Here is a 57,671-nt window from a genome sequence, read left to right as displayed (position 1 = left end):
TTACTGCTAAGAATAAAGTAACTGGAACAATGATTAGAGATGCTGATAGTACTGCCGGATGCCCTACAGATAACGCACTATCCATACCAATGTATAGGTCTCTTCCTGGGAAGCGTTTCTTAACGAAGTTTCCTGCTGCCTCAGATACAGGAGATAGACCTTCCATTAATAATGCAACCATTCTAGGCATTAACATCATAACGGCACCTGTTTGAACAGATAGTTGTAATGTCTCTGACACATTATAACCAGCTAAAAAACCGATAACGATACCAATCATAACACCCATTACTGTTGAATCCCCGAAGATACCCATACGCTTTTGAATTGTTTCTGGATTTGCTTCAAGTTTATTAAAACCTGGGATTCTATCAAACACCCAATTAAACGGTAGAGCAACTAAGAATGATGGTGCAGATGCTCCATGTGGGAAAGTAATGTTTTTAAAGCCATAGAACTTTTCAATATATTTTGCAAGAACATCTCCCAAAAGGAAGATTAGTAGAATATGAACAATAATAGTTAAAATTGCTAATCCAAAATTACCAGTTAATGCATAAACCAATGACCCTGTAAATGCACAGTGCCAATAATCCCATACATCGACATTTAAAGTTCTAGTTAATCCAACACCAAGAAGTATAACGTTTGCGGCAATACCAAGTGGAATTGCTAAACTTCCTAAAGCAGTCCCGTAAGAAATAGCAGCTGCTGCTGGCCACCCAACATCAATAGTGTTTAATTGAAACCCAAAGTTTTCAACCATTGCTTGTGCTGCCGGACCTAAGCTATCTGTTAATAATCCGATAACTAGGTTTAATCCAATAAATCCAATACCTACTGTTAAACCAGATCGAAATGCTTTAGCTGGCTTTGAGCCTAAAACTAGAGCAAACACAAAGATAATAATTGGGAGCATTACACTCGCTCCAAGATCAACAAACCATTGTAAATACTGCATCTTTTTTCCTCCCTCTCCATTCAGGAACTATAATTTATTATTTATTATTACTAACTGATACCTCGGCATAATTTAGAACTGTATCGATTACCTCTTTTTCTGAAGCACATTTTGTTACCGCTTCCATAAATGCTTTATTTTGAATAAGGCTAGTCACTGTTTGTAGTACTTCCAATTGATTCTCTGGTTTTTGAAGAGCTAACATGAATACTAATTTTACTTCTACTTCTTGAGCTCCCATTCCCATGTGTCGGAATGTAACCGGCTGTTTAAGTACCCCAATACTAATTGCTTCTTCATTAACATGTTCAGCATCGGTGTGTGGTAATGCCACACCAAATAGCTCCGTAGCTAATCCTGTAGGAAATTCCTTTTCCCTTTGCTTTAATGCTGGAAGATAACTACTTTTGACAATCCCTTTTCCTTGTAATCTCGTTGCAATTGATTCAAAGAGCTCTTCTGTATCTTGAACATCTAGAAAAAATACTAATTCCTCTGAAATAACGTTCTTTAATTCCAAATTTTGACCCCTCTCTTTTGTAAACCCTTACAAATAAAGGTATTACTTTTACAAATGTTACAGTGTGTTACCTTTGTAAAAATAATACCTTCTTATTTTCGTATTGTCAATACATTTTGAATTTAATATTTTCCCACATTTTTACTAATTGCATGAATGGAGGTCTCTATTATTGATTATTTTAAAACCGCATTCGCAGTATCTTCATCTGTAACAAGGATATCTATATATCCCCCTCTTAACATTGCCAATAAAGCATCTGCTTTATAAACTCCCGAAACAACCGTAATTACTTTTTTAATATTTTTTAAATCATCTAATGATAGACCGACCATTTTTTTACTAAAAGGATTATCTACTGTATTACCCATTTGATTAAAAAAGCGAAATCCAATATCCCCAACTACGCCCAACTCTTTTAACTTACTCAAATCATCTTCATCTAGATAACCAAGACTTTGTAAGGTGGAATTTTCAAATGGATTCCCCATGCTGATAAGCCCGATATCAACATTTTTGGCTTCTTCAATTACCGCATTAATATCATCCATGCTTAATAAGCGATTTAACAATTCTTCTGACTCAACAATTGCTGGTGCGTATAAGAACGAACACTCTGCGCCCATTTTTTTGCCTAATTCATATGCTAATTGATTAGCGTGAATTTCTACTTTTTTTCTACCCATTCCACCTTCAAGTGGTACTATTTTAATATCCTCGTTTAACTGAAATGGATACTCATTAACAAATGTTGTTAAAGTCTCTCCCCAAGAGATTCCAATACTCTTAACATCCTTTAAATTTTTAGACAAGTAATTTGCTGCAGCCCGGCCTACTGCATGTAACGTAATATCCGATTTGGAATTTGAAGGTACGACTTTTGCATCGATTAGATTAAATTCTTTTTCTAGACTTTGTTCTAGACTCACTGTATGTATAGTTTGATCATTAATATAAACCTCGACAATCCCTATATCTCTTGCCTTTTGAAGTGATTTTGAAATAATGGGTCTTGAAACAGAAAATTTCTTTGCAATTTGTTCTTGTGTCCAGTTTTCCCCGTAATATAGATTAGCAATTTTAACTAACTGTCTTCTTTCTTCCCAATCCACCATAGCAATCTCCCCTTTTTTGATAGTAATATTACTATAGAATATTCAGTATTACTCTAGCAACAAAAATTAATTATGGAAAATCTTTAATTCTTAAATTAATTGTCCAATGGGTAACAGCATGCTAAAGAGCGCTATTGATGTTATTACAAAATTACAGTCAAAATAAAAAAGCCAAGCCACCTATGATTTGCCTAATTAGGTAGTCGGGCTTTTGTTTCTATAAAGAACACTATAGTTCCAATAATAATATGCAATTTATGACTCCAATAATAGTTTTCCAGTTTCTTCGTCAGTGATTAGAACATCTAATAGCTTTCTGTTTAATGCAGCTTTAATTGCTAGCACTTTTTCATTTCCTGAAGCTACACCAATTACTAAAGGAATATCTTTTAATTTATCTAAACTTAAAGAAATAACTCTATCATTCCAATTATGATTGGAAGCATTGCCATCTCTATCAATAAAATTGTAACAAATATCCCCAACCACATCTTTATGTTCAAAACTTCTCTTTAAGTTATCATCCAAATAAGATTTTACCATTGTTGAATGTTCAGGAGTTCCCCCAATTCCAACTACAGCAATATTAGCTTGTTCAGCAACTTTGAATAGATTTAGAATAGAATTCTGTCTCATAAAAATCTCATTTACTTCTTTAGAGTCCACCATTACAGGGGCATGGAGTAATTTGTACTTTGCACTTAGCTTTTTAGCAAATTTAGAAACAAGTGAGTTGGAGTGAATATCTACCCTCTCATCCCCCATTCCACCTACTAGCGGTACAAAGGTGACAGACTGATATTGTTGATTAGACGTTAAAGACTCAGCAACTTCATGAAGAGTTGTTCCAGAAGATATCCCTATTATTTGTCCATCCCTTATAACTCTTAATAGATATTTACTTGCTGCGGCCCCTAAGCGTCTCTTTGAAGATATCTCACCTAAATTTGGGATACAAATTACTTCCCGTAAACCATAATATCTTTCAAGTTTGTTTTCAATTTGTCTATATGGATGAATAGTGTCATCATGGATAATGACTTCCACAATACCTAGTTCTTTAGCTTTTGCAAGATATTTTGATATAAGTGATCTGCTAACATCGAGTTCCTTGGCTATCTGCGATTGGGTAGCCCCTAGCTCGTAGTACATATGAGCAACTTTAACAAGTAGCCTCTTATTTTCAAAAGACATCCCCCTGTTTCTCCCCTTTTTTGCTAGATTAAAGGTAAGCTATAATTAAATTTACAGCTTACCTTATCCTAGAATAATAATTTATTTAAATATAATTATACTTCCATCTTTGAATTTAGGAAATTCTGATGGACTAGCAAAAACGGCTCCTGGAAGAACTTCTTCAGCAGGTTCAGTAAAGTAAATAGAAATATGTCCTAGTTCTTTTAAATTTTGATTTGCAGCACTGCCCACAGCAGTAATTGTAAATTCCTGGTCGTCAATTTGAAGAACACCGCCGACTTTTACTGGTTCCTCTAAGCTATCCTCACTCACATCGTGAATTAATGCGATTTCCCTAATCTCTTGGGGTGCTTCTGGGCCAAATAAAATAATTATTTTTTCTTCTTCAAAAGATGGTGCTAACGTTCCAACTTCCGTAATTTTAGTTTTATACATATTAATTCCTCCTTTTAACTATTTTTGATTTAAATTAATTTATTGATATAATCCAAAACTTGCAAAATATGCAATAACAACCGCTAGGATTCCAGTAATTAAACGACTATATAATACCGCGGGAACGCCAACTTGGACAGTTTCAGGCTTAGCTTCTCCTAATGATAGGCCAACCGGAATAAAGTCAGCTCCAACTTGTCCATTAATTGCAAATAATGCGGGCAATGCAAATTGCGGTGGAATATTACCAAGACCAATTTGAGTACCAATTAACACCCCAACTACTTGTGCGATAACTGCACCCGGTCCAAGTACAGGTGATAAGAATGGTAGCGTACAAATGACAACAATAACCATTAATCCCCAAAGACTTCCGGCTAATGGAGTCATGACATTAGCAATAATGTCACCAATCCCAGTATAGTTAATAATACCTATTAACATGGCAACGAAGGCCATAAAAGGGATAATATTCTTGATTAACATATCAACGGAATCACGCCCTGCTTGATAGAACGTGCCAGTAACTTTACCAATTCCCCTTGAAAATCTCATTAAAAAATTCTCTTTACTTTTTTCTTTATTTTCTTTCTTTATTTGTTCATATTGTTCTCTAAATTTCTCTTTGTCCTTCGTGTCAATGGATTGTTCTGGTTGTACTTCTTCCTGTACTGACTCTTCTGTATTTACAACGATATTTTCTGCATTATCTGTTAATCGAATATCATTTTCAGTTGTACCAGAAACAAAGATATCCTCTTTTATAAATTTAGCAAGTGGACCTGATGGTCCTGATGGTAATACATCTACTGTAGGAATTCTTTTCATTGGGTAAACCCCAATTCTTGCAGTTCCACCACAATCAATTACTGCACACATCATTTCATCTTCCGGCACTGAATTCTTGAAGCCATCTACAGCTTCTGCTCCGGTTAATTCAGCTATCTTCTTTGCTACTGGGTGTATCCCTCCACCAGTAACCGATACCACTTTCACTTTTTTACCCTTTGGCTCTAATGTTAGACCGGTTCCCCAGCCACCTGAACCTTTATCTACAATAACTTTACGATAGTTCATAGTCTATTCCCCTCCACAAATATTAAAGCTTTACACTCATTCTTTTAGCAAGAAATTTAGTTATATACTCTGTTATAACTCCGCGTAACAAGATAATAACTATACCAACTAAAAAGTATCTAACTGCTAAATCAGATAAAGGCAAACCAGCTTGTGTGATACCAGAAGCAATTCCTAAATAAACAAATAATTCACCAGCGTTTGCATAAGGAAATAATGATGTTACTGGATGTAGAAATGATACTAGTGAATCATAAAAGGCAGGTTTGTGTTTTTCTTCAACGAATCTACCAAACGTATAAGCCATTGGATTTGTTAATAACATAATTGATAAGATCGGCATTACAGTATATCTTAAAATCGTATATTTTGATGCGCGTTGGATAACTCTTTCTACTCTTTCCTCACCAATAAATTTGATTAGCGCATACGTGAAGGTTAATAATACAACTAAAGTTGGAACTATACTGGTTAACATCCCCACAAATTGTTCCCCACCAGCATCAAATAATCCGATAAAGTGTTCTCCAAACCATGAAATCCATTCCATTATGATTTAATCTCCCCTCATACCACTGAGATATTTTTCTTTGATATATTAATTAATGCTGCTTCAGCAACCTTTCCAAGAGCTGCAGATAAAGCAGAAATTTTTTTCTTATTTTGCTTTTCATCTTGTATGTCACGCAACATTTCACCAACATGCTTTCCTTTAAAAGCTTTATGTTCCGTAAATCTAGATAGTGTGGTTACTCCATTAACAAAGTAACATTCTTTAATAATGTAATTATTGTCCACAACCATCATTACCATGGCCCCACGTAGTAATTTTCTTTTTTCACGTTCTGAAAATAAGTAGTAGCCTTCCTTACCACTGTAACGGCTTACAATTGCATTCATATTCTTTCTATAATATCGAATTTGGATAAAGGACAATACATTTTGTATGACTAGTAAAAGGGTTAATATTACTGCAAGTTCCATCCGAATCCCCCTTTAGAATAGAGTTATTTCTATAAAGATAATAAAAGTGTTGCAAAGCTATGCTTTTACTAAAAGGGTAGGTTTGCAACACTTCTTGTTACGTAATTCAGTGATTATTATTCTGTAGGGAATAATTGATCTTGAAGTGCTCTTAATTTTACAACGGTTGTTGATTGATCTAATTCAACATCGTCTGTTGTTAAGAATTGGCCATTTTTAATATCTCTTTTTGCAACTACTTTACCACTAATTAAACCAATTGGAATATGACCATTGCGTTTCATATCTTGATGTGTTTCAAGAACACCTCTAACTGTATATCCACCAATACCATCAATAGTTTCTCCTGCTTTCACATCACGTTTTGCAACTGCAACTGTATCTGAAATAGGTGCTCCTAATGGTTGAATAGAACCTTCATGTTCTAATACAGCTTTAGCAATCGTAATAGGTGTTTCTAAACTAGCTAAATGATATGGACGATAAAGAATATGATGGTCTCTTTCGCCTTTTTTCAATAGGTAATTTAATTCATGTGCCACCCCTTCATTTTGTCCCTTAACAATTACAAAGACACCTGGAGCTAATCCATCTACATATTCAACAACTCCAAATTTATTTAATACTCCACCATTTTCTTTCGTATTTAAATCGTCAATTACAGAATCTAGATCTCCTGAAATTCCGTGCATACCAACAACATCAGGTACAAATCCCATAGCATTTGATAATAAATTCATCTCTGCCATTGTTTTAGTACCGTCTTGGAACGCAGCTAACATATGTGCAGACATTTTCTTTCTGTCAGCTTCTTCTTTTGCAGTATCAGGGTTTGCAGATACTTGTAATTTGTTATTTTTACCCTTTCCTGCAACCAATACTTCCATACCCATAGATTTTGCAAACTCATATAATTCAAGTGTAGCCGCCGGTTCGTCACCAGCAGAACCTGTATATACTAAACCTGCATTTTCAAAGAGTTGATGCATTAGTGAACCAATTGTTATATCTACTTCAACATTTAATAGAACTAAATGTTTTTTCGCTTTTAATGTTTCCAATGAAATATTTGCCCCAACTTCAGGAACACCAGTTGCATCGACAATTACTTCGACATTTGAAGATTGAATAACATCTCGTAAATCATTAGAAACAACAATATTTTCTTTTTTTGATACTTGGGAATTATAATAATCTGCAGCTCTTCTGGCAGCATCAATATTTATATCACTAACACCGGTAACAGCCATTCCTGGAATAGTAGAAATCTGTGCGATCATACCAAAACCCATTTGACCTGCCCCAATAACACCTACTTTAATCGGTTCGTTTGCTCTTTCCCGTTCTAATAACTTTTTGTAAATTGACATTTGAACGTCCTCCTAAATTAGTAGAATATACGCATAAATAAGTATTAAATACATACAACATCAGTAACATCTAATCACAATATTATCATTTGTTACCGTTTTATCACATTTGATAATAGGCGTGACATTTGTTACCGTATGCCTAAAGTATAAATTGAATTGTAAGGGCTGTCAACAATTATTTTTGAATATAATTAGAGATTATTATAAAATCACATATACTTTATTCCTTGTTATTCGACAACATTCGGTATACTATAAAATTGTGAAATTAGTTCAAAAAGAACTTTTATATAATAGAAAAGGAGATTAATAGATATGAAAAATCAATATGAGCAACTCTCGGTAAATGCAATCCGTACATTATCAATTGATGCAATTGAAAAAGCAAATTCTGGTCACCCTGGTCTACCAATGGGCGCAGCACCAATGGCTTATACACTTTGGACCGACTTTATGAAACACAACCCAAAAAACTCAAAATGGTTTAACCGCGATCGTTTTGTACTTTCTGCTGGTCATGGCTCCATGCTTCTATATAGTTTACTTCATTTATCCGGTTATAACGTTACAATTGATGATTTGAAAGCGTTTCGTCAATGGGATTCCAAAACACCCGGTCACCCAGAGGTTAACCATACAGATGGTGTGGAAGCAACAACTGGTCCACTTGGACAAGGGATTTCTATGGCAGTTGGGATGGCAATGGCAGAACGTCATCTTGCAGCAAAATATAATAAAGAAGAATTAGATGTTGTGGACCATTTCACATACGCATTAGTTGGTGACGGAGATCTAATGGAAGGAATCTCACATGAAGCAGCTTCTTTAGCTGGTCACTTAGGTCTAGGAAAGTTAGTTGTACTGTACGATTCAAACGACATTTCCTTAGATGGTGATTTAAATCGCTCCTTCTCTGAAAACATCCAAGACCGCTTCAAAGCATATGGCTGGCAAACACTATATGTTGAAGATGGTACAAACTTAGATGAAATCAGAAAAGCAATTAAAGCTGCACAAGAAAATACAGACCAACCTACTTTAGTAGAAATCAAAACCGTAATTGGATATGGCTCGCCAAACAAATCAGCTTCTTCCGCTTCTCACGGTTCACCACTAGGAGAAGACGAAACAAAACTTACGAAAGAATTTTATGGTTGGAATCATGAACCATTTACAGTTCCAGAAGAAGTATACGCAGATTTCAACGAGAAAATCGTAGTTGCGGGTCAACAAGAAGAGGCTAAATGGAATGAACTTCTGGCTAAGTATGAAGAAAAATATCCAGAACTTGCACAAGAACTAAAACAAGCAATGGACGGAAAACTTCCTGAAGGCTGGGAAAAATCACTACCGGTATTCGAAGCTGGCGTAGATAAACTAGCAACAAGAGATGCTTCTGGTAAAGTTCTTAATTCCATCGCAAAAGCAGTACCTAACTTCCTTGGTGGTAGTGCTGACCTAGCAGGGTCTAACAAGACTACACTTAACGGTGAAGAAGACTTTTCCCGTAAAGATTATACAGGTCGGAACATTTGGTTCGGTGTACGTGAATTTGCAATGGGTGCTGCCCTAAACGGTATGTCCCTTCACGGAGGATTAAAAGTATTCGGTGGTACTTTCTTCGTATTCAACGACTACCTACGTCCAGCTATCCGTCTAGCAGCAATTATGAATCAGCCGGTAACTTACGTTCTAACGCATGACTCTATCGCAGTAGGGGAAGATGGTCCAACTCACGAACCAATTGAGCATCTAGCAGCATTACGTGCAATGCCTGGACTTTCTATTATACGTCCAGCAGATGCAAACGAAACAGCTGCATCATGGCGCTTGGCAGTAGAATCTACTGATACTCCAACAGCACTTGTTCTTACAAGACAGGGCCTTCCAACATTAGAAGGAACTAAAGAACATGCCTATGAAGGTGTGAAAAAAGGTGCATATGTCATCAGTAACTCTGAAAAAGAAACACCTGATGCACTTCTTTTAGCAACTGGTTCAGAAGTGCAACTAGCTGTTCAAGCCCAATCTTTATTAAAAGAAAAAGGCATTGACGTCCGCGTTGTAAGTATGCCATCTTGGGACCGCTTCGAAGCACAAGACGCAGCATACAAAAACAGCGTAATTCCTGCAGATGTAAAAGCACGTGTTGCAATTGAAATGGGATCTTCATTCGGATGGGAACGCTATGTTGGCCTAGACGGAAAAGTCCTAGGAATCGACCGCTTCGGCGCATCCGCACCAGGAGACGAAGTAATTGAGAAATACGGATTTACAGTTGAAAATGTAGTGAAGATCGTCGAAGAAGTATTGTAGGGAACCCCGTTTTTTTAGGTGCCTGTCACTTCCCGATATTTGACATATCTTGTCGAAAAACTCCTTAAAACATAGTGTTTTAAGGAGTTTTTCCATATAAAAAGACATTAACTAACCAATGTGGGTGGTCAATTAATGTCTTTTCATCAAAAAATAGGGGGTATAGGGTGAACCTGATAACATACAAAAGTGATAACCTTCATACTTCATTATAAATATAGATTGTTATTTTTTAATGAATGTAATGTTAAGTATATGTAAAATTATACGATCATCATAAAAGATAAATAATGTTAAAATATAAGTATTAGCAGGAAGGAAGAAACCATCCTAGGAGGTGTTCCATGCGTTACACAGTGAAAACAGCTGGAGACCAATCCATCATCATTAATTTTGGAGAGCAAATCAACGAGCAAACTAGCCAAACAGTACAAAAATTATCTAACATAATAGAATCCAATGGCATAATAGGGGTAGAGGAAGTCGTCCTAGGCTATACAACTCTTTTAATAAATTATGTTCCTACTAAGATCTCATATGATACACTTCTTAGCACTATCAAGGTGTTATTAAAGGATATAGCTCTAACTAAAATGGAAGAAAGAAATACTATTGAAATACCTGTACTATACGGAAATGAAATGGGACCTGATCTAGTAGATGTAGCTAAATTAAATCATCTAGCTGTAGAAGAAGTGATAAAACTTCACACAGAACCGGATTACTCCGTTTATTTCTTAGGATTCAGTCCTGGATTTCCTTTTTTAGGTGGATTAAACGAAAAAATTGCAACCCCAAGATTAGAAAATCCACGAAAAAAAGTCCAGGCAGGTAGTGTTGGAATCGCAAATTATCAAACCGGGATATACCCTGTTACTAGTCCTGGAGGTTGGCGGATTATTGGCCATACACCAATACCACTATTTAATTCAAATGATGCCGACCCATTCTTGCTCTCACCTGGTGATATCATTAAATTTAAATCCATCACCAAAAAAGAGTATGATGAAATTATTAATAGTAGACCATAGAAGGTAGTGATCCTTATATTCAACGTCATAAAGCCTGGCCTTCTCACAACCATTCAAGACCTAGGCAGAAAAGGATATCAAAAATACGGAATGTCCGTTTCCGGTGCAGTAGACCATTATGCACACAGAATTGCAAATATTTTAGTAGGTAATCAAGAAAATGCAGCAACTCTAGAGGTAACGCTGATTGGGCCGACTTTTAAAGTGTTAGAAACTCGAACAATTGCCATAACAGGCGCAGACCTGACTCCCTATTTGAATAACTGCCCTGTTCCATTATGGCGTTCCTTTACCGTCCATGAAGGGGACATCCTATCCTTTCAAGGATACCGTTCTGGTTGCAGAGCATACATAGCAGTAGCTGGAGGAATGGATGCAGAGAATACACTTGGAAGTAAATCGACTGACCTCATTAGTGAGATTGGTGGACACCATGGTAGAAGATTAACAAAAGGCGATACAATCAAAGCTACTAATGTTCAAGCTAACAACGAGAAATGTTTTGCTAGAAGACTTTCAATTGAACTTATACCTACATATACTAAAAATGTACGAGTTAGAACAATCCTAGGTCCTCAAGAAGATTCATTTACCACGAAAGGAATAGAAACCTTCCTTTCATCAGAATATACCGTTACGAAGGATTCAAACCGGATGGGCTGTCGCTTAGATGGTCCAACAATTGAGCATAAAAATGATGCTGATATCCTTTCAGAGGGATTGTTCATGGGAGCCATACAAGTACCGCAAAATGGCCAACCTATTCTATTCCTTTCTGGAAGGCCAAGTGTTGGGGGATATACCAAAATTGGTGGTGTCATATCGGTTGACCTCCCGAAAGTAGCACAATTAAAACCAAATGACCGTGTGTCGTTTGAAATAGTTACCCTCGATGAAGCACATGAAAAATTACGAAAACAGGAAAATATCATTAAAATATTGCAAGCTGGTATTTGAGGAGAGGAGGACTTCCCAATGAAAAGGATTGATTTAAATTGTGATTTGGGGGAAAGTTTCGGAGCATACACACTCGGACAAGACGATGAGGTAATTACATTAGTATCTTCGGTAAATATCGCATGTGGTTTCCATGGTGGCGACCCAGATGTGATGGATCACACAGTAGCATTGGCCAAGAAATATAAGGTTGGAGTGGGAGCTCACCCTGGTTACCCTAACTTACTAGGCTTCGGCCGCTGGAATATGGATATACCACCCAAGACCTTAACCAATTTGATTATCTATCAAATCGGTGCTTTGGACATATTTTGTAAGAAGCATGGTGTTTCGATGCAGCATGTAAAGCCGCATGGAAACCTGAATAATATGGCTGATTCGGATACAAGCATTGCAACCAGTATAGTTGAGGCAGTTCACACTATTAATCCTGAACTTCCTCTTTATATAAAACCGAACTCTGAACTGGAAAGAGTCTCCAAAGAAAAAGGTCAGCCATATGTGTTGGAATTATATGCAGATAGAGCTTACAACAAAAATATGACGTTGGTTTCAAGACGTCATGAAGGTGCAGTCATTACAGATCCACATAAAGTAGCCGAAAATGTTGTCCGAATGGTGAAAGAAAAACGTGTTACTAGCATTACTGGAGAAGATTTAATAATCGAAGGACAAAGTATTTGTGTTCACGGTGATACACAAAGTGCTTTAGACATGATTAAATTTATCCGAGAAGCACTCACTAAAGAAAACATTCAAGTATCACCACCAACATCAATTTAGGAGGCTGTCACTCCCCGAATTTTGTATTTATATGTTAAAGAAGTCCATTTAAACAATGTCGGGAAAGGAGTTTTTCATTCAATATCCTCTTACCAAATAGACTAGAAAAAAGCTATTCACTACTTGAGTATTTTCCAAACAAAATACTGTAGCGAATAGCTTTTTGTATTTTTAACAGGTTTCAGGATTTTTATTGGAAGCTGTTATCCCCTATACCAAGCTTACTACCAACTCCCCAATAGAGTATATCACCTTATCAGGAATACATTCTTCAGTAAAAGGAACATGCCTTTTACTGTTTTCTTTGTACCACTTTTCTTTACATAATTCTAAGAATGCCTTATCTTTATTCCTTTCATCAACTGGTAAACTTCTCGTGGAAAAAGGGAGGTTTCTATTGATAAAGATTGATGTAATGCCCATTTTATTTGCCATGACAATATCGTGATCAATTCTGTCACCAACATGGCCATATAGTTCCTCTTTCTTGAGAGAATTTAATATTTTGTAATTTGGTTTTGCATATCCAGTTTGCTCAGGTGTTATTATTTCATCAAAAACCGAATCTAATCCTATCTCTTTCATGACGGGTAATTGATATTTTAAATAACCATTAGTAGCAACCGCCAAAGAGTAACCTTCTAATAATTTTAGACTTTCTATTATATTTTCCTCCAGAAGATGTACCTTTGGAGAAACACTGTGCTTATGAACTAAACATTCAATATCAATCTTCAAAGACGAATTTCCTAATTCAAATAATAAGTCTTCGACGATATTATCCCAATCATATGCTTCCAAAACCCTGTTTTGACTCATTCTTCTCTCATGTTCATCTATAATCAGGCCCATTATATCCGCTTCCTCATTCATCTCCTTCTTGATTAAAGACACAATTTCAGGAAAAACCCACTTTCCAAAAGGATTTTGCATAAGCGTACCGTCCAAATCAAAAGTTAACCATTTTTTGGTCATTATTTAACTGCTCCTTCTGTTAATCCATCCATAAATTGTCTAGATGCAAATATAAATGCGATAAGCATTGGTAATGATGAGATAGTTAAACCAGCAAATAATAAATTCCACTGTGTATCAAATTCACCAAACAGTGTTAACATGCCAAGAGGAATAGTTTTCAAAGCATCAGTACGGATAAAGATTAATGGATAAAAGAAATCATTCCAAACATTAAGCAAGTTAACAATCGCTACGATAGATATGGCTGGTTTCATTAAAGGCAATACAATCTTGTAGTAAATTTGGAAATCATTACACCCATCTAGTCTTGCTGAATCCTCCAATGCCCGTGGAACGGTACGGAAAAATCCATAAAATAGAAATACTGCAAAAGGAATTCCCCCAGCAACATAAACAAAGATTAAAGAGAATAGAGAATCCAACAATCCTAACTTCATCATCATCATGTATAGAGGTATAACCGCAAGCCTCATCGGTAGCATTAAGCCAATCATAAAGAATAATAGAATAAAAGAATTCCACTTAAAATTGTATCTTGCTAAATAGTAACCTGCCATTGAGGAAACAAATAATACAATAAATACAGATGCTGCACTAACGATAATGCTATTCCATATATAACTAGAAAAGTCAACTACTTCCCATACTTCTGCATAGTTTTCAAATGAAAAAGAACTTGGCAGACTTAATGGTGACGTAAATATTTCCATGTTTGATTTAAATGATGAAAAAATCATTAAAAATATTGGGTATCCAAAAATAAACGTAAATAAGGCTAGTACTAAATATTTAAGTGTCTGAACATACCACTTTGCTTTCATTAAATATCCCCCTATCTCTCGAAGTCTTTACGTCTGAAGATTAGTAGCATTAATGTCGTTGCCAGTCCGATAATAATAAATAAAATAACTGCAATAGCAGATCCTAGCCCAATAGATTGCCCACCATCAGTAGTACCGAATGCCAATCGATAGAAAAATGTCGTTAAAACATCCGTTGAATAATACGGTCCCCCTGAGGACCCTTGCATTGCATACACATATTCGAACGTCTCAAAGGAACCTATAAAGACCAACACAGACATAACTAATAAGGACGGTCCAAGCATTGGGATTGTAATTTTTCTTAATACTGTAAACCAATTAGCTCCATCTATTTTTGCAGCCTCAAATATCTCTGACTCAATCGCTTGTAATCCAGCTAAGAAAATTAACATGGAGAAACCGATGGAAGCCCAACTGTCAACGAAAATGACACTAAATAAGGCTGTATCCATACTCCCTAACCAAGGTCTAGTCAATTCCTCTAAACCAATTGCTTCCAATAAGTTATTTAATGCACCTCTAGTAGGATTTAAAACAAGACTAAAAAGAAAACCAATTACAATTACAGATAATAATTTAGGAAGAAAGAAAATACTTTTGAAAATTTCTTTTCCTTTAATTTTGCTATGTATAATTAAAGCAAGGAATAAAGAAATTACTAACTGTGTAAAAACAGTAACAAAGAAATATATCCAGTTATGTTTGAATGCATTAAAAAAAGTACCTTTATAAGGTTCTTCCGTAAATAAGACAATAAAGTTCTTTAATCCAATAAATTGATCTCTGTCAAATCCATTAAAGGAGTAAAAGCTATTTAACGCAGCAGAAATCAAAGGATACAATTGAAAAACACCGTACAATACTGCTGCAGGTAGTAAAAACAAGTGAACCATATTTTTTCTTAGCTTTCTTTTTTGAAAATATCCTTTTTCCTTTATATGTGAAGACATTGCTGCACCTCCAAAAAATTGGAATACACAATCAAGTTAAATTGATTGTGTATTCATTTATTCACCACTATGAAAATGTTATTCTTCTTCTGTAGCTACTCTTTCAACATTTTTCTGAGCATCTTCTAAAACCTGTTCCTTCGTAATTTCTCCCAGATACATTCCTTGTAGTGAATCCTCAAAAACCGTTTTTGTTGTTGGTGAGCCTTCACCAAAGTAAACAAGTAATAGGTATGGAGTAGTATTCGCCTCAGATGCTTTTGTAACTTGTTTTACAAGTTCATGTTTAGGTTCAACACCATTAATCGCACTTAAGCGGTTAAGTTCATCACTAAACAATTGACCAAATTCCTTTGTAGCCATGTATTCTATGAATTTCAAAGCTTCTTCTTTATGCTCTGAATCTTCAACAACACCAAAAGACCCATCTACCCAGTTCATTACGAATGGTTCATTTTGGCCCTCTCCTTTTAGACCAGGAATTATTCCAATATTCATTTCAGGTGCATTTTTCTCGAAAGTTCCTAAACGATAATCTCCATTGATATACATTGCTGCTTCCCCTGCATAGAATAGAGCTTGGGCATCGTTATCATCTAAGGCAATAAAATCTTCCGGTAAATACTGTTCAATTTCTTCCATTCTATCGAGTGTTTCCATCATTTTCAGATCAGTTAAATCGGTACTACCAGCTAAAATTTCATCAACATAGTCATTCCCACCATATGCTGATGGGCTTATTACCCCATGTAACATAGATAAAAGATATGCAGCACGCCCTGCTTGAGCAATTGGAGTAATTCCGTTACTCTTCAGTTCTTCACTCACCTGAAGTAATTCCTCCCAAGTTTCGGGAGCTGCTAGTCCATATTTTTCAAAAATATCTTTGTTATAGAAAATCACTCCAGCATTTAGTGTAGTTGGCACGCCATAAACTTGGCCATCACTACCTTTTGCTGCTTCTAAGAAACTTTCTTCAATATCCATTACACCAGGCACATCATCTAACGGTGCAAGGTACCCGTTGTCTGCAATAGATTTCGTACCAGAATAAGGGCGTAATTGTACAATATCTGGCCCAGAACCAGAAACCAGTGAATTAGTTAGAATTGTATTATATTCCGTAGATTCGAATGGCTGAAAATTAATCTTAATACCAGGATTCTCTGCCTCAAAAGCTTCAATAAACTTCTCATATGCCTCTCTATCCTCTGGTCTCCAGCTGTACAACTCCAGCTCCACTGCATCGACTTTTTCCCCTGAATCACCACTACTTGTCGTGTCTTTGTCACTACAAGCAAACAAAATTCCACTAGTTAATAACAAAATTATTAACAGGATAAACTTTTTAAACTTCATGATAATTCCTCCTTATTTTTAGTGCTTTTCTACCTTTATTATAGAGTGACAACTTGTATGTATTTACTATGATGGTTACGATAATAAAAAATAATAATTTCTTGTTTCGAGAAATCGAATCTTAATTGTAATCAATTGCTATATTGACATATCCATTACTTTCTTCTAATCTTTTCTTCGCCTCCCTAAAAGAAACACCAGATTTCTGCATCACAATAGCTGGTTTTACTTCATTGTTAGCTTTAGCTATAAGTTGTGTAGCTTCTTCATAAGAAATATCAGTAATCTCCATTAGTATTCTTTTAGCTCTCTCTAGCAACTTGAAATTGCTAACACGTACGTCAACCATAAGATTCTCGTAGACTTTACCCAGTTTTATCATCGTTGTTGTACTAATCATATTAAGAATCATTTTGTGTGCTGTTGCAGCCTTCATACGTGTCGATCCTGATAATACTTCTGGTCCAACTATTACTTCAATAGAACAATCAGCAAAATTACTAATTAATGAATTATTATTACAAGTTAAAGAAACTGTGTATGCGCCTACTTCATTAGCATATTTTAAAGCACCTATTGAATACGGGGTACGCCCACTAGCAGTTATTCCGATAACAACATCTTTATCTGTCAAATTTTTTTCTTTAATGTCTTTTTGACCTTGAACTTCATCATCTTCAGCACCCTCCACCGCTTTATAAATAGCACCATTTCCTCCTGCAATAATAGGCTGGACCATTTTAGGTGAGGTCATAAACGTTGGGGGGCATTCTACAGCATCTAGTATCCCCAATCTTCCACTTGTCCCTGCCCCAACATAGAATAAGCGGCCGCCACCCATCAAGGATTTGGAAATTTGATCGATAGCCGCTGCGATATTAGGTAAAACAGCCTCAACCGCCTCTGCTATAGATTTATCCTCATTATTAATCGTCTGTATAATTTCCATAGTAGGCATTTGGTCCAGTCTTTTGCTGTTCTCATTTCTTTGTTCTGTTGTAAGATAAGTCAGCATTATATGTAAAATCCCCCCTCATTTATAAAGCGCTTCCATTTAATTGAAATTATAAATTTGTTGAATTATTTTGTCAATATATTTCATGAAAATTTGTAATAATATTTCAATTAGGAACTTTTTACCCCTAAATTTTTATTAAATCTGGTTCGTAACTTGCTATTGTTCTTTTTGAGTAAAGTGACTATTCAGTAATACATAACCGTAAATTATATAGTCCTAAAAAAAGCTATTCGTAACTGAGTAGTATTCAAAAACTCAAGTAGACGAATAGCTTTTTTTATTTAAACTCAACAAGATTCAATAAATATCTGGAAGTGACAGGCACCAACCCATTTCCTTCCAACCTCATATGCACTTAGAGTAACCTCCAATGCCTTCAACCCATCATATCCGGTAATAGCAGGTTCACGATCTATCTCAACACATTCAACAATATCCTTGATAAATCCAAAATCCATATCACTTTCAAACAACACATGCCCCCGAGACTTGCTACCTTTAGTATACAAACTAAGATACTCACCGAAACCATCAACTTTTACGGTTTGCTTAGTTCCAACAACCTCAAGTGAAGTAACTGCCCAAGTCGGATTCTCTGTAAATCGTGGGTCAGCTAGCATCATGTGAAGTTACCACACCATTTTCAGAAATGGCAAATTCCTGCCCATCAATATACTCCGTAAAAATAGGAATCTACAAACCCATTAACCTTACGGCCTCATCATTAAATACCAAAGCATAATATCACACTCGTAATCACAACATTCCCCCTTCAAATCCCTTTTGTGAAAATAGTAGAAAGGGACGAGTTAATAAAACCGTCCCTTTCTATATCAAGCAGTTTTCTCTTTTCGTTGTAGCAGCACAGCTACAATAACAATTACACCCTTAAATGCTTCACGAAGGAAAGGAGGTACCCCGAACAAGTTCAACAAGTTATTCATCACTGCGATAATTAACATACCGTAGACCGTACCAAGAATAAAGCCACGGCCTCCTAGCATATTGGTTCCTCCGACAACAGCTGCTGCAATGGCATCCATCTCCATACCTCGTCCAGCATTGGAGAAGTCCATTGAACCAATACGAGAAACTTGAATAATTGCAGCAACAGATACTAATAGCCCCATCAAGGCATAAACACGAAGCTTCACCTTATTGATATTAACACCTGAAAGCTTTGCTGCTCTTTCATTCGATCCGACCGCAATAATTTGTCTCCCAAAAGTAGTTCGCTTTGAAACATAATACATAATAAATGCAATGATCGCCCAATAGATAATTGGCATAATCATGAAGTTTCCAATTTTAAAGCTAGATATTTGCAGAAATTCTACCGGAACTTTTGTATTGTATCCCTGCGCAAAATGCTGGGTTACACTTCGGAAAATCATCATGGCACCTAGTGTTGCGATAAATGGGGGAACCATGCCTTTTGTGATTGATACACCAATTAGCGCACCAAGCATATACCCGAATGCCAGCACTAGAATTACCGTTAAAATAATAGCTGGAACGCCAGTTATTCCAACTGCACCTAGAATCCCCTGTGCCCCCGTGTCGAGTAGATACATCGCAAAAGCACCGGTAATAACTAAAGTCGAACCAACAGACAGATCAATTCCGCCCGTCATAATAACAAACGTCATACCTAGAGCAACAATTCCAATCCCTGCATTATTTCGCAAAATATTAATCCAGTTATTCGTCCATGATTGGAACCATTCACCAAATGAATTATAATCGAAGCCCAAGGTTAACGTTTGCAAAATTACCATAATAATAAGGGCTATTAAAATACTAAATAAAGGATCATTCGACCATTTATGTTTAAACCACCCTATAAAAGTCTTTTTTCCTGGGCTTGCATTTTCCAAATTATGTTGCTTATTTGGTATCATAGTTGGTGTACTCCCTTCTCTTCGCCAAGCTCTCCACCAGTTGCTAAACGCATAATAGTTTGTTCATTCATCATCTCATCACGAACTTCACCTTGAATTACCCCATGATACATAACAAGTGCCCGGTCACATACACGGATAATTTCTTGTGCCTCACTAGACAATACAACAATAGCAATATTTTCATTTGCCAATTTTAGAATAATATCGTAGATGTCTTCCTTTGCACCTACATCAACACCTTGTGTAGGGTTATCCAGAATCAATACTTTAGGGTTAGCCGCTAACCATTTTGATAAAACTACTTTTTGTTGGTTTCCCCCAGAAAGACTAGTAATGCTATCGGTCATTTCTCCCATTTTGATCCGCAAAGAATCTCGTTGCTCTTTAAATAGTCTTTTATGTCTGGAAGAATTAATCACACCACGCTTGGAAAACATAGACCATGTTACAACAGAAGCATTTTCGATGATATCCATATCTTTAAGAATGGCATTTTCCTTTCTGTTACGCGGGAGATAGGCAATTCCCTTTTTTATGGCTTGAGAAGTACTTTTAATGGTTACTTCTTGTCCTTCTAAGATTATTTTCCCTGAAGCATAGTGATCCGCACCAAAAATCGCCTGAAACAGTTCACTACGACCATCACCAAGTAACCCTGTTATCCCAACTATTTCACCAGCTCTAATGGAAAAATTAATGTCTCTATAATGCCTACTATCAGTTAATCCTTCCACACGTAGAACTTCTTTTCCAACTTCCTCATTACCTGTAACCCTACGTAAAGATTCGGTACGTACATCGAACCCAACCATATAGCTAGCTAAATCGTTTTTCGTAACATCACTTACATTTCCGACGGATACTAGGTTCCCATCCCGTAATACAATGTATCGATTGCAGATTTCTTTTACTTCATTTAATTTGTGAGAAATAAAAATGATTCCAACGTTGTTTTCTTTTAATGTCCGCATCATGGCAAAAACTCGTTCAATCTCTGTATCTGTTAAAGAGGTAGTAGGTTCATCCATGATGATAATAGAAGCATTTGTCATCATGGCACGGCAAATTTCCACGATTTGTTTATAAGAAGCATCTAAATCCCGAACCATTTTCCCAGGATCCAACTCCACATTCATTTGTTCAAAAATCGCTGCCGTTTTATCGTACATTTGCTTTAAATCTAAACTCCCTCTCTTTGTCTTGATTTCACGACCAAGAAACATATTTTCATAGATTGGAAGATCATTAATTAGATTTAACTCTTGATGGATAAAGGCGATTCCAGCTTCTTGTGAATCAACAGGAGTCTCAAACGCTACCTCTTTTTCATCAATTAAAATAGAACCTGAATCCATTGGTAGAACGCCACCAAGAATATTCATTAATGTAGATTTTCCTGCACCATTTTCACCAAGCAGTGCACAAATTTCTCCACCTTGAACAGACAAGGTAACTTCCTTTAATACATCATTACTACCAAAGGATTTTCGTATATTTTTCATTTCTATTTTCATGTAATCACCCAAGCTTTTTTAAAGTGAATTCATCCTTGTAAAGTTTTTTCTGAACGTCTCTTTTCGATATTGATAGAAACTGCGCGGCTAAAAATTTATATTTGGGAGCATCATACCCGCTACGGAAATACACTCCGCTTTCCGCGGGCCCGGCCTCAGCCTCCTCGAGGAAAGTTCGCCTCTGCGGGGTCTTCGGACACGTGCTATTCCCGCAGGAGTCTCCGTGTATTTCCTTCGCTAGAATGTGTGTCTCCTCATTGTAGAAATAAGTGTTTTATAGTTAATAAACTAATAGCAGATACTCTAAATTTAGAAGAAATCACTAGCGTAGGCAGAATACGGAGACTCCTGCGGGAGGATAGGCATCGGTGAGACCCCGCAGTGCGTAAGCGCGAGGAGGCTCACCAGCCGCCCGCGGAAAGCTGAGTATTCTGCCGGAGCGGTATCGTACCACTATCCTACTTTAATAACGGGAGAGTTACCGCACAGTTTCTAATAAACTATTCATTAGTAAAAATGGTCTAAAATAGTAATTTATTAAAGTACAGCCTCTGAAAAAAAGAGGCTATAGCTTAGCCATAACCCCTTTTGTTTACTGATTTAGGGACAAACTTCCCATATATTCGATTTAGTACGGTGATTCTGCATCTAGAAATTCTTCATAGTTATCTCTGTCTACGATTGTTGTCGGAATTATGGTTTCCATTTCAACATCTTCACCTTTTAGAATCTTAACAGCAGTATCCACTGCATCTTTTACCATTGCAGGGCTATAAAGCGCTGATTGAATCCAAATATCTTCATTTTCTGGCATCATTTCGAAGTACTCTTGCATACCTCCACCACCAGTTACAACTTGAATGTCTGTTCTTCCTGCTTCACTAATAGCCTGTAAAACACCAATGGATGTTTCATCATCTAGGGAGAATACGGCATCAATTTTATCTAAGCTAGTTAGAATATCTGCAAAATCTTTCAAGCCATCTTCTCTCGTAAATTGTGTTGCATACGTATGAATATTCATGTCTGGAGCGATTTCCTCAATAGTATCAAGGAATCCACCCTTACGTAACTCGGACACAGAACCAGCTGAAGGTACTTCTAAAAGCACAACTTCTCCCTCTGTACCAATCTTATCCACTACATAATTTGCACCTTGTACACCCATGTCATAGTTGTCACCAGCTACACGGTACACTCCATCAACATCTATCACAATATCAAAGTTAACCACTTCAATTCCTTCATCTAAGGCACGCTGAATTGGAACTTCCATTCCTTCCCATTGTGGGAATGCTACAATCGCATCTGCTCCCCATGTAATAAGGTCGTCTAATTGAGATGTCATTTCTGATGCATCACTACTTGTATGGATCTGATAGTCTATTTCATCAGATAATTCTTTAGCTCGCGCTTCTGCATGATATGCAACAGCAGCTACCCAACCATGTGTTACAGCAGGTGCTAAAATACCAACCTTGTACTTGTCTCCCGAATCGTCTCCACTTTCTCCACCATTACTCGAAGCATTGTCAGAACCACATGCTGCAAGTGCTGGTACCATAATTAATACTAGTAAAGCAAACACTTTTAAATACTTACTCATTACTGAAAACCCCCTTAGATTTTGGTATATATTAAAAAATAATGAAACCAATAGTTAGATATGTACTTCATGACCAGTCTCAAGTGATAGATTAATAGCTTCCAATAATCGGATAACATATAGAACATCATCTAACGGAACTATTTTATTCTCCCGGTCATTTTCCAAACAATCTACAAAATAGGAAAGCTCATTTTGGAAGGGATCCACCCTTTCCACAGGTACCTCCGTTAATATTTCATTCTCGAATAGAACAAAACTACTATTGTTGATACTTTCGATATTTTCCCCGGCTTTCAAATGGAAATCTAAGGTGTTTTTATGTGTTTGTGCCCGAAGTGTCATGGTAAATGGGTATCCTGGTGGCATTCGGTTGGAAGCCTCCACAAATGCTTTTTCTCCACCTTTAAAAGTAAGCGTTGTCATTATATGATTCCAAGCCCCATATTGGTTCTGGGTACCTTGGGCATATACATACTTCACTTCCCCCAAAAGGTAATAGATAAAATCAATATCATGGAGATGGAGATCAAATAAGGCTCCTCCACTTTTTTTAGGGTGCTTAAACCAAGAACTCCATGTTGCTGGCTGCCCTAATCGTTGAGCATGCACAATTTCAATATCCTTCAATGTCTCTGTCTCACTATAAGCCTTTATCGCTTGATATTGTGGCCAAAAACGGAGAACATGCCCAACAAAAAGTTTCACACCACACTTTTCTACCTCATCAAGAATTCGTCTTACGGATTCCACGGATAAAGAAAGCGGCTTTTCACAAATAATGTTTTTCTTAGCTCTTGCTGCTTTGATGATATACTCTTCATGTAAGTAAGTTGGAAGACAAATATCAACTAAATCAATATCATCCCGGATTAGAAGCTCCTCATAATCGGAAATAAAGGTATAAGTGGACAATATATCTTTATGTCTATCCACATTCCGAGTGCAAATCGCAACAACTTCAGCATTCAATAATTTATGGTAAGCCTCTAAATGTGCTTTTCCAATAAAACCTAATCCAACTAGCCCTACTCTCTGCATAATATCTTCCCCAATTCTTGTATGATTGGTTCTTCTTTGTTTCATATGTAATCCATTACATACTTATTTATCATGGTTGAGCTAGTATTTTTTCCACTACTCTTAACGAGGCAATTGCTTCTTCGCTTGTAACAAGTGGTTCCTTTTTGTGAATAATAGAATCAATAAAAGCATCAATGACACCAGTACTAGTTTGGTTATCATTTGTCTGAATTTGTTCTAATTCATATTTGATAACAGAACCATCATTCTTCTCCACAATTAACTGTGCATCAGGTTGATAATATAGTTTCAAAATTCCCTTTTGACAATAAATCGTTGTAGTATTGTCTTCTGCACCGTAATAGGTCCAGGAAAATGAAGCAGTTCCAAGGCGGCCTTTCTTGGTTCTGAGTGCACAAACAACATTATCTGGAACTTCAATTGGATCCCCATTCTCATTCACTTTATCAAGGGCACCATGAAATGCATGAACATCCTCTATTTCATCATCCAAAAGCCAATGGATTAAATCAATTTTATGAATTCCTAAGTCACCGGCAACACCTGAATGTGAACGTTCCTTTTTGAAAAACCAGGTAGCATTTGATTTCGTTACTCCCCAACTTTCTGGTCCCTCATGACCAAAAGTGGTTTTAAATGTAAGAACCTCACCAAGTTCCTTACTCGCAATAATTTCCTTTGCCTTTTGATGTGCTTTTGTAAATCGTTGGTTATGATCAACCATTAGGATTTTCCCAGATTTACGCTCTGCTTCCACCATTTCCTCTGCCTGCTTCAAATTAATTGCTAGAGGCTTTTCACAAAGAACATGTTTACCATTTAATAAAGCCTTTGTCGTATAAATATGGTGGGCATCATTAGAAGAGCAGTCACTTATCGCAACAATAGAGGGGTCATTCAGTAAGTCTTCTAAAGTATTAGCGACTCTACCATCAAACTCTTCTGCCAACGTTTTAGCTCTTTCAACGTTTCGGTCATAGAAGACAATTTCCTCCACATGAGGATTTGCTTTATATTCTGGAGCGTGACGGAATCTTGTTATCGACCCACAGCCGATAATCCCCACTTGAACCCTCATTAGCAGAAACCTCCTTTTTGAAAGTTCATATTTCCTACACCATTGTTGATTCACGGATGATTAGTTCATGATCCAACACAATGTTTTCTACTTTTTCACCCTTAATTCTACTTAAGAGCATTTCAGTTGCCTGACATCCCATCGTGTACATTGGTTGGGAAATGGTAGTCAATGTAGGATTGGTCATACTCGAAAAACTTATATTGTCAAAACCTACAATCGCAATAGGATCTGAACCTTCTCGTTCCATATTGATTGCTTTCAGAGCTCCAATTGCCAACGTATCCGAAATAGCAAATACTGCTGTAGGTTTTTCCTCTTCCTTCAGAAGCATTCTCATCGCATGAACCCCATATTGAAATTCCAATCCCTTCGTATGGTAAATCCATTCGTCACGAATTTGTAAATGAAATTCCTTTAATGCTCTTTCATACCCGGCTCGGCGGAGCCTTGCATATAAAAATTTTTCATCCGAAGTAATCAAGGCAACTTTTTCATTACCCGATTTTATTAAGTGCTTAACAGCTTGGTATGCAGCTAATTCACTATCTACTGTTATGTATGGTATATCCCCTTTTTCTTCATATTCACTACAAAGAATGACTGGATAATGCTCCGCAAGTTCATTTAATCGTTGCATATTAACTGTTGGGTCCATAGATATGACGCCATCAGCAAGTTTGTTCTTCACCATGTTAAAATAAATATTTTCTCGTTCAGGCTTTGAATCTGTTTCACAAAGAAGAATATTATAGTCACTTGCGATCGCCGTATCCTGAATCCCGTTAATTATTTCCGTGTAAAAGGGATTCGCGATAGTAGGTAGAAGTACTAACAAAAGGCGACTTTCTGAATTCCGTAAGTTTCGACCAAGCATGCTCGGTTCATAATTCAGTTCTTTTATTGCTTCTTCAACCTTACTTCTTGTTTTCGGGCTTACCGAGGTGGCATGATTAAGCACCCTGGAAACCGTCGCAACCGAAACACCTGCCCTTTTAGCAATTTGTTGTATATTCGCCATGAAGATTCCTACCTTTTGAAATAAATGTAATCGATTACAATTTGATTGTAGAGTTTTACAAATTATTTGTCAATAACAAATTATTAATTTGTTTAGAATATAATAAATTTAATATATTGCTTTTGTATTTTTTTATGTATAATAGATGTAACGGTTTACATTTAAGGAGGGTTTTTGATGAAATTAGGAGTATTTACAGTATTATTTTCTGACAAAAATCTTGAGGAAATGCTTGATCATGTTGCAGCTAAAGGGATAGAGGCTGTAGAGTTAGGTACTGGTGGCTATCCAGGAAATGCTCATTGTAATGTGGATGAATTACTAGATAACGAAGAAAAACAGAAAGATTTCATGAACAAGATTGAAAGTCGCGGATTAATTGTAAGCGCTTTAAGTTGTCATTCTAACCCATTACATCCACAGAAAAAGATTGCTCAAGTTGCCGATGAGTTATTAGTTAATACGATAAAATTAGCAAGTCAACTTGGAATTCCAGTAGTTAATACGTTTTCTGGATGTCCAGGAGACCATGAAAATGCAAAATACCCTAACTGGCCAATTGCGCCTTGGCCAAATGAGTTTCAAGAAATATTAACATGGCAATGGGAAGAGAAGATAATTCCGTATTGGAAGGAAAAAGGAGATCTTGCGGAAAAATATAATGTCAAAATTGGACTTGAACTTCATGGAGGGTTTTCCGTACATACACCAGCAACATTATTACGCCTACGTGCAGCTTGTGGACCTGCAATTGGTGCTAATCTTGATCCAAGTCATATGTGGTGGCAAGGAATCGACCCGGTAGAATCTATTAAAATACTAGGAAGAGAAAATGCGATACACCACTTTCATGCGAAAGACACGGTTATTGATCAACCAAATGTGAATAAAAATGGATTGACCGATATGACTTCTTATTCTGATATGCAAAATCGCGCTTGGTACTTCCGAACAGTTGGATTTGGTCATGACACTAAAGAATGGGCAGACATGATTAGCGCTCTAAGGTTATACGGCTATGACTATGTCGTAAGCATCGAACACGAAGACGGACTTATGTCTATTGACGAAGGACTCACCAAAGCAGTAGAGAATTTACAACCAGTAATGGTGAAAGAATCTGTTGGAGATATGTGGTGGGCGTAGTGGTGCCTGTCACTCCCCGAATTTGTGGTTATTCGTACCTGTGATAGGGGAATAAAATTGCCTAAAAACCAATTTTATCAAATTTAAAAAGCTATATGACTTAGTTGAGTAAAAGATACTCAACTAGCCCATATAGCTTTAATTTTGACAGAATTCGAGTTATTTCGGGAACGGGAAGTGACAGGCACCTAATAATTCTCCCAGGATCGCTCATATATCTCTATCAAATGGGGATCTATTAATGTATTTGACTTTAATTCAACTAATTCGCCTTTTTTATCCCGAATTTCCTCGTCTTCATCTTTTCCAAAAACACCTAAAGCAGGGATTATATCTTTTGTTAAATATTCGGTCTCCACTAAAATGTCTAGATCAGACAAGTTAATCTCATTACGGCTAGCCATGACAAAGCCCCAATTCCCAAAGCTCGGTACATCAACATGCAAGTTCTCAACAAATAGTCCGGTATCAGCGATTGTCTCTGAAATGGTCCAGTACACCTCTCTTGCAAAAACAGGGCTTGTCGCCTGAATCATCGCTACTCCACCAGGGTTTAAATGATTCCGTACTAACGAGTAGAATTCCCGCGTATATAATTTATTTAAGCTTTCATTATTCGGATCAGGCAAATCTACAATAATGACATCAAACCATTCATCCGTTTCTTCCAAAAACTTAAAAGCATCTGTATTTTTCACATGAACTTTCTCATGCGTCAAAGCTTTTTCATTCAAATCTAATAACCATTCATTCGTATTGGCTAACTCAATAACTGCTGGATCTAGGTCGACTAATGTGATTTTTTTAACCACATTATACTTAAGAATTTCCTTAGTAGCAATCCCATCACCGCCACCAAGTATCAACACGCTCTGAGGCCTCTCTGCATAAGCCATGGCTGGATGAACGAGCACCTCATGATAACGATGCTCATCAATAGAGCTAAACTGCAATTGTCCATCTAAATATAGACGCACATCTTCCTGATCCTTTGTCAGGGTGATTTTTTGGTAGCTTGTTTCCTCCGTATGAATAATGGGATCCTTATAGAGTTTTTGTTCAAAACTAAACGCCATCTCTTCCCCGAAAAACAATCCGACTAACAAAAGGATTCCAATTATTCCTCCGATACAAGCATGAATCATGAAATTCCGGATTTCTTTACGGAATAGATACAATACAATTAAGGCAACTAATAGATTAATACATCCAACTAAAAATGCCGTTTTCACCATTCCAAAATAAGGACGAAACAAAAACACAAATAGTACGCCACCTATTAATCCACCTGCATAATCAGAAAACAATACTCTTGCCGTACTTTTATTCAAGGTTACACCGATTTCATTTGCTTTTCGGATTAGAATTGGTAATTCCACCCCAGTTAATGCCCCAACAATCAAGGTAATGGAATAGAGGAATAGGGCATCCGTTCCTTCTGGGGCAAAAGCAGTTATCCCGAACATTATAAAACTGGAAAACCCACCAATAATTGCGACCCCGAACTCAATCCAGACAAACGTAATAATAAGGTTCTTCAAAAACTTCTCACTTAAACTAGCTCCAATACCCATCCCCGTCAGGAATAGGGAAATCGTCAACGTATATTGCTTTACACCGTCGCCTAATATGTACGAGCCTAATGCCCCAAATAACACTTCAAAGACAATTCCACAAATGGACACAATCCCCGAAGACCAATAAATAATTTTACTCTGTCTTACCGCTACATCGTTCAAACTCCATGCCCTCCACTATTGCTACGTTTTAAAACTATGCTTTTTCTAAAATGTTATTATTCTGGTTAGTTTAATCTTATAAATAGTATGCTAGAAACTGTGCGGCTAATAATTTATATTTGGGTGCACCATACCCGCTTCGAAAATACACTCCGCTTTTACTTCCAGTACAGGGGCGACATCTGCTCGAAAATACCTTCGCAGTGTCTACCTTGCCGCTTGGCGGATGGTGAGCCTCCTCGCGCTTACGCACTGCGGAATCTCACCTATGCCTATCCTCCCGCAGGAGTCTCCGTGTATTTCCTGCGCTAGTATAGATTAAATCAATTGAGAGCTAATTTGCTTAAAATTTAAAAATTAAAAAATCTAAACCAGCGAAGGCAGAATACGGAGACTCCTGCAGGAATAGCACGTGTCAGAAGGGCCCGCGGAAAGCGGAGTATTCTGCCGTAGCGGCATATTACCACTACACTCATTAATTGCAAGTAGTTATCGCACAATTTCTATCAAATAACAACAAACTGTACGAAAACAACCTAAAACTATTCTTGAATATATATGGGCTGCCGTCCAAAATCATGTACCACTACCATAATGACAAACAAAGCCTAGAAAAAACGAACGACCAAGCAAAAGCCTGGTCGCATGAGCTGATACTACGTAATAGAAGCACCAATTACTAAAGCCAATCCGATCGATACACCCAAGGACATCAATCCAACAGCAATATTATTTTTGGACAGTTGCTCTTCAACGGAGAAATTTCTTGTGAACAAGTCAAAAAGAAAATAAGCAATCATTTGTAAAACGACACCGAACACACCCCAGATAATCGTTTCCCAAATCACATCACTACTATAAATCGCAAAAGCTAAGATAATACAAATCCCGATTATCTTTCCGATAATGGATAAAGAAACTGCTATATTCCCATTTTTTACTTCTTCCATATCCTTATAATTACGAGTTAAATTTTCAAAAATGAATAAACCAATTAGTACAATTACGACTGAAATTACAAAATAAATTAACGTTGAGATAAATGGTTCCAAACTTTTCGCCTCCTTTTAAATTATTTTCCCGAACCAGGGCCACCGCCTCTAAATGTTGTATTCCCGCGACTTGGTGTATCTATTCCACCCATTCCTGAGTAAGAACCACGATGCTTCCTGCCCCAATCATCTACATCTAATACGTCATCCAACAACCTGATTGCAAAATATGTACTTAAGATATTCGGTGAATAGTTTCTCCTGACAAACTCATCACTTGCAACCTCAATTAAAAGCACACTAGAGTCTGCTTTACTTTCGCGCAATGTAATAAAATCATCTGGATAAATTAAGATCTGCTGATTATCCTTTACCTCACTTATTTCAGTAGGTTTAATAGTCTCTGTTAGGATTGAGCTAAGTTCCGTTAAATTAAATTGAGTGGTTGCAAAGATTTCTGCATTACTGGAATCTCCCTCCACGGTGGTTACTAAAGGAAAATTAGCCTCTATGATATCATCCATCTCATAGTTGGAAGAATTTTTTATAATTGTGGTAATTTCATTTTTCGAAGGCTCATCGGGAATATCTTGGGCTGTGATTGCTTCCCCACTCATCCCTCGTGAAGAACACGCGGATAAAAGAATGATTAGAAACAATAACCCTATTAGTAAAATACGTTTTCTACACAAATCAATCCCCCTCTCCATTAGAAGGAGCAGTCTAATGATCGTACTGCTCCACTAATGTTTACCTTACTATTTACCCATTTTTTCTTTCAGTTTCGCTAATTCATCGTCAACTTCACTAGTTTTACTTAACTGTTCAAATTCATCATCTAGTGTTCGGCTTGCAAAGGATAAATCCTCACTAGTTTCAGCCTCTGCTTCGAAACGCATTACCTTTTCTTCCATACGCTCAAAACCTTGACGTGATTTATCATTACCAATATTAGACATCGTACGATTAATTTTCGTGCGGGTCTTCGCAGATTCAGCTCGGGCTTTTAACGAATCCTTTTTCAGATTCATTTGTTGGTATTCCTTTTTCATTTCATCTAATTTAGTCTTTAAAACTTCTGAGTCCTGCTTCGCTCTTTCCCAAGACTCTGTTAATGTAGTTGCAGTGGACTCATGTTGCTTTTTGTCCTCTAAGGCACGACGAGCTAAATCATCATTTCCAGCAACAATCGCTTGCTCAGCTTGCTTCTGTCTTTTTTCAACCATTGCTTGCGAATCGTCCATTTTGCGCTTCAACATTTTTTCATTAGCAATTTGTTTCGCAACAGCTGCCTCTACTTCACGAATATCCTCAGCCATATCACGCATGAATTGATCTAACATTTTCACCGGATCTTCAGCTTTATCTAACATCGCATTTAATTCTGAACTTACCACTGTTTTTACTCGTTTGAAAAATTTAAACATATTTATTCCTCCTATTTTTTGGGGTTCATTGTCACACCTGAACTTGCTCGAATATTATAGAAAAATCTAATTCGATCCTGCCATTATTTTAATTTCATAACTTTCAATTGGATAGCCAATACTTACTTCAATCTCCGTTCCCCAGCCTTCAATACTTAAGAAACTTTCTTCGTCATCATCCGAATAATCAGCATAATCGACTAAAGAACCATGTATATTCTTGCTTCTACCTTCACCAATTACCCTAGCTGTTCCAGATTCCTCCAGGTAATAGGTCTTCCCCTCAAACGTAAGTTGCTTTGGATATGGTTTGGAAATGGCTAGTTGGACCTTCTTATAAATGCCTAGTTCCAACTCATCATCCATTTCTGCTGCCAACCAAATTGTATCATGACCTTCTAGTAGTTGGTACCCATACCATTCATAATTTCCGTCTCGATAGGTGATTTTCCCTACCACCTCATAATCGTTGAGATCATAGTTGATAATATCTCCGACTTTAATGGTTAATACAGTTCTCTCCTTTGGTGCAGGATTCGTATTTTTATTTTTACTAAAAATCTTAGAAAAAAGCCCCATCACTTCACCTCACATCTTAAAAAGAATCTTAGCTAAAATTAATTGTATCACAAGCAACCCGTAGTGATGCTAGCTCAACTTGTAATACGTATATTTTCCTTAATTGGTTTCATGTTTTTTCTCATCATTTGGATCAATTAATTTCACCCTCATACACATAAATATATGGTATGCTAAAATTAATGGTATCAGTATACATTTTAAGGAGTTAATATTATGGAAGTATTTGGAAGGCAAGTTATCGCGGAACTATGGGATTGTAATATAAGTACATTAAACAATCTGGAATTAATTAAACAAATCTTTGTAGATGCAGCGCTTGAAGCAGGGGCAGAAATTCGAGAGGTTGTCTTCCATCAATTTACACCATATGGAATTAGTGGGGTAGTCATTATTTCCGAATCACATTTAACCATCCACAGTTTCCCAGAAAAAGGATATGCAAGTGTTGATGTATTTACATGTGGTAAGAAAGTAGATCCTACCGTAGCTGTAAAGTATATTGTTGAAGCGTTAGAAGCAAGCACTAGTGAAATAATGGAGATTCCTCGTGGAAGGGGACCAGTTCGACCAAGGTTACTCAGTACAGAGGGGGAAGTTCCACGTTATTAACTTCTAGTCGTGCCTATCACTTTCTAAATATAGTCGAATAAAAGCTCCAATTAACAAATAGGTTAAAGGAGCTTTTTTGTATTCTTAATCGTTCAGGAGCATCCATTCTATCAGACATAATGAATCCCTTCTGTACTAGGTAATGGAATTGGAAATAAGGATGGTATTAAATTCCCTGGTGTATTGAAAAGTAGATTAGAGAATTCTTCTACCGTTAAAATCCATCGCTGACCATCATATTGTAAATCTATTTTTCCATCTCCTTGCCCCTTGATCTGCAACTTGTTATAAATAGCTGGGTCCTTACTTTGTAAATAAGGCATTAGTTGCTCGAGCATTCTTTCCGGATTAATCACACGAATAGTGCCACCAATAGATTCTGCTTCTTTGCTATATTCAACTAGACTTACATTCATTTCATCATGCCAAGGGACTTTTATTTTCACCGTATCCACCCCATCTTCTCCAAGTAGACTCATCAAGATAGCAAGTACAGTTCTAGGTTCTCCTCCCCATTCTAATATGAGGGCGGTTCGACTCGAATTGGTTTCATCCGGTAGACCCGCTACGACATACCCATCAATGACGCCCTGTTTTTCGGATATAATAATCGACTGTTTCAGATAAAAAATACTTGCATAACCACCTGTATTAAGTAATGTTTTCCATTCATTAATACTGGATTCATAACGAACTTCTTTCTGCTGAGCTAAAGAAAATACACGCATTAAATCTATGGCTGTGCCCTTTCGAATCGTGCCCTCATGTATTATAGGCTTTACCTCGGTCATACTGTATGAGTAGCTCTCCCCAACAGCAAAGCAACCTTTACGCGTATACAGTCCCCTATCACCGGATACCAGAAGTAGCGCTCCCCCTGAACGGTCGATAAAATCATAAATCTCCGCTAATACATCACTTGCTATTCCTTTCCCACGATAGACAGGGTCTGTACAAACGGAGCCAATAGAATATGCGTTTACATAGGATGCACCTATTTTCAATCGAAATGGCACTAAACCAAAAAAGCATACTAGCTTATCTTGTTCAAATGCTCCAAATGATACATTAGCATCCCTCGAAAATACAAACGGAAATGCCTTTCCCATCGACACATGCTTTTCATTCCGAAATGTTTTATCGGACAAACGGATAGCCGCTTCCATTTCTGTTACCGTTAAATGGCGAATTTCCATTTTACAACCCCCGTTCATAACATAAATCCCCAGCGATATAGGTGCGTTCTACTTGTAGATTTCGATCCAATATAACTATGTCCGCTTGGTAACCAACCTTCACTTTACCAATAGCTCTTTTTTCTTCAATCATGTTTAAAGGAGTCTCAGTTACCATGAAGACTGCATCTTTTAGTGGAATATGACATTGGTTAACCGCAAACTGAAAACAGTCATTCAAGGTATTGGCGCTACCAGCAAGCTGACCACTCTTTAAGGATACCTTATTCCCATTCTTCACTAACTTTTTATTTCTAATAAAATACTCCCCATCAACAAGATGATTGTATCCTGTACAATCGGAAATCAACACAATACGTTCTTTTCCTTTTATCAGAAATAATAATTCAATCATTTTTGGATGAACATGTAATCCATCTGCAATAATCTCACAGAACAATTCCGGGTCATGCATTGCAGTACCTACCACCCCAGGCTCCCGATGATGTAGCCCGCTCATCGCATTAAAGATATGGGTCACCTGATTAACCCCGTGCTTTATCGCATCCTCCATTTCTTCCATGGTCGCATTCGTATGGCCTGCTGATAGATTAATACCGAGTTGCTTCAAATAGTCTAGGATAGTTATATCGGTAACCTCTTCCGGAGCAAAGGTTATTTTTCGAATAATATCTTTATAGGGCTCTAGTAAGCTATAAACGTCTTCCCAAGTAAGTTTGCGAATATAGGTTTCTGGTTGTGCCCCTTTATATGTCGAACTAATCCATGGGCCTTCTAAATGTACCCCGAGAAAACGAGAACTCTTCGGGTGTATATCTAGCCTTCTGGACTTTTCTAGTACAGTAGTAACATCCTTTAAGGAGGCGGTTCTGGATGTTGCTAGAAACGAGGTAACTCCGTAAGATGGTAACTTGCCTGCAAGGCTCTCAATACTATCGCTCCTCTCATCCATTACATCCACCCCATCTACTCCATGAATATGCACATCAATAAAGCCCGGACAAATATATCCATCCACTGATACAACAGGTGCCTGATGACGTTTTTCTTTACTGACATCGGTTATTTTACTAGCTGAAACTTCGACATATCTTCCTGTTAATATGTTGCCTTCTGTGACCACATCTCCATACAGATAAAACATTGAAACACCTCATTAACTATAAGGAAGGACAAGGCGCATTGTCCTTGTCCCAACTATATTAGAGTTTAACTTTTGCTTTCCGTTCACTAGATTCATAAGCTGCTAAAGCTACTTCAAGTGCCTTTAATCCGTCATAGCCAGTAATCGATGGCCCACGACGCTTCTCCACGCAATTCACGAAATCTTGGATTAAACCAAAGTCCATATCATTTCCATAGAACACATTCGATAAAGATTTCTGACCACTCGTAAATAATCGGAAATGCTCTTTAAATGCATCCACTTTTACCGTTTGCTTTGTGCCAACTACTTCTATCGTTACATCACCCCATGTTGGGTACTCACTAAAACGAGACCAACTAGCATCGTGCGAAGCGATAACACCATTTTCAAACTCTAATGTCAGAAGTCCCGCATCGTCAATGTCTACTTCGTGGAAATAGGAATCCACGATGGCTCCTACTTCTGTTATCTCTTTTCCCAAATACCATCGCATAATATCCACCATATGTACGGTATGATCTAGTACTGCGCCGCCACCACTTTGGTCTTTTTCAATAAACCAGCCACCAGGATTCTGACCACGATTTGTTGTTCGAAATGCGATGATGTCTCCGAGTTCACCCTGATCAATTAATTCCTTTAATCGTTTAATTGGTGCACTGAAACGAACTGGAAATGCAATTTGTAAAATAACGCCATTTTCCTCACAAACATCAATCATGTCTTGTGCATCCGCAAGATTAGTAGCAATTGGTTTTTCACATAAAATATGCTTACCAGCATTAGCTGCATTCAGAACCATCTCTTTATGACGAACATTCTCACTACAAATTATCACCGCGTCCATGTCTATGGCTAAAAAAGCATCTTGACTTTCATAATGTGTAGTTTGATATTTATTTGCTACCTCTTTACCACGTGTTACATCATCATCGAAAATCCCAACTAACTCAATATTTCCCAACTTCATAAGGCTGTCTGCATAGCTATAGGCGTGCATATGAGCAAAACTCATCATTCCTATTTTCATCCTTCTACACCTCCAACTACTTGTAAGAATTCCTGAAACTTTGGGAGCACCTGGTCTACAGGTTCCGCACTCTGTAAAATTGAATCCACACTATACTGGATTGGTAACATAGTATAATTCTTTGGATCAACCGGATTCATATCATCACTATTAAACTCAATAATTTGTTTCACTCCGCTCCATTCTAGTTCAATAGATTCCTTACCTGAAAACGTATAATCCACATGTGCCATTATCCCTCCTGAAAAGTGAATCATTACAATCACATGTAGTGTTGCAATATTAGCTTGACTATGTTTGACATCAAGTAACACTGGTTCACCAAATAGAGATACAAGAACACAAAGATCACTTGCAATCACAGCAGTATTTTTCACTTCATTCAACACACGACGTAAACGGAATACTCCTTTTACTGCTCCATTTTCTTGGATAATGGATTGTGCCTGTTGAAAAAATGGGTATTGTGCCAACTCATGATATACCTTAACATCGTTATGGTTTACTTCATGAAGCAATGTTGCCGGCACAAAAACGGTATGATCCTTTAGATCTGGTATGGATGCTGGGTTTGAATCGAGCAGGACTGTGTTGCCCTGTACATTAGCAACGGAGTCTACTACACCTACATCAACTGTTGTAGTGATAAAATTAATACGATCAATATTTGCTAGAACTATATTTGCCATGCTTACCCCTCCTTATTGTAATAATTCCCGTAAGCGGCGTACTGCTTCTTCGTTGGCTTGCTTCGGATTCTCATATCCTTCATATTCGATAGATAACCATCCATCATAGCCAATTTCCTTCAGTCCATTCACAATATAAGCTAAATTAACTTGACCATCACCCGGTATGGTACCGATTAATTCCACACCCTGGATTGAACGAAATCCAATTATTCCATCCTGAGCATCCTTTACTCGGAAATCCTTGAAATGCACATGGACAATTTTTTCCTTTAAACGGTCAAATGCCTTTTCCGATTCTTCATGTACTAATAAAAAATTCCCTGTATCAAAAGTAGAACGGACATAAGGACTGTCAACCTTCTGAATAATTTCCTTTACCTGCTCGCTTTTTCCTGCTAACAAGCCATGATTTTCAATCGCAAGGTAAACACCTTCCGTTTCTGCTAACGTAGCACTTTTTTTCAATCCTTCTACAATCCAGTCCTGTCCGTCTTCATAGGTAAGACCTCCAGATAAATCCCCACAGAAAACACGTACAATATTGGTACCTAGTTTCTTTGCCATACGAATCCCAGCGTTTATTTTTTCTACTTCTATTGCACGTTCCTCTGCGGTTTCTTTTACAAAATTATTGGTAACATCATAGGCGGAAACAGGTAAGTTATATTCTTTTAAGGCTGCTAGAACTTCCTCTACTTCTTGTTCTTCATTTTTCCAATAAAAATCGAGAAGTTCTACCCCATCAAGGTTGATTTGTTTTGCATACGCAATAAAGTCGACAACAGACCACCCCTCTGCTTGCACTGCTTTATTTAAGCTATACATACTGACACTTACTTTCATTTTTCTCATCCACCTTCACTTATTATTTTAAAGAGACGCTTATAATCTAATTTTCTCCGCTACGAAAGCAAGTTTCTTTTCTTCATGGAATACATTAAACTCATGTTCAGATTGTGGATAGACTTCTAGCTTCTTTTCTTTTGATGCTACATAATGAAATGCAGCAAATACAGTTGATGGTGGTGTTACAGTATCTTCTAAGCCGATCGACATTAACGTTGGGGCTTTAATACGTTCACAAAAATGAACACAATCTACATATCCCAATGTCTTCATCACATTTTCTTGAGTGATATATTGCGCATCGTTCCATTTAAAGTAATTTGTAAATTCCATATAAGGACCGGATAATGCAATTTCTAATGCTCGCTCAAAATGAGCCAAAAAAGGATAATCAGATAACACAAAGTCGAGATTCCCATCTAGCCCTGCTGCTACAAGTGCAAGGCCCCCGCCTTGTGAGCCTCCCATAACTCCTAATCTAGTCGCCTGAATAGGGAATGCAATTGAACGAACCCAGTTAAGCTGTGTTAAAACATCTCGGTAAACATTGGTATAGTAATATTTCTTGGGATTAAATATTCCGTTTAACATCCACCCTGCTACCCGACTACCATTCTCATATACAGCATAATCCGGTGATTCTGATTGTCCACGAACATCAAATATGACGATAGCAACTCCTAAGGCAACCCATTTCAAATAATCAACTGGTAGTCCTCGTGTACCGGTATAGCCATGATATCCAAGAATGACAGGTACTTCATCCATACCCTTTGGCCTTACTAATAGTCCCTTAAGTGGTGTTCCATCCCAACTATCTAAAACGAGATCAGCCACATCGACAGTGGGAACAGGATAGTTTCTCCATAAAATTTCAACATAAGGAGATTCTTTGAAAATATTTTCCTTTTCCTGATCCCAAAAGTTCCAGAAGTCTTGTGGTTTATTAGTTAGTTCTGGACGATAAGTCCATAATTGTTCGATTGGATAGTCACCAATTTTCCGCCCCATTCCTAACACTCCTTACATTAATTCGCTACTTGTTCATAAAAGTCATCCGGCCATTCCAATTCAAAACCATCCTCACGTAAACATTGTTGGAATTGATGAAGCAGTGCCGAATTATTTCTGACCTGCTTCGGTTCTACCTGATTCTCGATACAAAATGCTACTAACGCACCACATGCTTCCCCTATATTCCACTCAACCGGGTGTAGACGATAACAGCCGTTTGTAATATGCGTGGTACCAATGTTTTTGCAACCTGCTAGCACATTATCCATTTCCTTAGGAATTAGCGAACCTAACGGTATATGAAATGGTAGTGCTTTGATGTCCAAGTAATTACGACCAGCCATACTTGGATGAAGGTCTATACTATAGGAGCCAATCCCCACTCGGTCCTCATACTTCTTTCCAACTTTTCCTGGATTGAAATCTGGTGAAACATCCTGCTCCACAATGGTATACTCTGCTTTTATCCGACGAGACTCCCTTATATATGGGGCTTTGGCCAATCCATCCTTCGTTTCAAAAATATCAGGACGGAGCATTAGTCCTGGAAATCCGGTTCCACCATCGGATCTTGGTGCTTCTGTTTGTAGCCAATATAATAAAGAAAGGCTTAATTGTTTCGCTTCGTAAAGATGCTTTTCCAGCTCTTCTTTGGACACATCGTAAATATTTCCTAAGAAATAGTCATTCATTGGCCAGTTTAATAGAGTAATGTCTCCCGCATTAAACGGAAATTGGAACTGACTTACATCTGGGATTCTACGATACTCCCACAATGGAAAGCCGGTATCCTCTCGGAATAAGGTGTATTTCCTTTTTTCCTTTGTAATCGGGTGTGGCGCAAAGAAGCTTAAATAGCGGTCAGGCCAAAAATCCGGTTGAAATTCCTTCCAGAAATCATACATCTCAGGCATTGGAATCACATGGTTTTCTCCTTCTCGGTACTCCATCCCTAGTACATACGTAATTGCTTGAATATCCAAAGGGTTCTTCTCTTCACTTGCATGTGGTTCTCCAGTATCTGATTTCGCCTCTGCTCCTGTGACATACTCCATACCAGCTAGTGGTAGCATATCTCCAGCCTCTGTCGCATCAATATAGTATGGTGCAACAACTCGGTATGAATCATGATGGTCCTCTCTATCGATTATTGCCTCGGTTAATTGACGATCCTCTCGCTTTACCGAATCTACTATCGTGTTTTTCCAAATGGTAAGTTGATTCGTTAGCACATAAGGCATCAACATCTCCTCAAGAACATGTAATGTAATCCTTGGGTCATGGCATATCGTACTAACGAGTCCATTCCCTGGGTTTGAGGGAGCCTTTTCCCCTTTATGTTCTAAGATACGGTGATAAACTTCTCGTACCTTTTCCCGATATGTTCGGTAACGTCTCGTACTACCGAATTCCTCCATCCAAGGATGTTCATCCGGTGGTACACCCTGGGATGTAACTTGACCACCAATCCAATCTGTTTCTTCGGTAACTAACACCTTTAACCCTTTACTACAGGCGGATAAAGCAGCTGCTATACCACCTAATCCACCTCCCGTAATCAAGACATCAACCTGCAATGTTTCCATTTATAGATAAACTTCCTTTCCAGCTCTAGCAGATTCATAGATTGCTGTTAACATTTTCATTACTTGAACACCATCACTTGCTGGTGCGATATTCTCAGAACCATCTAAGCAACAAGCTACAAAGTGATTAATTTCATTTTGGAATGCTTTATTAAAATCAAAACTTAAACTATCCAATTGTGGGGTAACGTTTAAAATTGTATTGTGCTTTTCCGTAACTAGCGCTAATTCTGGCTCGATTTCCGCTCCACCTTTATCCCCAAATAGCTTTACATATAACTCATCTTTCTTTAATTGCAACGTAAAGCTCACATCCACCAGTATTGAAGCACCATTCTCAAAACGGATGATAGCATTCGTCAAATCTTCTACATCATTCAAATTAGGATCATAGTCAGCAGCTTGATAGAATGAAAGATTTTCAATATGACTACGATTACCTAACTTTTTATACGTATTACCACTAACAGATACCGGACGAGGTTTACCCATCATATACCAACAAATATCAATCATATGTACCCCTAAATCGATTAATGGCCCACCGCCAGAACGTGTAACATCACTGAACCAACCACCAGGGTTTCCTAATCTTCTTAGGCAAGATGTTTTCGCATAATATATTTCTCCGAGTTCACCATGTTCAATAAATTTCTTAAGGAGCTTTGCATTGTCACCATGACGACGGACAAATCCAACCTGCAAAGTCTTTCCCGATTTCTTTTGTGCTTCTTCAACAGCTTCTGCTTCTTCAACTGTCATACTTAATGGTTTTTCCACTAGGACATGTTTCCCTGCTTCTAAAGCGTAAACAGCTATTTCAGCATGGGTATTATTCCACGTACAAATGCTAACAGCATCAATGTCTGCTGAATCAATAAGCTCCTTATAATCTGTATAAAGCTTCTCAATCCCATACAATTTTCCTTTTTCAACTAATCGTTCTTCATTTAAATCACAAAACGCAATCAACTCAACACGCTTATTCTCTAAATAAGGCTCTATATGAAACTGCGAAATCGAACCAATTCCAATAACACCGACTTTTAACATCCTGTTTCCTCCTTAAGTGATGGTTTAATACTACTTTTTTGTCTGAATTGTATTGTAATATCTCATTCGTAGAGTCGCGCGTATTACATAGAAAATCGAGAGAGAATACATATTCTTGCGTGGTATAATCTTAAATTAACTCCACTATCTCGTTGTAGCGCGACTTTGTGTACCTCCTTGCGACTGTTGGTGTCACTTGCACGAATTGCACCTCTTTCGCATCACTTCCTGTGCCTCCCGTGCGACTCTTCATCCATGAGGTTGGTTCAACGCTCAATCCCCTCACCTTGTTTCTGTGAAAAATGTTGTATCAACCTAAAACACTATCTCTCTTTCTTCATCTGATGACTTATACAAAGCAAGCAGCATCTTCAAAACATCCAAACCTTGCTCCGCATCTATCAAAGGTTCTTTATTCTCAAGCAAGCAATCAATAAAATGATTAATTTCATCCTGAAACACATCATTTTTTGCAAAATGAGGTTCTGTTTTGGTAACAATGCCATTTTCTTCTCGATAAATGGTAAGTGGATTTAGCTTCGCGCCACCTTGATCACCGAACAGTTCAATTGAGATTGCCTCATCTTGTTCCCCATTTATAGCCCAGGCAACATCTACATTCAAAACGGCTCCATTTCGAAATCGAATCCATCCTGCTGAAAAGTCATCCACATCAAAGACATGGTTAACATTCAGTTTAGAATTCTTTGATGCCCACGAATTCGTGTACTTTGTTTGATAATTTCCTAATGCACCAATAGTCTTTCCTGATATAGCGTAGACCTTAGGGCATCCCATTAACCACCAGGAAAGATCTAATACATGGACACCTATATCCATTAGAGCTCCACCACCGGAAAGCTCTTTATTCGTAAACCATCCTTTTGGTGTCCCACGTCCACGGAATAACTTTGCTTTTACATAGTAAAGCTCCCCAAATGCGCCCTGTTCGATATACGATTTTAAAATGCTTGCTTCACGACGAAAACGATGGGTCATTCCTACCATCGTCTTCACCTTTTTCGCCCTTGCAAGCTCTATATATTCCTCAACTTCTTCTATTTGAATTCCAATCGGCTTCTCAATAAAAACATGTACTCCTTTTTCAGCTGCCTTCTTCGCAATTGGAATATGGGTTGAATTTGGCGTACAAATAAATACCGCATCAACCTCTACATTCTCTAATAGCGCTTCTATCGTTCGGAACCAATGAGAAATCCCATTCTTTTTCGCTACCGCTTCGGCCCTGATTACATCCATATCCACTAATCCAACTACTTCAGTGGATTCATTTTCCAATAGATAGCGTAAATGGGTAGATTCTGCTATTGCACCAATTCCAATAATGGCTACTCGAACCTTCTTCATTCTAATCAAACCCCTATTCCATATAGTTAATTATTTTCGTTAGGACTGGCGATTGTTTATCTCGAAGTTCTTCATAGGCTTCCGGCACATCGTGAAAGCCAATAACATCTTGTACAAATGGATTTACATCAATTCGTCCTTCACTTACAAGACGAACATATTCTGCAATATTTCTTCCTTCAGTCCACCGGATATGTCCATACGGATAATCGATAGCCTGTTGTTCGTATACCTTGTCATATCGCCCAGGCCCACCTGCACGAGAGATAAGAATCTGTGCTTCTTTAGCAAACATTTGATTCCTAGGAAAATCAGGTTCGAGATCACCAACGATAACCACTTTCCCCTTATTACGTATCCAGTTTAAACAATCTCGCGTGAGAGGGGATCGCTTTCCACCTGCGCAAAGTAGTACGACATCTGCACCATTCCCATTTGTTTGCTTATTAATTCCTTCTTCCATTTCTTCAAGGGTGGAAAAGGTGTTAATAGTATGCTCCGTTAGCATTGCAGCTCGTTCTTTACTTAAATCACAAGCAATAACATTGTACGCTGCTGCATTGGCTATTTTGGCAATCATCTGACCTAATACCCCTAGCCCAACCACTACTGCTGTTTCACCAAACTGGATATCGGCAATGCGCAATGCATGAATTGCAATCGCACCTAATCCGGAAAGTGCTACTCCCTTTGGCTCGACATGTTCCGGGACCTTAGCATACAGCGTCTTCGGAACTAATAGGTATTCCGCATGGTGAACGTACGGTGCACCATAGCATGCTACCAAATCCCCCTTTTGGACATCTGTAATTCCTTCTCCACATTCTGCTACAACACCCATGGCATTATATCCCATAGCAAATTCCTGTTCGCCACTTGCTTCCAGCATCATTATTTCTGTACCAGGAGAAATCGCGGAATACAATGTTTTTACTAAAATGTAGTTAGACTTTACCAGAGGTATCTCTTCCTCAATGATTTGCACCTGTTTATGTTGTGCTACTATTTTTTTCAAGCCTACCCCCCCCTTAGGTTAACTTTCCAACCACTTCGCAATGTTTTCCTTCACAAAATCATCATCATGTAAATGTGGATACGCAGCATATACGCGGTCGATTTCCTCCAATTGGCCAGGACTCAATACTTCACGGTCGAGTAAACACCAATTTCCTTTCAAAATTCCTTGTCGACTTAAAACTTCATTAATTCCGGCAATGGACCCCTTAAATTGATTTTTTGCATCAAAGAATGCTGCATTGGCATCAGTAATTTCTTGTCCTAGTGTTAATAAGGATGTTGGAATCTGTTTGGATTCCCGTACAACGTTTAGCTCTCTAAACGTCTCCACTACACGTTTTGTCCAGACAGACCAATGGCCAAGTAATCCACCAACAATTCGTTTTTCGATTCTTACACCATTCACATTGAAACTGTAAGTCGTTAGTAGATCCGCGATGATATTGTCGTCATTCCCTGTATACAAAGCAATCTCACCATTACGGCTAGAACTTACGACAGCCCTGACAACATCTGTGGTTAAATAACGATTAAATGGGGCAATTTTTATCGCATGGACATTGGGAGTCTCAGCAAGTTCACACCAAAAGTCATACGAGAAAACTCTCCCTCCAACAGCTGGTTGTAAATAAAAGCCTATAACAGGAATTACTGCTGCAACTTTCTTTGTACGCTCTATTAATGCCTCCTCTGATAAATCCGAAAGACCCCCCATGCTTAAGAGACCTAAATCATAACCAATCTCTTTAGCGAAAGCTGCTTCTTCCAATGCTTGCTCAACAGGACCACAGATTCCAGCAATTTTAATAAAATTCTCCGGGACATTCGCTCGTACGATTTCCTCTATTGCAAGCCTTAGCACGTCTTCAAATAAATTAAATTGTGGGTCACGAATTTCGAACTGTGTCGTATGTACCCCAACCGCAATCCCTCCAACTCCCGCTTCAATATAATAGCGTGTAAGTGCTCGCTGTCCTTGTAGGTCTAGTTTTCTATCCTCTGTCAAAGCAAGTGGGTGCGCTGGAATAACTGCTCCTTCTAATAATGCTTTTTTTAATTCTGTCTTTAACATTTAGAATGCTCCTTCTCTTTCCTGAAAATGAGTCGGTTTATTAATGGTCTCACCATCATTAGCCACCCACTCTGCAACCATATCGATCATTTCTTGAACCGATACTTTCGGATAGCCGAATAATTGGTGAGCTTTAGAAGAGTTATTCAATAAGGCTTTCTCGGATTCTTCATTTACAAATAGTGCTTCTTTACCAAGGCGTTTAGCAAATTCTTTTGTCAACCAACGAACAGATAGAGTCTCTGGACCTGTTACATTTAAAATGGTTGGTGGGTGGTCGACATATAATAAGGAACGAATCGCATATTCGTTTGCGTCACCTTGCCAAATGACATTGACATTTCCCATCGTTAGGTCAATTGGTTTTCCTTCTTGCACTTGTTTTGCAATTTCGAGTAAAACACCATACCTGAGATCGATTGCATAATTCAAACGGAATAGTAGCATCGGTGTTTTATTTTTGCGAGAGAAATTGGTTAATACTCGTTCACGTCCTAGGCAAGACTGCGCATATTCACCAACAGGGTTTACAGGATGGTCTTCCGAACAGCCATTTGTTAGAACATTGGTTAATGGATAGACATTTCCTGTAGAAAAAGCAACCATTCGTGAGTCTTTAAACTTATCTGCTAACCTCCCTGGAAGATAAGCATTCATTGCCCATGTAAAATGCTCGTTTCCAACCGTTCCAAATTTATTTCCTGCCATATATATAACATTTTTAACATTAGGTAATGCTTGTAGTTCTGTATCGTTTAATAAATCGCATGAAATGGTTTCAATACCATCTTCCTCTAATTCTTCTCGTAAATTCCCAGAAGAAAAACGGGATACTCCAACGACACGCTTCTCAATGCCTGCCTCGTCAATAGCACGCTTTGCTAATTTGGCTAAAGTTGGTCCCATTTTACCTCCAACACCTAAAATTAATATATCTCCATCTATTTTCTTTAAATCCTCCATTAATGCATTCGATGGCGTAGTTAAGAAATTTTCTAATTCCGTAATCGTTTTCATTTTACCACTCCCAATAATTATAAGACTCTAAATCTTTTGTTATGAATACTAATCTATCTTTGGCTTTACTTGATTTCATTGTAGTTATACGGATATTAAAAGACAAGTCTAAAAATTGTCTTTTAATCCAATATTCTCTATAATAAGTTAAATCCATTTTGACAATCGTATAGATTCACAGTATGATAGACTCAAAATATTAGTAGACATGTCTAGTATGTTGTCTTTTATCATACTATCTTTTGAATCAACTTCAATACGACAATACCTACTAAAGTTTATCCATAAAGGAGATAGGCCTCATGTCTGGAAAACATAGTGTCAACCAATCACCTGTTATTACGATTGGGGTCATTGCCCCATCCGCACTTTCGGATCAAACAAAGAAAGTTTTGAAAGCGTTCCCAAATTTTAAGCCTGTCTTTCGAGTATTAGATAGCGTACAAAACCTCACACAAATCGTAACAGACCTAATCAACATTGTTGATGTACTTATGATTACGGATTACTATCTGTACTATACAATCAAAAAACAGATAGATTTTAAGATTCCAGTGCATCATGTTCCACTAATGGGAACTGGTCTTTACCGTTCCCTAGTATTAATTAAAAACAGTCATGGATTGGATCAATTATCGATTGATATTCTAGCCCCACAATATGTCCATCAAGTACTTTATGAGCTAGAAGAAGAAAATTGTCACATAATGGAATACCGTTCAGATACATTTGATATTGATATGGTGGTTCAGTTTCACTGTAAAAATTACAGTGAAACCGGTGCAATAACACTAACCGGTATTCAAGAAGTATCCAATAGATTAATTGAATTGGATATCCCGCATGAATGGGTTACCCCAACAAACCAAGATATGATTGTATCGCTAGAACGGGCACTTCTTGCTAGTGAAACGAGAAGGAATAAAGAATCCCAAATCGTGTTTGGTTATATTAGTATCGATAATTTTCAGAAGCTATCCGAACGATTTACTTCTGAGCATGATGTTCAATTATTAAATCTACAAATTCAACAAAAATTACTAGACTTCATGAAGCAACTCGATGGCCACTTTGTAAATATTGGTGGTGAAGAATATTTGTTTATCACCACCCGAGGTATTTTCGAACGCGAGACCAGAGGCTATAAGTTTTTACCCCTACTTGAAAATACAAAGAATCAAATTGGAATTACGTTAAGCCTTGGTGTAGGCTTTGGACAAACCGCTTCAGAAGCAGGTAACCATGCTCGACTTGCCTTACGTCAATCAAAGGAACTAGGTGGAAACGTCTGCTATATTGTCCGGGAGGATCGCAGTGTAATCGGACCCGTTGATTTAAACAATACACAACAATACGAGCAATACGAATTATCCATTACGGATGCGAAGCTGTTAGACAGGGCAGAAAAAGCCGGAATGTCAGCTGCTTATATGGCAAAGCTAATGGCTCGCGTTGCCCGTCATAATAAAATTGACTATACTGCACAAGAACTTGCATCAACATTAAATATTACGATTCGAAGTGCCCACCGCATTCTCCTAAAATGGATGGATGCAGAACTGGTTGATATCGTCGGTGAAGAAAAAGTAACTTTTAAAGGCAGACCACGTCGGATATATCGCCTAAGCTTCATCCAGGAAGAGCATCTAGCAAAAAATTAACCATTAATCGAGTCAAGCTAAAAAAATCAGCGATAATTAATCCACTTCTTAGCTCCGGAAATATACGGAGACTCCGATGGGGAAAAGCATCGGTGAGACCCCGCAGTGCGAATTAGGGGTTCAAAGGCTAAGAACGCTACGTCCTTATGTCTTCGCCTTTGTGACCAACATCCTGTTGGCCCGAGGCTCACCAGCCGCCCGTTGCAAGGTAGACACTGCAATGGTACTATCGAGCAGATGTCGCCCCTGTGCTGGAAGTAAAAGCGGAGTATAATTCCGGAGCGGGTTAGGAGCATTAATTAAATCGCTACTACTTCACCTGTATCTCTCCCTTTATTAGCAGCTTCAATAAAACGAATAATCTCTCCCGTTTCTTCTAATGGCACACGGGTTTTACCATCTCGAAAAAAACCAATAATCTCTTCCAAAAGACTAGCATAAAACGGTTTATCCTCTGATCTAATCGCGACAAATTCAGAACCATCCTCATAGTGAATAACCGCTCCAAACTGGTGGTTACCAACTCTTTTCCCTCGAATAGTTCCTATTCTTCCATCTTTCCAAACAGCCATTATACAATCATGATTATCTAGTTTAACAGCCTGTAACGTTTCTGCACCACATCCCATAATGGTATAAAGCATTTCAACCGTGTGAATTCCATACCAAAATAGGCCAGGTATTTCCTCTAGCACCTCCATCGGACCAAAGCAATCTGCCCCTATTATTGTTCGGTCAGAATATTTCTTAAGTAGTCTTGTTAACGCATCAGCATAGCGTAATGCTGACGTACTCATGATCGGTGTCTGGAACTTTTCAGCCAGTTGGATCATCTCTTTTGCTTCTTGCGCGTTCAACGCGAAAGGTTTATCAATGAAAATAGGCTTTTGATAGGAAACCACTTCCCGAAGTTGTTCAAGATGTGCACCACCATCTACCGACTCTATTAAAATGGCATCACATTCTGCAGCAACCTTCTGTATGGAATCCGTAATTGGTACTCCATATGTCTGATTCAACTCCTCTGAAAAGGCTTTTAAACGAGACATACTAAGGGAAAGATGCGGAGAACCACCAGGATATGCTAACTTAACACGTGCACCTGACACATGATAGTTTTCAACATGATGATGCAATAACTTTGTAAAGGCCGTGACATGACTTGTGTCTAAGCCTATAATGCCGAGCTTTAAATACTTCATCAAATACACCCTTAAACTAGAATAATAGGAACGAAAAGAAAGTACCCCATCTTTTTGGACGAGGCACCTCCCTAGTCCACTTATTTAAGACCAGACATTTGGATTCCTTCCGTGAAATAACGCTGAAAGAATAAGAAAATCAAGAATGTAGGAATAAACGACAAGGCTGATCCCGCCATCTCAATTCCAAAGTTTCCTTCCTTACCTAGTAATGACGCAAGCCCGACCGTTACGGGATACATTTTTTCTTGTGTCATAAAGATAAGTGGCTGAAATAGATCATTCCAGTTGGAAATAAATGAAAATGTACCCACTGTAGCTACTACCGGTAATGATAGTGGCAGAATTATTTTGAAAAAAATCTGAACATCGTTGGCACCGTCGATATATGCTGCCTCTTCAAAGTCATTCGGAATACCTTGTAAGAATTGGCGAACAAGGAATACTCCCATAATCCCCCATAATTCAGGAACGATTAATGCCCAGTACGTGTTAATCCATTCAAACTGTGCAAACATAATATATTTCGGGATAATTAACAATTGCTGCGGAATCATAATAACCGCCATGAATACCCAGAAAATGGTTTCCCTGCCTGGGAACTGTTTTTTCGCAAAAATATATCCCAAAATAGCACACAAAAACATCTGACTAAATACTGGAATCACCGTAATAACAACCGAGTTAAAGATCCAGCGCATAAACACTCCATCCCGGAAGATGTACAAATAGTTATTTAAGGATGGATTATCTGGAATCCAGAAAAATGGGTCCAAAAGTGCATATTCAATTTCTTTAAGTGAGCCGAGCACCATGATGAGAAATGGCAATAGAAAACAAAATGCAAGTAGAAATAATAATAGATAATTGATAATCTTTTTCATGCTTCTGAACTCCCTTAGTAGATTGCTGTATCCTTCCCAATATATTTACGTTGAATTAACGAAACGATTAAGATAATAAAGAACAAGGCATAAGATAATACAGCTGCATAACTTAGGTTTAAGTTAGTAAATCCTTGCTGATAGAGATAGAATACAATGGTAGTCGTCGCATAGTTTGGCCCTCCACCGGTTAATAGATACGCAGAATCAAAGATTTGGAATGAACCGATTGTTGTAATAATGGCTACATAGAAGTGGATCGGCTTTAATAAGGGAAAGGTAATCTTCCAAAAGATCTTTGATTTTGATGCTCCATCAATTTTTGCAGCTTCATACAATTCCTTAGGGATCGACTGTAGTCCAGCAAAATAATAAATCATCGTACTACCTGCTACTTTAAAGATACTTAGTCCAGCAAGTACTAATAGTGCTTGACTAGAGTCAGCTAGAAATAATTGGGGATCAATGCCAAAGAAAGCGATAATCCAGTTTATTAGGCCAGATTCCGTACCACGGAATAACCAACCCCATAGTCCAGCAATAATAACGAAAGATGTAACTACTGGTAGAAAGAAGATTCCTTTAAAGAAGCCAGCAAAACGTACACCGGAATTAATAATTAATGCTAGTATTAGCCCTAAAGCCATAGTTGGTATAATATAATAAACGGAAAACATAAATGTATTCCAAAGCGCTTTCCACGCTAGTTTATCCTGGAAGAAATGCATCCAATGTTTCAAGCCAACCCATTCATGGTTTCCAATAATTTTCCAGTCCATAAAGGTAAGAACAAAACTAAATAAAAAGGGAAAAACTTGAAATATCGCAAAGTGAATTAAGATTGGAAATAAGAACAGATAAACGATGGCATTTTTACGAAAACGCTCTTTAAAAGGTAATTTATTATTCTTTTTGTATAAGTTTTGATTGTTCTTTTTCAGTGTCATCACCTTATTTCCTGTATAAGATAAGACAGAGCGAGCATGTTACTATTACCCCCTCTGTCCTTTTCCTACATTATTGGCCTACAGCACCTTCAATTGCTTCTGCTGCGGAATCAGCTGCTTCTTGTGGAGTTTTCTTTCCTTCCATCATGGTCTGTAATTCGGCTTGAATCATCGGCATGATGTCACGTCCTTTAGGGTGAATTACACCAGGAAGTGCATATTGTGTATAAGATGCCAATTGAGCTAGATATGGTTGCTCTTCAAATATATCTTTGGCAGATTCTCTAGTTGGAATGTACTGTGTAACCTCATTAAAAGTACGTTGGTTATCAGCATTTGTTAATACTTTTACAAATTCCGCTGCTGTTGCAGGATTGTCTGTATTAGAAGGAATAACAAACATACCAACTGTTCCATATGTTACTTGTTCTTTATTTTGTAGTGGTGGCCCAATTATAAAGTCAATTTCTCCACTGCTTTGCATGTTAGTTAAAGAAATACCAGATCCCAGTACTGCTAGCATTTTACCGCTATTCCAGATTGCATCATGTTCCATTGCTGTGATGGAATCCTCAGGTATCCAGCCATTTTCATACATTTTATTAATAAAACTAAATGCTTCTACACCAGCTTCATTGTTAATTAATACTTCATCATCCTGTGTTAACACTTCTCCACCGGCTTGCCATAGATATGGATAAAGCGTTCCATTCATAGAACCTCCACCCTGGAAGGTAGTTGCATAAAAGCCTTGTTCTTTTGCTTTTTCTGCCCAAGCTTCAAAGTCTTCCCAAGTCGCTGGGAGATTTTCCGGGTCTTCACCAATTGCTTCGATTACTTCTTTGTTGTAGAAGAACGTATATGCTTCTTGCAAGATAGGTAGACCATATGTCTTGTCTTGCCATTTAGTAGATACTAAGGCAGTATCTACAAAATCACTTAAATCGAAGTCTTCTAGATACGGGTCAAGTTCTAAAAGCATTCCTTCATTTGCATATTGAGGCATTTGGTCTGGAATTGCATAGAAAACGTCTGGACCATTATTTGCAGCAAGTGCAGTTAGTATCTTTTGATCACGGTTTGCCCAAGGAATAACTTCAATATTAACCTCAGCATCATGATCTTCTTGGAAACGCTTTACAATCGTATTCCACATTTCTTCTTCTTTCTCTGCATCACCAGTGTAAGGATGAACCCAAACTGTGATTTCCCCACCGACTTCTCCTTCAGCATCATTGCTTGCATCATCAGAACATGCTGCCATAACAAGCAGGAAGCCTAGCAACAAAAAAAGTAAACTAAACTTTTTCATATTGAATCCCCTTTCAATCTTTTTTATTTTCAAGACAAGTCCTATAAGTTCATGCTAATCCTAATCAAACTGAGTCACTCTAAAAACCCTAATGTAAGCGTTAACAAACAATACTAAAAAATAAATGCAATTCAACCTTATTAGGAAAAGCATCATAAGAAGAGTTTGACTTGACTGAAATTTTCATTTACTTACAACATTATCTTATTTCTTTTTTTATCAATAGACAAGTCTATTAATTGTCTTTAAATCACTTCTTAAATTATTGTAGAAGATTGAAAAAAATGATTGTATGGTAACTTACACAGAGTGTATAGTTGTTTCATAGAGGGAGTGGATACTTTGGGTGGTTGGGATAAATTTTACCTTATAGCTAACTGGATGCTACGGATAGCATACTTAAATATACTATGGATATTCTTTACCTTTGTAGGATTTGTTTTCTTTGGAATTTTCCCAGCAACTTCCGCAATGTTTAGCATTACTAGGAAGTGGATTTTTCATAGAGAACGGAATATCAAGCTATTTAAGACATTTTGGACTGCCTATAAGCAGGACTTTTTGAAGCAAAATGGGTATGGGTTGATTTTCCTACTAGTGGGTTACTTTATCTACTACGATATTACGTTTATACAACTGAACCCTGGACAATTTCAGTTCCTAGTACCAGTCATTGTGTTAATATTTGCTGCATCAATTATTACATTGCTATTTTTCTTTCCAGTCTTTGTACATTTTAAACTATCTTTCTTTCAATATTTGAAACAAGCATTTCTTATTGGCATCTCCTCCATACTTGAGTTAATTGGGATGATTGCCACCATTTTCCTATTATATGGAATGATTGTACTATTACCTGGTACAATTCCGTTATTCACAGGAAGCGTACTAGCCATTGCAATTACATTTTTAAGTCAAAGTGCCTTTAAAAGAATTGCTTTTAAAAAAGGAATACAAATCGATGAAACAAGTGTAGGATAATCTGCACTTGTTTTATTTTATTAATTTTATCCTTAATTAGCCTATGACTTTTGATTTATCTAGGTTGACCATCATTTTTGGACCAATTAGAGACTTGTCTTACAACTTGTCCACTTCAATTATGTTTATCTAAAAATTATAAAACTAATAAAATGAAACCAAATTTAATATGCTCATGTCTAAAAAGTATAAGAAAGGAGGCACACAGTGGGAAACAAAGAATTGCATGCAATTTACCCAAAGGATGACATTAATATCGATAATCAATTTAAAGAAAGTGCAATCCAGCAACTTATGGAACTTTATTCCGAAAAGGTTTACTTACTTGCCTTTTCCTTCATTAAAGATCGTGGTATAGCTGAGGATATTTCACAAGAGGTTTTCCTAAAGGCTTATAAGTATCTAAATAATTTTAGAGGTGAAGCCGCTGTATCATCCTGGATTTATCGTATTACGGTTAATACTTCCAAAGATTTTTTGAAGAAAAAGAGCTTTAAACAAGTGCTATTAGAGAGTAGTTTGCTTGAGAATTTCAGAAAAACAGAAAGCACTGAAACCTCTTTTCTTAAAACGATCCGTAATGAACAGCTTCTACAATCAATCTTAACATTGCCAATGAAATATCGGGAGGTAATTGTGCTCCATTATTTTTATGATGTAAAAGTTAATGAGCTTTCTAGGGTGTTGAATTTGAATGCAAACACTATAAAAACTAGGCTTTCAAGAGGTAGAGACATACTAAAACGAAAAATTGATGTCAGAGAGGGAGAGGTAAAAAAGTGAAAAAAGAGCTTAAAAAAATCCATGAACATTACCGTAATAATTATTACGATGAGGAAATAGCGAATCGTATCAAAGATAACGTTCATCAAAATATTAGAAATTCAGATATGCTAGAGCCTAAGAAAAAACAGCAATGGAGTTTTATGAAAAAGATATCCTATGCCACAGCTGCATGTGTTATGTTATTTGGTCTCTTTGTTGGATCTGCATTTGTCTCACCAGCAATGGCAGAGGTTGCCTCCAAAATACCATTTTTAAGTAAGATTTTCGAACAGGAGCCGATATTTGATGTACTAACCAAGGAACTTAAAGATAAGGGGTATGATATTGATGGGACTGGGTATACTGTCCAAGGCAAAACGTACCATATAACGGTAGCCGGATCAGAGGAATATTATAACCAAGTTAAAGATGACATTAAAGTACTTGCAGAAGATGTTATTTCTTCACGGGGTTACGATAGTTTTAAGGTTGAAGTAAACAAGGTACGAGCGATTGAACCTGATGCTGACCTAGAAAATAACCCTAAATATCAAAACAGCCAACAGGTAAGCGATGTATTAAGAGAGGTTGTATCTAACTTACAGCAGCAAGGATATAAAATTGATACGTATGGTATAAGCTTTCCAAGTCCAGATACAGAAGAAATAAGATTGAATTTGGACATTGAAGATACTGAAAAACGAACAGATGATATTGAAATAGCAATCGTTGAAGGTATTGAAAAGGAAGGTCTTGCTATCGATTATACCATCGAATTCCATCCGTTTAATGTTCCAGGAAGAGAGATTGAAAATACATGGACTACTGATATACTACCAGTTATTTGGGAAGGTATATTAAGTATCAAAGAATACAAAACAGAGGGCGTAGGATACTCCTATAAGAATGGCACCATGAACATATTTTTCGAAACATCCATTGATAAGTCAGACAACGATGCACCAGAACTAGCAAACAAAATCGAAACCGCCATACACGAATTTTTACAATCAGATGATTTAAAAGATATTGTAGGTGACACTCCTTATAAAGTGGTCGTCCGTGATAAAGATAGTAATGAAATAAATTAACTAAAACCCAGTGGCACTGCAAGTTGATGGGAAGCACAGGGAGATAGAGGTTGACTCTAACTCCTGACTTCTTATCAACTGCTGTGCTTATAGATTCGTTACTCTTTTCCAAAGGTTTCCTCCATGCGCTTCAATGGATCATCCTCAATCGATGTATCCCACTCTAACACCTGGCCTTCTTGAAGCAAAAGTTGCTTGAGTTCTGGATAACCTACATCTTGGACAGCAACCCCTTGCTTTGCTGCCAAGGTACAGGCTGCACCAACCGATTGCCCTAAAATCATAAAAACAGGCTCCATTCGAATAGAACCAAATGCAATATGGGAACTAGACAGGCAAACTGGTACTAATAGATTTTGACATTCCTCCCGCTTCGGCAATACAGCCCGCAAGGAAATCGGATAAGGAGAAATTGGAATCTCTACATCCCCTTCATTCACCACTTTTCCGTCTAAAACCACTCTTCTACAATGATGGGAATCCATTTGATAAGATGCAAGTCCAATAGAATCATCTACCTCCTCTTCCCCCAAACAATTTCGATCTGTCATCACATATTCGGCAATCATCCTTCTACTTTCCCGTATATAGAGCTGTTCTGGCCAATGTCCCGTCTCGATAAATTCATCCCTACTAAGTCCCCAAGCAGCTACCTCTTCACGAATTTCCTGTGGTACACGATGATCATTTGCAAGAAAATAAAGCATACCCAATAGGTAATTTAAGTGGTCCTGAAATATACGTTCCCTCTCTTCATAACTTGCATCAGGCCAATCGTAATTCATCCCAATATAATCCGTTGAAAAACCGCCATAATTATTCAAATCGGTCTTCCCGTTTACAAGCATCGTATGAAGGTTCAACGCATCCCAAACACCACTCTCGATATAGCGTAACAATAATTCATACCGCTCCTGTTGATAGTTTGGTGGCTTTGGAAATGGAAACCGGTTAGACTCTTCTTTCGTTAAACAAAGGCGGAAATTATAAGCTTGAATCCGGTTATCACCAGAGCCTTGAATTTCTTTTTCAGAGGTTGTTATTTCCGTAATCCCTTCCAGAAGTCCACTATCTGCATCACCAGGAATTACAAAGGGATCAATATCTGTTTTATATTGATGGTGTGGATGGCCAAACTGAATACCATTATAGGTCTCGCCGTAGGTAGCATTCGACTCCCGACCAACACTATACTTGACTCCTGCCCTTGCCATTAGATCCCCTTCATAACTAGCATCAATAAAATAATCTCCTTGATATGTTGAGCCATCTTCCATCGTAATTTGTTTAATTACATTGTTTTCCACTTGCACATCTTGTAAATGCTGCTTTAAATAAACGGGAATTTCATAGGAAGAGAGCCAATCTTGAAAGACCTTTTTAGCAGCTTTTGGTTCAAATGTCCATTGTTCTTCCTTCCCATAATAGGCACCAATTTTCCGATAGAACTCACGTGATAATCCTCCAATAGCTTCCTTCGCCCCAAAATCCGTTGCACCTAACCCATTAGAAGTTATTCCCCCAATATGATTACTGAATTCGGCTATGATAACATTTTTCCCGAGCTTTTTTGCCTGAATAGCAGCTGTAATACCAGCAGGAGTTGCACCATAAATGATAATGCTTGCCTCATGTTTCCTTTGATAGGTTTGCATAGGCTTTTGATAATAACTTGGAAAACGATATCCACTCATTGCTTTTCCCTCCATTTGTCTCGAACCGATTCTAATGTCAGTTTAAGGTAATGCAAATAGAATAATAGATTCTCTTCTTCGTTAAAGCTCGAATAGTTATCATCCTGTTGGATTGTTAGTAATGATGGATTTAATCTCATGGAGTGTTCCGCCATAAAAGCTAACAAATGGTCCAAATAACTCACAATTTCTGACACAACACTCAAATCAGTCACTTTTTCCGGGTCTATGATTCTAGCTGGAAATAATGGGATGTTATAAGATGTATGGTTTGCAAGTTTCACTTCTAATTGTTGTAAAAACTCCCGATAGGAATTGGCATGTTCCCCAAACAATTGAAAAAATTGGTCACATAATAAGTTAAAATCCTTCCCCCAACTAAATCCGGCATAAAAATAATGATTCATCATTTGTACCCATTTCCAAGGATATCTACCATCTAATTCAGATTCCGCCTGTTTCCGATGAACAGGTACAATCAAATTCAAAACGCCTTCTACACCAAGGGACTGATACACCTTCATATCCTTCTTTATACGTTGCATGAGTGGAGGAAATAATTCACTTAACATAAAGTGATCACTGTAGTATTCTAGTACCGTTAAAGAAGTATGTTTATATTCTACCTGCTGTTTCCAATCCTTTAGTGCTTGGTATGCTCTTAATTGATTTTCTTCTTGATTTAGTAATGATTCTCCATAGTTTCTCCCCCAAAACGCATAAAGCACATCAACTCTAGAGGAGGGTTGCATATTCGGATTACGTTCTAGCATATTCCACTCGAGTCCTGCATTGTAGACAATATGCTCCACTTCAACATCTAAATGATTAGCTGATAGCCTTTCTTTTAATTCTTCAACAAAGGAAATATAATTTGGCATGAAAATCGCATAATCCTTTTCGGTTATTCCAACATCCTCTGGCCATAAGGAAATACGACGAACGATTGGGTTTTCTTGGCAAATTACTAGGATTCGCTGGATGACATATTCCTGATGTTGACTCTCTTTAGAAAAGAAAGCAGCTCCTTCCTCCAGTTCATTGACCTTTTCCCCGAGTAAAAAGGATAAACTATGACCTCCTAACGTAACATTATAATTACGTTTTTCCAACTCTCGATATAAATAGGACCCAATCTCATTCCATAGGAAGAACGTAAAAAAGAACTCATTCAGGCCATTCTTTGCTCCCCAATCAATTAATTGTGTCACATATTGCGGGTCGCGAATCGTCTCGAGTATTGTCCCTCTTCTCCGTAGTATTGGATTAGATACCTTCATTTGAATTTTTTCTGGCGTGAACGGTTCCTGTAGTGTTTCTTTTAATCCGACAAAACGATATCCTAATTGGTTTTCGGCATAATGATAGACGCCATAAAGTATTGCTCGCTCTGATTCCCCCACAATATACACGTCTCCATTAGCTTGGGTGATGAAAAACCCATCAGTGGCTAGCGTCTGCTTCTCCAATTGGAAATCCTTCTCTAACATGAGATAGATTCGCCTTTCTGAACTTATTGGTATTTCTATTTTTGTGGAAGAGTAAATAGATAAATT

54 protein-coding genes (2 of these 54 cut by a window edge) are annotated in these 57,671 nt (G+C 37.6%); 10 read left to right on the top strand and 44 right to left on the bottom strand.

The genetic code is table 11. From position 1 onward, the window contains the following. The 9 genes from TY11_RS12785 to TY11_RS12745 all read right to left on the bottom strand — a co-directional run. Window positions 1-961, bottom strand: partial view of a PTS galactitol transporter subunit IIC gene (locus tag TY11_RS12785; protein WP_042146742.1) — the 5' portion only. The gene continues 389 nt to the left of window position 1, outside the view; the window shows 961 of its 1,350 coding nt (coding positions 1-961); it begins with the start codon at window positions 959-961; its stop codon lies off the left edge, out of view. Window positions 962-998: 37 nt separating this feature from the next. Then, on the bottom strand, window positions 999-1,481 hold the full coding sequence (locus TY11_RS12780) for a PTS sugar transporter subunit IIA (RefSeq protein ID WP_042146740.1): 483 nt from the start codon (window positions 1,479-1,481) through the stop codon (window positions 999-1,001). 176 nt (window positions 1,482-1,657) lie between these two features. Continuing rightward, window positions 1,658-2,596, bottom strand: coding sequence for a sugar-binding transcriptional regulator (locus TY11_RS12775; RefSeq protein ID WP_042146738.1), 939 nt, complete (start codon window positions 2,594-2,596; stop codon window positions 1,658-1,660). Between the two features lie 255 nt (window positions 2,597-2,851). Continuing rightward, on the bottom strand, window positions 2,852-3,790 hold the full coding sequence (locus TY11_RS12770; RefSeq protein WP_042146736.1) for a sugar-binding transcriptional regulator: 939 nt from the start codon (window positions 3,788-3,790) through the stop codon (window positions 2,852-2,854). 81 nt (window positions 3,791-3,871) lie between these two features. Continuing rightward, a complete protein-coding gene (locus tag TY11_RS12765; protein WP_042146734.1) occupies window positions 3,872-4,228 on the bottom strand; it encodes a PTS glucitol/sorbitol transporter subunit IIA in 357 nt (118 codons plus the stop codon). Between the two features lie 39 nt (window positions 4,229-4,267). Then, window positions 4,268-5,305, bottom strand: a complete 1,038-nt coding sequence (gene srlE, locus TY11_RS12760; protein ID WP_042146732.1) for a PTS glucitol/sorbitol transporter subunit IIB — start codon at window positions 5,303-5,305, stop codon at window positions 4,268-4,270. Window positions 5,306-5,327: 22 nt separating this feature from the next. Next, complete coding sequence (gene srlA, locus TY11_RS12755) at window positions 5,328-5,855, bottom strand: PTS glucitol/sorbitol transporter subunit IIC (protein ID WP_042146730.1); 528 nt, start codon at window positions 5,853-5,855, stop codon at window positions 5,328-5,330. Between the two features lie 17 nt (window positions 5,856-5,872). Further along, window positions 5,873-6,289, bottom strand: coding sequence for a transcriptional regulator GutM (locus tag TY11_RS12750; protein WP_042146727.1), 417 nt, complete (start codon window positions 6,287-6,289; stop codon window positions 5,873-5,875). A gap of 116 nt (window positions 6,290-6,405) precedes the next feature. Next, the gene (locus tag TY11_RS12745; RefSeq protein ID WP_042146725.1) at window positions 6,406-7,659 is read right to left on the bottom strand and encodes an NAD(P)H-dependent oxidoreductase; all 1,254 of its coding nucleotides are present in this window, start codon (window positions 7,657-7,659) and stop codon (window positions 6,406-6,408) included. Between the two features lie 318 nt (window positions 7,660-7,977). Here TY11_RS12745 and tkt point away from each other — a divergent pair, with 318 nt between their 5' ends. The 4 genes from tkt to TY11_RS12725 all read left to right on the top strand — a co-directional run bounded on the left by tkt (window position 7,978) and on the right by TY11_RS12725 (window position 12,749). Continuing rightward, entirely contained in the window at window positions 7,978-9,978 is a 2,001-nt protein-coding gene (gene tkt, locus TY11_RS12740) for a transketolase (RefSeq protein WP_042146723.1), read from the top strand. Between the two features lie 344 nt (window positions 9,979-10,322). Beyond that, entirely contained in the window at window positions 10,323-11,009 is a 687-nt protein-coding gene (pxpB, locus tag TY11_RS12735; protein WP_042146722.1) for a 5-oxoprolinase subunit PxpB, read from the top strand. A 6-nt stretch (window positions 11,010-11,015) separates the two neighbouring features. Beyond that, window positions 11,016-11,966, top strand: coding sequence for a 5-oxoprolinase subunit C family protein (locus TY11_RS12730; protein WP_231495817.1), 951 nt, complete (start codon window positions 11,016-11,018; stop codon window positions 11,964-11,966). An 18-nt stretch (window positions 11,967-11,984) separates the two neighbouring features. Next, the gene (locus TY11_RS12725) at window positions 11,985-12,749 is read left to right on the top strand and encodes a LamB/YcsF family protein (RefSeq protein WP_042146719.1); all 765 of its coding nucleotides are present in this window, start codon (window positions 11,985-11,987) and stop codon (window positions 12,747-12,749) included. Between the two features lie 210 nt (window positions 12,750-12,959). Here TY11_RS12725 and TY11_RS12720 read toward each other — a convergent pair whose 3' ends face one another. From TY11_RS12720 to TY11_RS12665, 12 genes are all read right to left on the bottom strand, one after another. Further along, window positions 12,960-13,724, bottom strand: a complete 765-nt coding sequence (locus TY11_RS12720) for an HAD family hydrolase (RefSeq protein ID WP_042146717.1) — start codon at window positions 13,722-13,724, stop codon at window positions 12,960-12,962. Further along, window positions 13,724-14,548 (bottom strand): carbohydrate ABC transporter permease, encoded by an 825-nt coding sequence (locus TY11_RS12715; RefSeq protein ID WP_042146716.1) that lies wholly within the window; start codon window positions 14,546-14,548, stop codon window positions 13,724-13,726. The genes TY11_RS12720 and TY11_RS12715 overlap by 1 nt, the downstream gene beginning before the upstream one ends. Before the next feature lie 11 nt (window positions 14,549-14,559). Next, window positions 14,560-15,501 carry a carbohydrate ABC transporter permease gene (locus TY11_RS12710; protein ID WP_042146714.1) on the bottom strand — a complete coding sequence of 314 codons (942 nt, stop codon included), beginning with the start codon at window positions 15,499-15,501 and terminating at the stop codon, window positions 14,560-14,562. A gap of 78 nt (window positions 15,502-15,579) precedes the next feature. After that, entirely contained in the window at window positions 15,580-16,860 is a 1,281-nt protein-coding gene (locus TY11_RS12705; RefSeq protein WP_042146712.1) for an ABC transporter substrate-binding protein, read from the bottom strand. Window positions 16,861-16,981: 121 nt separating this feature from the next. Continuing rightward, window positions 16,982-17,875: an N-acetylmuramic acid 6-phosphate etherase gene (murQ, locus tag TY11_RS12700; RefSeq protein ID WP_042146711.1), complete on the bottom strand. Its 894-nt coding sequence runs from the start codon at window positions 17,873-17,875 to the stop codon at window positions 16,982-16,984. Window positions 17,876-18,165: 290 nt separating this feature from the next. Further along, window positions 18,166-18,501, bottom strand: a complete 336-nt coding sequence (locus TY11_RS12695) for a hypothetical protein (RefSeq protein ID WP_052345827.1) — start codon at window positions 18,499-18,501, stop codon at window positions 18,166-18,168. 210 nt (window positions 18,502-18,711) lie between these two features. Next, complete coding sequence (locus tag TY11_RS12690) at window positions 18,712-19,779, bottom strand: ABC transporter permease (protein WP_042146708.1); 1,068 nt, start codon at window positions 19,777-19,779, stop codon at window positions 18,712-18,714. Continuing rightward, window positions 19,776-21,296: a sugar ABC transporter ATP-binding protein gene (locus TY11_RS12685; RefSeq protein ID WP_042146706.1), complete on the bottom strand. Its 1,521-nt coding sequence runs from the start codon at window positions 21,294-21,296 to the stop codon at window positions 19,776-19,778. Before TY11_RS12685 ends, TY11_RS12690 begins: the two co-directional genes overlap by 4 nt. Window positions 21,297-21,924: 628 nt before the next feature. After that, a complete protein-coding gene (locus tag TY11_RS12680; RefSeq protein ID WP_042146704.1) occupies window positions 21,925-22,902 on the bottom strand; it encodes an ABC transporter substrate-binding protein in 978 nt (325 codons plus the stop codon). 54 nt (window positions 22,903-22,956) lie between these two features. Next, a complete protein-coding gene (locus TY11_RS12675; protein WP_042146703.1) occupies window positions 22,957-23,943 on the bottom strand; it encodes a Gfo/Idh/MocA family protein in 987 nt (328 codons plus the stop codon). Window positions 23,944-24,013: 70 nt separating this feature from the next. Then, the gene (locus TY11_RS12670) at window positions 24,014-25,024 is read right to left on the bottom strand and encodes a Gfo/Idh/MocA family protein (RefSeq protein ID WP_042146701.1); all 1,011 of its coding nucleotides are present in this window, start codon (window positions 25,022-25,024) and stop codon (window positions 24,014-24,016) included. A 34-nt stretch (window positions 25,025-25,058) separates the two neighbouring features. Continuing rightward, window positions 25,059-26,045 carry a LacI family DNA-binding transcriptional regulator gene (locus tag TY11_RS12665; protein ID WP_042146700.1) on the bottom strand — a complete coding sequence of 329 codons (987 nt, stop codon included), beginning with the start codon at window positions 26,043-26,045 and terminating at the stop codon, window positions 25,059-25,061. Window positions 26,046-26,222: 177 nt separating this feature from the next. Here TY11_RS12665 and TY11_RS12660 point away from each other — a divergent pair, with 177 nt between their 5' ends. Then, window positions 26,223-27,191 (top strand): sugar phosphate isomerase/epimerase family protein, encoded by a 969-nt coding sequence (locus TY11_RS12660; RefSeq protein ID WP_042146698.1) that lies wholly within the window; start codon window positions 26,223-26,225, stop codon window positions 27,189-27,191. Between the two features lie 188 nt (window positions 27,192-27,379). On the opposite strand, the gene TY11_RS12655 is transcribed toward TY11_RS12660, so the two are convergent. The 5 genes from TY11_RS12655 to TY11_RS12635 form a co-directional block, all read right to left on the bottom strand. After that, window positions 27,380-28,930, bottom strand: coding sequence for a polyamine aminopropyltransferase (locus tag TY11_RS12655; RefSeq protein ID WP_042146695.1), 1,551 nt, complete (start codon window positions 28,928-28,930; stop codon window positions 27,380-27,382). A 656-nt stretch (window positions 28,931-29,586) separates the two neighbouring features. Further along, window positions 29,587-29,982 (bottom strand): DUF350 domain-containing protein, encoded by a 396-nt coding sequence (locus tag TY11_RS12650; RefSeq protein ID WP_042146694.1) that lies wholly within the window; start codon window positions 29,980-29,982, stop codon window positions 29,587-29,589. A gap of 20 nt (window positions 29,983-30,002) precedes the next feature. Continuing rightward, complete coding sequence (locus TY11_RS12645) at window positions 30,003-30,614, bottom strand: DUF4247 domain-containing protein (RefSeq protein WP_042146692.1); 612 nt, start codon at window positions 30,612-30,614, stop codon at window positions 30,003-30,005. 66 nt (window positions 30,615-30,680) lie between these two features. Next, the gene (locus tag TY11_RS12640; protein WP_042146690.1) at window positions 30,681-31,349 is read right to left on the bottom strand and encodes a PspA/IM30 family protein; all 669 of its coding nucleotides are present in this window, start codon (window positions 31,347-31,349) and stop codon (window positions 30,681-30,683) included. A 66-nt stretch (window positions 31,350-31,415) separates the two neighbouring features. Next, window positions 31,416-31,928 (bottom strand): DUF4178 domain-containing protein, encoded by a 513-nt coding sequence (locus TY11_RS12635; protein ID WP_042146688.1) that lies wholly within the window; start codon window positions 31,926-31,928, stop codon window positions 31,416-31,418. Between the two features lie 216 nt (window positions 31,929-32,144). Here TY11_RS12635 and speD point away from each other — a divergent pair, with 216 nt between their 5' ends. Beyond that, window positions 32,145-32,540 (top strand): adenosylmethionine decarboxylase, encoded by a 396-nt coding sequence (speD, locus tag TY11_RS12630; protein WP_042146686.1) that lies wholly within the window; start codon window positions 32,145-32,147, stop codon window positions 32,538-32,540. Between the two features lie 110 nt (window positions 32,541-32,650). Here the strand turns inward: speD and TY11_RS12625 are convergent, their stop codons facing one another. The 12 genes from TY11_RS12625 to TY11_RS12570 form a co-directional block, all read right to left on the bottom strand. Next, window positions 32,651-33,736, bottom strand: coding sequence for a GNAT family N-acetyltransferase (locus TY11_RS12625; protein ID WP_042146685.1), 1,086 nt, complete (start codon window positions 33,734-33,736; stop codon window positions 32,651-32,653). A 1-nt stretch (window position 33,737) separates the two neighbouring features. Then, entirely contained in the window at window positions 33,738-34,880 is a 1,143-nt protein-coding gene (nagA, locus tag TY11_RS12620) for an N-acetylglucosamine-6-phosphate deacetylase (RefSeq protein ID WP_052345826.1), read from the bottom strand. 58 nt (window positions 34,881-34,938) lie between these two features. Next, window positions 34,939-35,913 carry a Gfo/Idh/MocA family protein gene (locus tag TY11_RS12615; RefSeq protein ID WP_042146683.1) on the bottom strand — a complete coding sequence of 325 codons (975 nt, stop codon included), beginning with the start codon at window positions 35,911-35,913 and terminating at the stop codon, window positions 34,939-34,941. Further along, complete coding sequence (locus tag TY11_RS12610) at window positions 35,910-36,602, bottom strand: hypothetical protein (protein WP_042146681.1); 693 nt, start codon at window positions 36,600-36,602, stop codon at window positions 35,910-35,912. Before TY11_RS12610 ends, TY11_RS12615 begins: the two co-directional genes overlap by 4 nt. A 12-nt stretch (window positions 36,603-36,614) precedes the next feature. Next, window positions 36,615-37,448, bottom strand: coding sequence for a sugar phosphate isomerase/epimerase family protein (locus tag TY11_RS12605; RefSeq protein ID WP_042146677.1), 834 nt, complete (start codon window positions 37,446-37,448; stop codon window positions 36,615-36,617). A 39-nt stretch (window positions 37,449-37,487) separates the two neighbouring features. After that, window positions 37,488-38,462: an acetylxylan esterase gene (locus TY11_RS12600; protein WP_052345825.1), complete on the bottom strand. Its 975-nt coding sequence runs from the start codon at window positions 38,460-38,462 to the stop codon at window positions 37,488-37,490. Window positions 38,463-38,479: 17 nt separating this feature from the next. Beyond that, window positions 38,480-40,051 (bottom strand): FAD-dependent oxidoreductase, encoded by a 1,572-nt coding sequence (locus TY11_RS12595; protein WP_042146676.1) that lies wholly within the window; start codon window positions 40,049-40,051, stop codon window positions 38,480-38,482. Beyond that, a complete protein-coding gene (locus TY11_RS12590; protein ID WP_042146673.1) occupies window positions 40,052-41,104 on the bottom strand; it encodes a Gfo/Idh/MocA family protein in 1,053 nt (350 codons plus the stop codon). A gap of 315 nt (window positions 41,105-41,419) precedes the next feature. After that, window positions 41,420-42,472: a Gfo/Idh/MocA family protein gene (locus TY11_RS12585; RefSeq protein ID WP_042146671.1), complete on the bottom strand. Its 1,053-nt coding sequence runs from the start codon at window positions 42,470-42,472 to the stop codon at window positions 41,420-41,422. Between the two features lie 13 nt (window positions 42,473-42,485). Next, the gene (locus TY11_RS12580) at window positions 42,486-43,487 is read right to left on the bottom strand and encodes a zinc-dependent alcohol dehydrogenase (protein ID WP_042146669.1); all 1,002 of its coding nucleotides are present in this window, start codon (window positions 43,485-43,487) and stop codon (window positions 42,486-42,488) included. A gap of 18 nt (window positions 43,488-43,505) precedes the next feature. Continuing rightward, window positions 43,506-44,561, bottom strand: coding sequence for a dihydrodipicolinate synthase family protein (locus TY11_RS12575; RefSeq protein ID WP_042146667.1), 1,056 nt, complete (start codon window positions 44,559-44,561; stop codon window positions 43,506-43,508). Then, complete coding sequence (locus TY11_RS12570; RefSeq protein ID WP_042146666.1) at window positions 44,562-45,578, bottom strand: NAD-dependent epimerase/dehydratase family protein; 1,017 nt, start codon at window positions 45,576-45,578, stop codon at window positions 44,562-44,564. 302 nt (window positions 45,579-45,880) lie between these two features. Between TY11_RS12570 and TY11_RS12565 the strand changes: the two genes are divergently transcribed. Beyond that, entirely contained in the window at window positions 45,881-47,239 is a 1,359-nt protein-coding gene (locus tag TY11_RS12565) for a GGDEF domain-containing protein (protein WP_042146665.1), read from the top strand. 299 nt (window positions 47,240-47,538) lie between these two features. On the opposite strand, the gene TY11_RS12560 is transcribed toward TY11_RS12565, so the two are convergent. From TY11_RS12560 to TY11_RS12545, 4 genes are all read right to left on the bottom strand, one after another. Then, window positions 47,539-48,441: a Gfo/Idh/MocA family protein gene (locus TY11_RS12560; RefSeq protein WP_042146663.1), complete on the bottom strand. Its 903-nt coding sequence runs from the start codon at window positions 48,439-48,441 to the stop codon at window positions 47,539-47,541. 80 nt (window positions 48,442-48,521) lie between these two features. Further along, window positions 48,522-49,325 (bottom strand): carbohydrate ABC transporter permease, encoded by an 804-nt coding sequence (locus tag TY11_RS12555; protein ID WP_042146661.1) that lies wholly within the window; start codon window positions 49,323-49,325, stop codon window positions 48,522-48,524. A 14-nt stretch (window positions 49,326-49,339) separates the two neighbouring features. After that, window positions 49,340-50,272: a carbohydrate ABC transporter permease gene (locus TY11_RS12550; protein ID WP_042146659.1), complete on the bottom strand. Its 933-nt coding sequence runs from the start codon at window positions 50,270-50,272 to the stop codon at window positions 49,340-49,342. A 70-nt stretch (window positions 50,273-50,342) separates the two neighbouring features. Beyond that, a complete protein-coding gene (locus TY11_RS12545; RefSeq protein ID WP_042146656.1) occupies window positions 50,343-51,584 on the bottom strand; it encodes a sugar ABC transporter substrate-binding protein in 1,242 nt (413 codons plus the stop codon). Window positions 51,585-51,926: 342 nt separating this feature from the next. On the opposite strand from TY11_RS12545, the gene TY11_RS12540 reads away from it, so the two are divergent. The 3 genes from TY11_RS12540 (at window position 51,927) to TY11_RS12530 (ending at window position 54,421) form a co-directional block, all read left to right on the top strand. Beyond that, entirely contained in the window at window positions 51,927-52,565 is a 639-nt protein-coding gene (locus tag TY11_RS12540) for a YesL family protein (protein ID WP_042146655.1), read from the top strand. A 207-nt stretch (window positions 52,566-52,772) separates the two neighbouring features. Further along, window positions 52,773-53,348 carry a sigma-70 family RNA polymerase sigma factor gene (locus TY11_RS12535; protein WP_052345824.1) on the top strand — a complete coding sequence of 192 codons (576 nt, stop codon included), beginning with the start codon at window positions 52,773-52,775 and terminating at the stop codon, window positions 53,346-53,348. Then, window positions 53,345-54,421: a DUF4179 domain-containing protein gene (locus TY11_RS12530; RefSeq protein ID WP_042146653.1), complete on the top strand. Its 1,077-nt coding sequence runs from the start codon at window positions 53,345-53,347 to the stop codon at window positions 54,419-54,421. Before TY11_RS12535 ends, TY11_RS12530 begins: the two co-directional genes overlap by 4 nt. Window positions 54,422-54,519: 98 nt before the next feature. Here TY11_RS12530 and TY11_RS12525 read toward each other — a convergent pair whose 3' ends face one another. Together TY11_RS12525 and TY11_RS12520 are read right to left on the bottom strand one after the other, a co-directional pair. Next, window positions 54,520-56,115, bottom strand: a complete 1,596-nt coding sequence (locus TY11_RS12525; protein WP_042146651.1) for an FAD-dependent oxidoreductase — start codon at window positions 56,113-56,115, stop codon at window positions 54,520-54,522. After that, window positions 56,112-57,671: the 3' portion of an alpha-glucuronidase family glycosyl hydrolase gene (locus TY11_RS12520; RefSeq protein ID WP_042146649.1), read on the bottom strand. It continues 81 nt past the right edge of the window; only the last 1,560 of its 1,641 coding nucleotides appear in the window; its start codon lies beyond the right edge, outside the window — the gene reads right to left on this strand; the stop codon is at window positions 56,112-56,114. The genes TY11_RS12525 and TY11_RS12520 overlap by 4 nt, the downstream gene beginning before the upstream one ends.

The organism is Paucisalibacillus algeriensis (genome assembly GCF_000577245.1).
GTDB lineage: Bacteria > Bacillota > Bacilli > Bacillales > Amphibacillaceae > Ornithinibacillus.
Note: the sequence above shows the minus strand (reverse complement) of the source record. Positions and strands in the feature narration are given on the sequence as shown.

What these genes read in the sequence shown, in the direction of transcription:
- TY11_RS12775 (WP_042146738.1), bottom strand. Translation starts at nt 2,596, where the DNA reads ATGGTGGATTGGGAAGAAAGAAGACAGTTAGTTAAAATTGCTAATCTA.
- TY11_RS12770 (WP_042146736.1), bottom strand. Translation starts at nt 3,790, where the DNA reads ATGTCTTTTGAAAATAAGAGGCTACTTGTTAAAGTTGCTCATATGTAC.
- TY11_RS12765 (WP_042146734.1), bottom strand. Translation starts at nt 4,228, where the DNA reads ATGTATAAAACTAAAATTACGGAAGTTGGAACGTTAGCACCATCTTTT.
- srlE (WP_042146732.1), bottom strand. Translation starts at nt 5,305, where the DNA reads ATGAACTATCGTAAAGTTATTGTAGATAAAGGTTCAGGTGGCTGGGGA.
- srlA (WP_042146730.1), bottom strand. Translation starts at nt 5,855, where the DNA reads ATGGAATGGATTTCATGGTTTGGAGAACACTTTATCGGATTATTTGAT.
- TY11_RS12750 (WP_042146727.1), bottom strand. Translation starts at nt 6,289, where the DNA reads ATGGAACTTGCAGTAATATTAACCCTTTTACTAGTCATACAAAATGTA.
- TY11_RS12745 (WP_042146725.1), bottom strand. Translation starts at nt 7,659, where the DNA reads ATGTCAATTTACAAAAAGTTATTAGAACGGGAAAGAGCAAACGAACCG.
- tkt (WP_042146723.1), top strand. Translation starts at nt 7,978, where the DNA reads ATGAAAAATCAATATGAGCAACTCTCGGTAAATGCAATCCGTACATTA.
- pxpB (WP_042146722.1), top strand. Translation starts at nt 10,323, where the DNA reads ATGCGTTACACAGTGAAAACAGCTGGAGACCAATCCATCATCATTAAT.
- TY11_RS12725 (WP_042146719.1), top strand. Translation starts at nt 11,985, where the DNA reads ATGAAAAGGATTGATTTAAATTGTGATTTGGGGGAAAGTTTCGGAGCA.
- TY11_RS12720 (WP_042146717.1), bottom strand. Translation starts at nt 13,724, where the DNA reads ATGACCAAAAAATGGTTAACTTTTGATTTGGACGGTACGCTTATGCAA.
- TY11_RS12715 (WP_042146716.1), bottom strand. Translation starts at nt 14,548, where the DNA reads ATGAAAGCAAAGTGGTATGTTCAGACACTTAAATATTTAGTACTAGCC.
- TY11_RS12710 (WP_042146714.1), bottom strand. Translation starts at nt 15,501, where the DNA reads ATGTCTTCACATATAAAGGAAAAAGGATATTTTCAAAAAAGAAAGCTA.
- TY11_RS12705 (WP_042146712.1), bottom strand. Translation starts at nt 16,860, where the DNA reads ATGAAGTTTAAAAAGTTTATCCTGTTAATAATTTTGTTATTAACTAGT.
- murQ (WP_042146711.1), bottom strand. Translation starts at nt 17,875, where the DNA reads ATGCTGACTTATCTTACAACAGAACAAAGAAATGAGAACAGCAAAAGA.
- TY11_RS12695 (WP_052345827.1), bottom strand. Translation starts at nt 18,501, where the DNA reads ATGATGCTAGCTGACCCACGATTTACAGAGAATCCGACTTGGGCAGTT.
- TY11_RS12690 (WP_042146708.1), bottom strand. Translation starts at nt 19,779, where the DNA reads ATGATACCAAATAAGCAACATAATTTGGAAAATGCAAGCCCAGGAAAA.
- TY11_RS12685 (WP_042146706.1), bottom strand. Translation starts at nt 21,296, where the DNA reads ATGAAAATAGAAATGAAAAATATACGAAAATCCTTTGGTAGTAATGAT.
- TY11_RS12680 (WP_042146704.1), bottom strand. Translation starts at nt 22,902, where the DNA reads ATGAGTAAGTATTTAAAAGTGTTTGCTTTACTAGTATTAATTATGGTA.
- TY11_RS12675 (WP_042146703.1), bottom strand. Translation starts at nt 23,943, where the DNA reads ATGCAGAGAGTAGGGCTAGTTGGATTAGGTTTTATTGGAAAAGCACAT.
- TY11_RS12670 (WP_042146701.1), bottom strand. Translation starts at nt 25,024, where the DNA reads ATGAGGGTTCAAGTGGGGATTATCGGCTGTGGGTCGATAACAAGATTC.
- TY11_RS12665 (WP_042146700.1), bottom strand. Translation starts at nt 26,045, where the DNA reads ATGGCGAATATACAACAAATTGCTAAAAGGGCAGGTGTTTCGGTTGCG.
- TY11_RS12660 (WP_042146698.1), top strand. Translation starts at nt 26,223, where the DNA reads ATGAAATTAGGAGTATTTACAGTATTATTTTCTGACAAAAATCTTGAG.
- TY11_RS12640 (WP_042146690.1), bottom strand. Translation starts at nt 31,349, where the DNA reads ATGTTTAAATTTTTCAAACGAGTAAAAACAGTGGTAAGTTCAGAATTA.
- TY11_RS12635 (WP_042146688.1), bottom strand. Translation starts at nt 31,928, where the DNA reads ATGGGGCTTTTTTCTAAGATTTTTAGTAAAAATAAAAATACGAATCCT.
- speD (WP_042146686.1), top strand. Translation starts at nt 32,145, where the DNA reads ATGGAAGTATTTGGAAGGCAAGTTATCGCGGAACTATGGGATTGTAAT.
- TY11_RS12625 (WP_042146685.1), bottom strand. Translation starts at nt 33,736, where the DNA reads ATGGAAATTCGCCATTTAACGGTAACAGAAATGGAAGCGGCTATCCGT.
- nagA (WP_052345826.1), bottom strand. Translation starts at nt 34,880, where the DNA reads ATGTTTTATCTGTATGGAGATGTGGTCACAGAAGGCAACATATTAACA.
- TY11_RS12615 (WP_042146683.1), bottom strand. Translation starts at nt 35,913, where the DNA reads ATGAAAATAGGAATGATGAGTTTTGCTCATATGCACGCCTATAGCTAT.
- TY11_RS12610 (WP_042146681.1), bottom strand. Translation starts at nt 36,602, where the DNA reads ATGGCAAATATAGTTCTAGCAAATATTGATCGTATTAATTTTATCACT.
- TY11_RS12605 (WP_042146677.1), bottom strand. Translation starts at nt 37,448, where the DNA reads ATGAAAGTAAGTGTCAGTATGTATAGCTTAAATAAAGCAGTGCAAGCA.
- TY11_RS12600 (WP_052345825.1), bottom strand. Translation starts at nt 38,462, where the DNA reads ATGGGGCGGAAAATTGGTGACTATCCAATCGAACAATTATGGACTTAT.
- TY11_RS12595 (WP_042146676.1), bottom strand. Translation starts at nt 40,051, where the DNA reads ATGGAAACATTGCAGGTTGATGTCTTGATTACGGGAGGTGGATTAGGT.
- TY11_RS12590 (WP_042146673.1), bottom strand. Translation starts at nt 41,104, where the DNA reads ATGTTAAAAGTCGGTGTTATTGGAATTGGTTCGATTTCGCAGTTTCAT.
- TY11_RS12585 (WP_042146671.1), bottom strand. Translation starts at nt 42,472, where the DNA reads ATGAAGAAGGTTCGAGTAGCCATTATTGGAATTGGTGCAATAGCAGAA.
- TY11_RS12575 (WP_042146667.1), bottom strand. Translation starts at nt 44,561, where the DNA reads ATGTTAAAGACAGAATTAAAAAAAGCATTATTAGAAGGAGCAGTTATT.
- TY11_RS12570 (WP_042146666.1), bottom strand. Translation starts at nt 45,578, where the DNA reads ATGAAAACGATTACGGAATTAGAAAATTTCTTAACTACGCCATCGAAT.
- TY11_RS12565 (WP_042146665.1), top strand. Translation starts at nt 45,881, where the DNA reads ATGTCTGGAAAACATAGTGTCAACCAATCACCTGTTATTACGATTGGG.
- TY11_RS12560 (WP_042146663.1), bottom strand. Translation starts at nt 48,441, where the DNA reads ATGAAGTATTTAAAGCTCGGCATTATAGGCTTAGACACAAGTCATGTC.
- TY11_RS12555 (WP_042146661.1), bottom strand. Translation starts at nt 49,325, where the DNA reads ATGAAAAAGATTATCAATTATCTATTATTATTTCTACTTGCATTTTGT.
- TY11_RS12550 (WP_042146659.1), bottom strand. Translation starts at nt 50,272, where the DNA reads ATGACACTGAAAAAGAACAATCAAAACTTATACAAAAAGAATAATAAA.
- TY11_RS12545 (WP_042146656.1), bottom strand. Translation starts at nt 51,584, where the DNA reads ATGAAAAAGTTTAGTTTACTTTTTTTGTTGCTAGGCTTCCTGCTTGTT.
- TY11_RS12525 (WP_042146651.1), bottom strand. Translation starts at nt 56,115, where the DNA reads ATGAGTGGATATCGTTTTCCAAGTTATTATCAAAAGCCTATGCAAACC.